The organism is Streptomyces sp. NPDC050856, from assembly GCF_040653855.1.
Taxonomy (GTDB): domain Bacteria; phylum Actinomycetota; class Actinomycetes; order Streptomycetales; family Streptomycetaceae; genus Streptomyces.
This window is the reverse complement of the sequence record NZ_JBFAGV010000004.1, coordinates 228,401-284,619: the sequence shown is the minus strand read 5'-3', so window position 1 is coordinate 284,619 and position 56,219 is coordinate 228,401. Positions and strand designations below refer to the sequence as shown.

The 56,219-nt window shown below is 74.8% G+C and carries 56 protein-coding genes (2 of these 56 running past the window's edge); 26 read left to right on the top strand and 30 right to left on the bottom strand.

The genetic code is table 11. The features are described 5' to 3' along the window. Positions 1-124, bottom strand: the beginning of a protein-coding gene (locus AB0H53_RS06105) for a Rieske (2Fe-2S) protein (RefSeq protein WP_362107914.1). It extends 353 nt beyond the left edge of the window; the window shows 124 of its 477 coding nt (coding positions 1-124); it begins with the start codon at positions 122-124; the stop codon falls past the left edge of the window. Between the two features lie 119 nt (positions 125-243). Between AB0H53_RS06105 and AB0H53_RS06100 the strand changes: the two genes are divergently transcribed. From AB0H53_RS06100 to AB0H53_RS06070, 7 genes are all read left to right on the top strand, one after another. Continuing rightward, positions 244-1,134, top strand: coding sequence for a HipA family kinase (locus tag AB0H53_RS06100; protein ID WP_362107911.1), 891 nt, complete (start codon positions 244-246; stop codon positions 1,132-1,134). Then, a complete protein-coding gene (locus AB0H53_RS06095; RefSeq protein WP_362107908.1) occupies positions 1,131-1,514 on the top strand; it encodes a DUF3037 domain-containing protein in 384 nt (127 codons plus the stop codon). Before AB0H53_RS06100 ends, AB0H53_RS06095 begins: the two co-directional genes overlap by 4 nt. A 173-nt stretch (positions 1,515-1,687) precedes the next feature. Further along, the gene (gene fabG / locus AB0H53_RS06090; protein ID WP_362107905.1) at positions 1,688-2,449 is read left to right on the top strand and encodes a 3-oxoacyl-ACP reductase FabG; all 762 of its coding nucleotides are present in this window, start codon (positions 1,688-1,690) and stop codon (positions 2,447-2,449) included. Positions 2,450-2,466: 17 nt separating this feature from the next. Then, positions 2,467-3,234: an SDR family oxidoreductase gene (locus tag AB0H53_RS06085; RefSeq protein WP_362107903.1), complete on the top strand. Its 768-nt coding sequence runs from the start codon at positions 2,467-2,469 to the stop codon at positions 3,232-3,234. Between the two features lie 117 nt (positions 3,235-3,351). Continuing rightward, a complete protein-coding gene (locus tag AB0H53_RS06080; protein WP_362107900.1) occupies positions 3,352-4,929 on the top strand; it encodes an ABC transporter substrate-binding protein in 1,578 nt (525 codons plus the stop codon). A 68-nt stretch (positions 4,930-4,997) separates the two neighbouring features. Beyond that, positions 4,998-5,693: a uracil-DNA glycosylase gene (gene ung / locus AB0H53_RS06075; protein ID WP_362107897.1), complete on the top strand. Its 696-nt coding sequence runs from the start codon at positions 4,998-5,000 to the stop codon at positions 5,691-5,693. A gap of 138 nt (positions 5,694-5,831) precedes the next feature. Next, positions 5,832-6,269, top strand: a complete 438-nt coding sequence (locus AB0H53_RS06070) for a hypothetical protein (protein WP_362108007.1) — start codon at positions 5,832-5,834, stop codon at positions 6,267-6,269. Between the two features lie 79 nt (positions 6,270-6,348). On the opposite strand, the gene AB0H53_RS06065 is transcribed toward AB0H53_RS06070, so the two are convergent. From AB0H53_RS06065 to AB0H53_RS06055, 3 genes are all read right to left on the bottom strand, one after another. Then, complete coding sequence (locus tag AB0H53_RS06065; protein WP_362107894.1) at positions 6,349-6,819, bottom strand: hypothetical protein; 471 nt, start codon at positions 6,817-6,819, stop codon at positions 6,349-6,351. An 88-nt stretch (positions 6,820-6,907) separates the two neighbouring features. Continuing rightward, positions 6,908-7,429: a DinB family protein gene (locus tag AB0H53_RS06060; RefSeq protein ID WP_362107892.1), complete on the bottom strand. Its 522-nt coding sequence runs from the start codon at positions 7,427-7,429 to the stop codon at positions 6,908-6,910. A 40-nt stretch (positions 7,430-7,469) separates the two neighbouring features. After that, positions 7,470-8,069 (bottom strand): TetR family transcriptional regulator, encoded by a 600-nt coding sequence (locus AB0H53_RS06055; protein ID WP_362107889.1) that lies wholly within the window; start codon positions 8,067-8,069, stop codon positions 7,470-7,472. An 86-nt stretch (positions 8,070-8,155) separates the two neighbouring features. Between AB0H53_RS06055 and AB0H53_RS06050 the strand changes: the two genes are divergently transcribed. Both AB0H53_RS06050 and AB0H53_RS06045 read left to right on the top strand, forming a co-directional pair. Next, positions 8,156-9,397 carry an FAD-dependent monooxygenase gene (locus AB0H53_RS06050; protein WP_362107886.1) on the top strand — a complete coding sequence of 414 codons (1,242 nt, stop codon included), beginning with the start codon at positions 8,156-8,158 and terminating at the stop codon, positions 9,395-9,397. Further along, positions 9,394-10,299, top strand: a complete 906-nt coding sequence (locus tag AB0H53_RS06045; protein ID WP_362107883.1) for a Gfo/Idh/MocA family oxidoreductase — start codon at positions 9,394-9,396, stop codon at positions 10,297-10,299. Before AB0H53_RS06050 ends, AB0H53_RS06045 begins: the two co-directional genes overlap by 4 nt. On the opposite strand, the gene lnt is transcribed toward AB0H53_RS06045, so the two are convergent. The 4 genes from lnt to AB0H53_RS06025 all read right to left on the bottom strand — a co-directional run bounded on the left by lnt (position 10,223) and on the right by AB0H53_RS06025 (position 14,289). After that, positions 10,223-11,800 (bottom strand): apolipoprotein N-acyltransferase, encoded by a 1,578-nt coding sequence (gene lnt, locus AB0H53_RS06040; RefSeq protein ID WP_362107880.1) that lies wholly within the window; start codon positions 11,798-11,800, stop codon positions 10,223-10,225. The genes AB0H53_RS06045 and lnt overlap by 77 nt on opposite strands. A gap of 459 nt (positions 11,801-12,259) precedes the next feature. Continuing rightward, a complete protein-coding gene (locus AB0H53_RS06035; protein WP_362107877.1) occupies positions 12,260-12,475 on the bottom strand; it encodes a hypothetical protein in 216 nt (71 codons plus the stop codon). Positions 12,476-12,573: 98 nt separating this feature from the next. After that, a complete protein-coding gene (locus AB0H53_RS06030; protein ID WP_362107875.1) occupies positions 12,574-13,449 on the bottom strand; it encodes an undecaprenyl-diphosphate phosphatase in 876 nt (291 codons plus the stop codon). Positions 13,450-13,584: 135 nt separating this feature from the next. Continuing rightward, positions 13,585-14,289 (bottom strand): TVP38/TMEM64 family protein, encoded by a 705-nt coding sequence (locus AB0H53_RS06025; protein WP_362107872.1) that lies wholly within the window; start codon positions 14,287-14,289, stop codon positions 13,585-13,587. Between the two features lie 115 nt (positions 14,290-14,404). Between AB0H53_RS06025 and AB0H53_RS06020 the strand changes: the two genes are divergently transcribed. The 3 genes from AB0H53_RS06020 (at position 14,405) to AB0H53_RS06010 (ending at position 16,891) form a co-directional block, all read left to right on the top strand. Next, entirely contained in the window at positions 14,405-14,569 is a 165-nt protein-coding gene (locus AB0H53_RS06020) for a hypothetical protein (protein WP_362107869.1), read from the top strand. A 96-nt stretch (positions 14,570-14,665) separates the two neighbouring features. Next, entirely contained in the window at positions 14,666-15,835 is a 1,170-nt protein-coding gene (tuf, locus tag AB0H53_RS06015; RefSeq protein ID WP_362107866.1) for an elongation factor Tu, read from the top strand. 210 nt (positions 15,836-16,045) lie between these two features. Further along, on the top strand, positions 16,046-16,891 hold the full coding sequence (locus tag AB0H53_RS06010; protein WP_362107863.1) for a fused MFS/spermidine synthase: 846 nt from the start codon (positions 16,046-16,048) through the stop codon (positions 16,889-16,891). Here AB0H53_RS06010 and AB0H53_RS06005 read toward each other — a convergent pair. Together AB0H53_RS06005 and AB0H53_RS06000 are read right to left on the bottom strand one after the other, a co-directional pair. Further along, positions 16,853-18,100, bottom strand: a complete 1,248-nt coding sequence (locus tag AB0H53_RS06005; RefSeq protein ID WP_362108004.1) for an MFS transporter — start codon at positions 18,098-18,100, stop codon at positions 16,853-16,855. The two genes, AB0H53_RS06010 and AB0H53_RS06005, sit on opposite strands and share 39 nt — an antisense overlap. A gap of 163 nt (positions 18,101-18,263) precedes the next feature. Further along, positions 18,264-19,373 (bottom strand): hypothetical protein, encoded by a 1,110-nt coding sequence (locus AB0H53_RS06000; RefSeq protein ID WP_362107860.1) that lies wholly within the window; start codon positions 19,371-19,373, stop codon positions 18,264-18,266. A gap of 95 nt (positions 19,374-19,468) precedes the next feature. Here AB0H53_RS06000 and AB0H53_RS05995 point away from each other — a divergent pair, with 95 nt between their 5' ends. The 6 genes from AB0H53_RS05995 (at position 19,469) to AB0H53_RS05970 (ending at position 25,529) form a co-directional block, all read left to right on the top strand. After that, positions 19,469-19,921, top strand: coding sequence for a DUF4442 domain-containing protein (locus tag AB0H53_RS05995; RefSeq protein ID WP_362107857.1), 453 nt, complete (start codon positions 19,469-19,471; stop codon positions 19,919-19,921). Between the two features lie 164 nt (positions 19,922-20,085). After that, entirely contained in the window at positions 20,086-22,581 is a 2,496-nt protein-coding gene (locus AB0H53_RS05990; protein WP_362107854.1) for a glycoside hydrolase family 3 C-terminal domain-containing protein, read from the top strand. 78 nt (positions 22,582-22,659) lie between these two features. Continuing rightward, positions 22,660-23,361 (top strand): DedA family protein, encoded by a 702-nt coding sequence (locus AB0H53_RS05985; protein ID WP_362108001.1) that lies wholly within the window; start codon positions 22,660-22,662, stop codon positions 23,359-23,361. 90 nt (positions 23,362-23,451) lie between these two features. Continuing rightward, complete coding sequence (locus AB0H53_RS05980; protein ID WP_362107851.1) at positions 23,452-23,979, top strand: gamma carbonic anhydrase family protein; 528 nt, start codon at positions 23,452-23,454, stop codon at positions 23,977-23,979. Between the two features lie 100 nt (positions 23,980-24,079). Then, positions 24,080-24,832 (top strand): acyltransferase, encoded by a 753-nt coding sequence (locus AB0H53_RS05975; protein WP_362107848.1) that lies wholly within the window; start codon positions 24,080-24,082, stop codon positions 24,830-24,832. Between the two features lie 124 nt (positions 24,833-24,956). After that, positions 24,957-25,529, top strand: a complete 573-nt coding sequence (locus tag AB0H53_RS05970; protein WP_362107845.1) for an XRE family transcriptional regulator — start codon at positions 24,957-24,959, stop codon at positions 25,527-25,529. Between the two features lie 10 nt (positions 25,530-25,539). Here the strand turns inward: AB0H53_RS05970 and AB0H53_RS05965 are convergent, their stop codons facing one another. Then, positions 25,540-25,947, bottom strand: a complete 408-nt coding sequence (locus tag AB0H53_RS05965; protein WP_362107842.1) for a CoA-binding protein — start codon at positions 25,945-25,947, stop codon at positions 25,540-25,542. Between the two features lie 234 nt (positions 25,948-26,181). On the opposite strand from AB0H53_RS05965, the gene AB0H53_RS05960 reads away from it, so the two are divergent. The 3 genes from AB0H53_RS05960 to AB0H53_RS05950 are packed head-to-tail and all read left to right on the top strand — an operon-like array spanning position 26,182 to position 31,310. Beyond that, positions 26,182-26,808, top strand: a complete 627-nt coding sequence (locus AB0H53_RS05960; RefSeq protein ID WP_362107839.1) for a YigZ family protein — start codon at positions 26,182-26,184, stop codon at positions 26,806-26,808. 42 nt (positions 26,809-26,850) lie between these two features. Continuing rightward, positions 26,851-28,020, top strand: a complete 1,170-nt coding sequence (locus tag AB0H53_RS05955) for an exonuclease SbcCD subunit D (protein ID WP_362107836.1) — start codon at positions 26,851-26,853, stop codon at positions 28,018-28,020. Then, positions 28,017-31,310 carry an AAA family ATPase gene (locus AB0H53_RS05950; RefSeq protein WP_362107833.1) on the top strand — a complete coding sequence of 1,098 codons (3,294 nt, stop codon included), beginning with the start codon at positions 28,017-28,019 and terminating at the stop codon, positions 31,308-31,310. Before AB0H53_RS05955 ends, AB0H53_RS05950 begins: the two co-directional genes overlap by 4 nt. Here AB0H53_RS05950 and AB0H53_RS05945 read toward each other — a convergent pair. Next, positions 31,300-31,746: an Lrp/AsnC family transcriptional regulator gene (locus AB0H53_RS05945; protein WP_362107830.1), complete on the bottom strand. Its 447-nt coding sequence runs from the start codon at positions 31,744-31,746 to the stop codon at positions 31,300-31,302. The genes AB0H53_RS05950 and AB0H53_RS05945 overlap by 11 nt on opposite strands. Before the next feature lie 95 nt (positions 31,747-31,841). Between AB0H53_RS05945 and AB0H53_RS05940 the strand changes: the two genes are divergently transcribed. Then, positions 31,842-32,327, top strand: coding sequence for a rhodanese-like domain-containing protein (locus AB0H53_RS05940; RefSeq protein WP_362107827.1), 486 nt, complete (start codon positions 31,842-31,844; stop codon positions 32,325-32,327). Between the two features lie 133 nt (positions 32,328-32,460). Here the strand turns inward: AB0H53_RS05940 and AB0H53_RS05935 are convergent, their stop codons facing one another. Both AB0H53_RS05935 and AB0H53_RS05930 read right to left on the bottom strand, forming a co-directional pair. Then, the gene (locus AB0H53_RS05935) at positions 32,461-34,152 is read right to left on the bottom strand and encodes a DUF885 domain-containing protein (protein ID WP_362107824.1); all 1,692 of its coding nucleotides are present in this window, start codon (positions 34,150-34,152) and stop codon (positions 32,461-32,463) included. Positions 34,153-34,210: 58 nt separating this feature from the next. Further along, positions 34,211-34,708: an Lrp/AsnC family transcriptional regulator gene (locus tag AB0H53_RS05930; RefSeq protein WP_362107821.1), complete on the bottom strand. Its 498-nt coding sequence runs from the start codon at positions 34,706-34,708 to the stop codon at positions 34,211-34,213. Between the two features lie 68 nt (positions 34,709-34,776). On the opposite strand from AB0H53_RS05930, the gene AB0H53_RS05925 reads away from it, so the two are divergent. After that, complete coding sequence (locus AB0H53_RS05925) at positions 34,777-36,006, top strand: PLP-dependent transferase (RefSeq protein ID WP_362107998.1); 1,230 nt, start codon at positions 34,777-34,779, stop codon at positions 36,004-36,006. On the opposite strand, the gene AB0H53_RS05920 is transcribed toward AB0H53_RS05925, so the two are convergent. Together AB0H53_RS05920 and AB0H53_RS05915 are read right to left on the bottom strand one after the other, a co-directional pair. Further along, entirely contained in the window at positions 35,915-37,357 is a 1,443-nt protein-coding gene (locus AB0H53_RS05920) for a GNAT family N-acetyltransferase (protein ID WP_362107818.1), read from the bottom strand. The two genes, AB0H53_RS05925 and AB0H53_RS05920, sit on opposite strands and share 92 nt — an antisense overlap. A 213-nt stretch (positions 37,358-37,570) precedes the next feature. After that, positions 37,571-39,160, bottom strand: a complete 1,590-nt coding sequence (locus AB0H53_RS05915; protein WP_362107815.1) for an alkaline phosphatase D family protein — start codon at positions 39,158-39,160, stop codon at positions 37,571-37,573. 205 nt (positions 39,161-39,365) lie between these two features. Here AB0H53_RS05915 and AB0H53_RS05910 point away from each other — a divergent pair, with 205 nt between their 5' ends. Further along, positions 39,366-40,325, top strand: a complete 960-nt coding sequence (locus AB0H53_RS05910) for an RNA polymerase sigma-70 factor (protein WP_362107812.1) — start codon at positions 39,366-39,368, stop codon at positions 40,323-40,325. Between the two features lie 247 nt (positions 40,326-40,572). Beyond that, positions 40,573-41,313, top strand: coding sequence for a GntR family transcriptional regulator (locus AB0H53_RS05905; protein WP_362107809.1), 741 nt, complete (start codon positions 40,573-40,575; stop codon positions 41,311-41,313). A gap of 58 nt (positions 41,314-41,371) precedes the next feature. On the opposite strand, the gene AB0H53_RS05900 is transcribed toward AB0H53_RS05905, so the two are convergent. Then, complete coding sequence (locus tag AB0H53_RS05900; RefSeq protein WP_362107806.1) at positions 41,372-42,529, bottom strand: ROK family protein; 1,158 nt, start codon at positions 42,527-42,529, stop codon at positions 41,372-41,374. Between the two features lie 248 nt (positions 42,530-42,777). Here AB0H53_RS05900 and AB0H53_RS05895 point away from each other — a divergent pair, with 248 nt between their 5' ends. Next, positions 42,778-43,215, top strand: coding sequence for a hypothetical protein (locus AB0H53_RS05895; RefSeq protein WP_362107803.1), 438 nt, complete (start codon positions 42,778-42,780; stop codon positions 43,213-43,215). Between the two features lie 158 nt (positions 43,216-43,373). Here AB0H53_RS05895 and mug read toward each other — a convergent pair whose 3' ends face one another. From mug to AB0H53_RS05830, 13 genes are all read right to left on the bottom strand, one after another. Further along, the gene (gene mug / locus AB0H53_RS05890; protein WP_362107801.1) at positions 43,374-43,916 is read right to left on the bottom strand and encodes a G/U mismatch-specific DNA glycosylase; all 543 of its coding nucleotides are present in this window, start codon (positions 43,914-43,916) and stop codon (positions 43,374-43,376) included. A gap of 19 nt (positions 43,917-43,935) precedes the next feature. Beyond that, positions 43,936-45,378, bottom strand: coding sequence for an adenylosuccinate lyase (gene purB, locus AB0H53_RS05885; protein ID WP_362107798.1), 1,443 nt, complete (start codon positions 45,376-45,378; stop codon positions 43,936-43,938). A 59-nt stretch (positions 45,379-45,437) separates the two neighbouring features. After that, positions 45,438-46,229, bottom strand: a complete 792-nt coding sequence (locus tag AB0H53_RS05880; RefSeq protein ID WP_362107795.1) for an SGNH/GDSL hydrolase family protein — start codon at positions 46,227-46,229, stop codon at positions 45,438-45,440. An 80-nt stretch (positions 46,230-46,309) separates the two neighbouring features. Continuing rightward, on the bottom strand, positions 46,310-47,326 hold the full coding sequence (locus AB0H53_RS05875) for a hemolysin family protein (RefSeq protein ID WP_362107792.1): 1,017 nt from the start codon (positions 47,324-47,326) through the stop codon (positions 46,310-46,312). Continuing rightward, complete coding sequence (locus AB0H53_RS05870) at positions 47,323-48,663, bottom strand: hemolysin family protein (protein ID WP_362107789.1); 1,341 nt, start codon at positions 48,661-48,663, stop codon at positions 47,323-47,325. The genes AB0H53_RS05875 and AB0H53_RS05870 overlap by 4 nt, the downstream gene beginning before the upstream one ends. 156 nt (positions 48,664-48,819) lie before the next feature. Further along, complete coding sequence (locus tag AB0H53_RS05865) at positions 48,820-49,278, bottom strand: GNAT family N-acetyltransferase (protein ID WP_362107786.1); 459 nt, start codon at positions 49,276-49,278, stop codon at positions 48,820-48,822. A gap of 429 nt (positions 49,279-49,707) precedes the next feature. Further along, on the bottom strand, positions 49,708-50,178 hold the full coding sequence (locus tag AB0H53_RS05860; protein WP_362107784.1) for an MSMEG_6728 family protein: 471 nt from the start codon (positions 50,176-50,178) through the stop codon (positions 49,708-49,710). Between the two features lie 196 nt (positions 50,179-50,374). Further along, on the bottom strand, positions 50,375-50,932 hold the full coding sequence (locus tag AB0H53_RS05855) for an XRE family transcriptional regulator (RefSeq protein WP_362107781.1): 558 nt from the start codon (positions 50,930-50,932) through the stop codon (positions 50,375-50,377). A gap of 9 nt (positions 50,933-50,941) precedes the next feature. Beyond that, positions 50,942-53,341: a helix-turn-helix domain-containing protein gene (locus AB0H53_RS05850; protein WP_362107779.1), complete on the bottom strand. Its 2,400-nt coding sequence runs from the start codon at positions 53,339-53,341 to the stop codon at positions 50,942-50,944. 23 nt (positions 53,342-53,364) lie between these two features. Next, the gene (locus AB0H53_RS05845; RefSeq protein WP_362107776.1) at positions 53,365-54,069 is read right to left on the bottom strand and encodes a methyltransferase domain-containing protein; all 705 of its coding nucleotides are present in this window, start codon (positions 54,067-54,069) and stop codon (positions 53,365-53,367) included. Between the two features lie 99 nt (positions 54,070-54,168). Beyond that, positions 54,169-54,516, bottom strand: coding sequence for a VOC family protein (locus AB0H53_RS05840; RefSeq protein ID WP_362107774.1), 348 nt, complete (start codon positions 54,514-54,516; stop codon positions 54,169-54,171). A gap of 2 nt (positions 54,517-54,518) precedes the next feature. After that, a complete protein-coding gene (gene bioD, locus AB0H53_RS05835) occupies positions 54,519-55,235 on the bottom strand; it encodes a dethiobiotin synthase (RefSeq protein ID WP_362107771.1) in 717 nt (238 codons plus the stop codon). 1 nt (position 55,236) lies between these two features. Next, on the bottom strand, positions 55,237-56,219 hold the 3' portion of the coding sequence (locus tag AB0H53_RS05830; RefSeq protein ID WP_362107768.1) for an adenosylmethionine--8-amino-7-oxononanoate transaminase. The gene runs 310 nt beyond the window's last position; the window shows 983 of its 1,293 coding nt (coding positions 311-1,293); its start codon lies off the right edge, out of view; its stop codon occupies positions 55,237-55,239.

Here is a 56,219-nt window from a genome sequence, read left to right as displayed (position 1 = left end):
CCGGGCCGCCGTCCGATCCCCCGCACGCCGTGAGGACGGCGGCCAGCCCCGCCCCGCCCGCCGCCGCGACGACGGTACGGCGCGCCACCACCCTGCTGGTCCCCTGCCCCTGCGATCCGGTCATTCCGGCTTCCCTTCCCTGATGGCCACGACGCCACGGTCCGACGTCACGAGGGGGTACGGGGGCGGGGCGTGCCCCGTTCATCCACCGGGCGGTCTTCTCGCGGCACGTAACCTGGGAGGATGCTCTCCGAAGTCACCGCGACCCGCTACGTCACGCCCTTGCGTGAGGGCGGCTCGCTCCCGGGCATCGTCGAGGCCGACGATCTCGGCACGTACGTCATGAAGTTCACCGGTGCGGGGCAGGGCCGCAAGACCCTGGTCGCCGAGGTCGTCTGCGGGCAGTTGGCCCGCAGGCTCGGACTGCGCGTCCCCGAACTGGTCACCATCCAGCTCGACCCCGTCATCGGACTGGGCGAGCCCGACCAGGAGGTGCAGGAGCTGCTCAAGGCGAGCGGCGGGCTGAACCTGGGCATGGACTACCTGCCCGGGTCGATCGGCTTCGACCCGCTCGCCTATGTGATGGACCCGGAGGAGGCGGGCCGGGTCGTCTGGTTCGACGCGCTGATCAACAATGTCGACCGCTCCTGGCGCAATCCCAACATGCTGGTGTGGCACGGCGACCCCTGGCTGATCGACCACGGCGCCACCATGATCTGGCACCACAACTGGCCGGGCGCCGAGGCGTCCGCGGCCAAGCCGTACGACGCCTCCGACCACGTCCTGGCCGGTTACGGTCCGGACATCGCCGCGGCCGCCGCCGAGCTCGCCCCCCTGGTCACCGAGGAGCTGCTCACCGAGGTCACGGCCGAGGTCCCCGACGAGTGGCTGGCCGACGAGCCGGGCTTCGGGACGACCGACGAACTGCGTCGCGCCTATGTCGGGCCCCTGCTGTCCCGCGCCGCGACCATCCACGAGCGGATCACCCTCGGCTCGCGCATCGAACGGGCGCCCTCCCAGGCCCCCGGCTGGCTCACCGACCACCTGGCCCCCTGGCCGCACGCCACGAAGCCGTACGCCACGGGTGCGCACGCCACCGAGCCGCACCGCACCGAGAAGGACAGCCAGAAGTGATCGACCGGGACGTCTTCGAGTACGCGCTGCTGCGCGTCGTGCCGCGCGTCGAGCGGGGCGAGTGCTTCAACGCGGGTGTGGTGGTCTACTGCCGGGCCAAGTCCTTCGTGTGCGCCCGTACGCACCTGGACGAGGCCAAGCTCAGGGCGCTCGACCCGTACGCCGACGTGGCCGGCGTGCGGGCGGCGCTGCGCGCCGTGGAGGGCGTGTGCCGGGGCGGCGAGCACGCGGGCCAGGCGGCGCGGGAGGACGCCGGGCGGCGCTTCCGCTGGCTGATCGCCCCCCGCTCGACGGTGGTCCAGCCGGGCCCGGTGCACACCGGGCTGACCGCCGACCCGCGGGGCGAGACCGAGCGGCTGCTGGATCTGCTGGTGCGCTGACCGGGCGGTCGTGGCCGCCCGGTGACCGGGGGCACCCGGGGAGCCGTTGACACCGGGTGCCAGGGCTTCTAGCGTCTCGTCTGCTGAAGGTACTAAGCGGTCGCTCATCGGTGGGGACGTCGTCGGGACGGACGTACCGGATGCGGCCGCATCCAAGGGCGAGGAGAACCAGCATGTCCACCACCGAGCAGCGCGTCGCCGTCGTCACCGGGGCGGCGCGGGGCATTGGCGCCGCCACCGCGGTCCGGCTGGCGGCCCAGGGCCGCGCCGTCGCCGTACTCGACCTCGACGAGGCCGCCTGCGAGGGCACCGTCGAGAAGATCACCGCGGCGGGCGGCAGGGCCGTCGCCGTCGGTTGTGACGTCTCCGACGCCGCCCAGGTGGAGGCCGCCGTCGCGCGTGTCGCCACCGAGCTCGGCCCGCCGACCGTCCTCGTCAACAACGCGGGCGTGCTCCGCGACAACCTGCTGTTCAAGATGTCCGAGTCCGACTGGGACACCGTGATGAACGTGCACCTCAAGGGCGCGTTCCTGATGGCCAAGGCGTGCCAGCAGCACATGGTGGACGCGGGCTTCGGCCGGATCGTCAGCCTCTCGTCGTCCTCGGCGCTCGGCAACCGGGGCCAGGCCAACTACTCCGCCGTCAAGGCGGGCCTCCAGGGCTTCACCAAGACCCTCGCCAAGGAGCTGGGCAAGTTCGGCGTCACCGCCAACGCCGTGGCGCCGGGCTTCATCGTCACGGAGATGACCGCGCAGACCGCCGCGCGCGTGGGCATGGGCTTCGAGGAGTTCCAGGCCGCCGCCGCTTCCCAGATCCCCGTCCAGCGCGTCGGCCGCCCCGAGGACGTGGCGCACGCCATCGCCTTCTTCACGGGTGACGAAGCGGGCTTCATCTCCGGCCAGGTCATGTACGTGGCCGGCGGCCCGCTCAACTGAGACCAGAGGTGACGGACATGACCACCAGCGAACTTCCCGAGCCGTCCGGCAGGGTCGCCATCGTCACGGGCGCCAGCCGAGGCATCGGCTACGGCATCGCGCAGGCCCTCGTCGCCCGCGGCGACCGGGTGTGCATCACCGGCCGCGGTGAGGAGGCGCTCGAGGAGGCCGTCGAGCGGCTCGGCGCCGACCGTGTGATCGGCGTCGCCGGCAAGGCCCACGACGAGGAGCACCAGGCGCTCGCCGTGCGGCGGACCATGGAGGCCTTCGGCCGGGTCGACCACCTGGTGAACAACGCCGGCACCAACCCGGTCTTCGGCCCGCTGGCCGAGCTGGACCTGGGGGTCGCCCGCAAGGTCTACGAGACCAATGTGGTCTCCGCGCTCGGCTTCGCCCAGCGGACCTGGCAGGCGTGGCAGCGGGAGCACGGCGGCTCCATCGTGAACATCGCCTCGGTCGCCGGCGTCGCCCCCTCGCCGTTCATCGGCGCCTACGGCATGAGCAAGGCCGCGATGATCAATCTGACCCTTCAGCTCGCCCACGAATTCGCCCCGTCCGTCCGGGTCAATGCGATCGCCCCGGCCGTCGTGAAGACGAAATTCGCGCAGGCGCTCTACGAGGGGCGGGAGGCGGAGGCGGCAGCCGCCTATCCGCTGGGCCGGCTCGGTGTTCCGGAGGACATCGGGGGTGCGGCAGCATTCCTCACCTCCGACCAGTCGGACTGGATCACGGGCCAGACACTCGTGGTCGATGGGGGAATTTTCCTCAATGCCGGAGTCGGCTGAGGCGGATTGTTCCTGATTTACCGCTGATTACTCAAGTGCCCCGCCGGACCACCGCATTGACCTGGCGGGGCACTGCGGTATGGTCGGCCGACCCATGGCTGAACGAGGAGCGTGCACGTGTTCAACCGGACCAGTCTGCAGGCCGCTGCAGCCCTTGCGTCCATATCCCTGCTGGCGGGATGCAGTGTCTTTTCGGACGACGACGCCGATGGGGCCAACAAGATCACCGTCGGCACGATGAGCGCGCCCACCACACTCGATCCCGCCGCCTCCTGGGACGGTTCATGGGAGCTGTACCGAAATGTCTTCCAGACGCTGCTGAGTTTTCCCACCGGGAGCATGATCCCGCAGCCGGACGCCGCCGAGTGCAAGTTCACTGATCCGACCAGCAAGGTCTTCCGGTGTGATCTCCGCGAGGGCCTGGAGTTCTCCGACGGCGGCAAACTCGACGCGCCGGCCGTGAAGCACTCCATCGACCGGATCCGCACCATCGACGTCAAGGGCGGCCCCAACGGGCTGCTGGGTTCCCTGGACCGGATCGACGTCAGCGGTCCCGCCACCGTCACCTTCCGGCTGAAGAAGCCGGACGCGACGTTCCCGTTCATCCTCGCCACCCCCGCGATGTCGATCGTCGACCCCGCGAAGTACCCGGCCGACCGGCTCCGGGAGGACGGCCGCATCACCGGCTCCGGCCCCTACGTCCTCGACGCGTACGAAGAGGGCGCCAAGGCGGAGCTGACGAAGAACCCCAAGTACAAGGGGTTCGCCGACCGCAAGAACGAGGGCGTGACCATCCGGTACTTCAAGGAGTCCGCGGCGATGGTCGGCGCGCTGAAGAAGAAGGAGATCGACGCCACCTACCGCGGCCTGACCGCCGAGGAGGTCGTCGACCTGCGGGAGAAGAAGGAGACGAACAAGGGCCTGCGGCTCGTCGACTCCACCGGCGCCGACATCCGCTACCTGGTGTTCAACCCGGCGGACCCCTCGGTGAGCAAGCTCGCCGTCCGGCAGGCGATCGCCCAGGTCGTCGACCGCGACGCCCTGGTCGCCAAGGTCTACAAGGGCACCGCCGAGCCGCTGTACTCCATGGTGCCGAAGGGCATCGCGGGCCACACCACCGGCTTCTTCGACCGCTACGGCGAGCCCGACGCCGGCAAGGCGGCGAAGATCCTGCGCAAGGCCGGCGTCGACGGTCCGGTGCCGCTGACCCTGTGGTACACCACCGACCGCTACGGTTCCGGCACGGCCGCGGAGTTCGCCGAGCTGAAGCGCCAGCTCGACGGCTCGGGCCTGTTCCGGGTCACGCTCCGGGGCAAGCCCTGGAAGGAGTTCCAGGCCGGCTACCAGAAGGGCGATTACCCCGTCTTCGGGCGCGGCTGGTTCCCCGACTTCCCCGACCCGGACAACTTCATCGCGCCGTTCGTCGGCAAGCAGAACGTGCTGTCCACCCCGTACGAGCGGCCGGAGATCACCGAGCAGCTGCTGCCGGAGTCGCGCCGGGAGAGCGACCGCGGCGCGGTCACCAAGCAGTTCGAGCAGGCCCAGGAGATCCTGGTGAACGACGTACGGCTGCTGCCGCTGTGGCAGGGCAAGCTCTACGTGGCCGCCAGCGAGGAGATCGGCGGCGGCGAGCGCGCGCTCGACCCGCAGACGGTCATGCAGATGTGGGAGCTTCATCGCAAGACCAGCTGGTAGGACCGGTTGTCAGTGGCCCCCGGTAGGTTCTGGGCACGAGAAGCGATCACTTACCGGAGGTTGTTGACGTGACCGACACCGACATGCTGCCCGAGTCCTGGCGCGGCGTCCTCGGCGGCGAGCTGGAGAAGCCCTACTTCAAGCTGCTCACCGAGTTCGTCGAGGAGGAGCGGGCCAAGGGGCCGGTCTACCCGCCGCGCGACCAGGTGTTCGCCGCGCTCGAAGCCACCCCGTACGACCAGGTGAAGGTCCTGGTCCTCGGCCAGGACCCCTACCACGGGGAGGGGCAGGGGCACGGCCTGTGCTTCTCGGTTCGGCCGGGCGTCAGGACCCCGCCGTCGCTGCGCAACATCTACAAGGAGATGCACGAGGAGCTCGGCCACCCGGTGCCGGACAACGGCTATCTGATGCCGTGGGCCGAGCAGGGCGTCCTGCTGCTCAACGCCGTGCTGACCGTGCGGGCCGGGGAGCCCAACTCCCACAAGGGCAGGGGCTGGGAGAAGTTCACGGACGCGGTGATCAGCGCCGTGGCCGCCCGGCCCGACCCGGCCGTCTTCGTCCTGTGGGGCAATTACGCGCAGAAGAAGCTCCCGCTGATCGACGAGACGCGGCACACGGTGGTCAAGGGCGCGCACCCCTCCCCGCTCTCCGCGAAGAAGTTCTTCGGCTCCCGCCCGTTCACCCAGATCGACGCCGCGGTCGCCGCGCAGGGGCACGAGCCCATCGACTGGCGCATCCCGAACCTGGGCGCCGGGCGCGGCTGAGCCGCCACGGCCGGGGCCCGGGGCCCGCCCGCCCCGAGCCCGGGCCGGATCACCGCCGGACCGTTAGCGTCGGAACAGGACCGACGAGCGGAGGCCGCAGTGACGGAGCAGCAGCGGGAGGCGTCGCAGGACGCCGTCATGACCAGGATCGGGCAGACGATGATGCTGCTCCACGGTGGTGACCGCGAGGAGGCGCGCAACCGCTTCGGCGAGCTGTGGGACCGGCTGGGCGCGGACGGCGACCCGCTCCACCGGTGCACCCTCGCGCACTGCATGGCCGACGCCCAGGACGACCCCGACGACGAGCTGGCCTGGGACCTGCGGGCGCTGAGCGCCGCCGAGAGCGCCGGCGCGGAGGGGGCGGCCCGGCACGGGGCGGCCGTGGCGCTGCGCGCCCTGTATCCCTCCCTCCACCTCGACCTCGCCGCCGACTACGCGAAGCTGCGCCGCCCGGACGCCGCCCGCGTGCACCTCGACCGGGCCAGGGCCGCCTGTGGCGCCCTGGACGACGACGGGTACGGCAACGGCGTCCGCGCGGCCATCGACCGGCTGGAGCGGGGGCTGGGCGGGGGCTGACCACCGTGGCGGACGGACACCCGGGCCGCCGGGGCGCCGGCCGGCCCGGGTGTCCGCCGGACGCCGGACCCGGGCGGTCCTACCGTGTGCCGCGGCAGATGCGGGCCTCCGGGCTGTCCGGGCGCCAGCCGCCGTAGCGCTCGCCCAGCGCGCACAGGTCGGGGGCGGCCACCCGGCCAGGGGGGACGGCGGCGGAGGGCGGGGCGGTCGGCCGGACCCGCGGGGGCCGCTCCCGTACCCGCTCCGGCGCGACGGCCCGGGGCGCCCGCTCCGGACGTGGCGTGGGAGCCGGGGGGCGGGCCGCCTCCGGCCGGGCGGCGGGCGGAGCGGGCGGGCGGCGTCCCGCCGGTGCGGCGGGCACGGGCAGCGCGGCCTCCAGGGCCTCCCGCGCCGGACCCTGGACGATCTGGGGGGCGGCCCGCCCCGCCGGGCGCCCCGCCCCCGGGGACACGGGAGCGGGGGCGGGGCGGGGCTCCACCGACACGCAGCCGGAGACGGCCGCCATCGCCACGGCGGCCAGGATCTTCGCTGTGGTTCTCGTTCGTTGCACCCCGTCACTGTGCTGGGCACCGGGCGGTTCCGGGCTCGCTACCCGCGGTTATTGGTCCGCACGGGTGATGGTTGTGTCGGGCCGGTGATCAGTACCCGGTCGAGCCGTCGATGCGCTCACGGAGCAGATCGGCGTGGCCGTTGTGGCGCGCGTACTCCTCGATCATGTGGGTGTAGATCCAGCGCAGGTTGCAGGACCGGCCGGCGCGGTACGGGCGGGCGGCCGCGTCGTCGAGCGCGTGGCCGGCCGCCAGCCGACGGGCGTGCTCGATCTCGGCCTGCCAGGTCCCGTACGCCTCCTGCCAGGTGTCGTCCGCGGTGAGGTGGAACTCCCCGTCGCGGTCCTCCTCGGTGTAGTAGAGGGGCGCGACCTCCTCGCCGGCCAGGGTCCGGCGGAACCAGCCGCGTTCGACCTCGGCCATGTGCCGGACCAGTCCCAGCAGCGAGAGATCGGAGGGCGGCACGGCGGCCTGCCGCAGTTGTTCGTCGTCCAGGCCCCGGCACTTGAGCGCCAGGGTGGCGCGGTGGTACTCCAACCAGCCCTCCAGCATCTCGCGTTCGGCGGCCAGGCCGGAGGGTTCGGTGCGTGCGGTGTCCTCGGATGTCGTCATGGTGGCATCCTCACGCGGCGCGACCGCCCGCCGCCAGCGGTTATCGGGGGAGCATGCCGCGCAGCAGCTCGCCGAAGCCGGCCCGCAGTTCCGCCCGGCTCGGTACGGAGGTGTGGAACGCGCCCACGGCGCAGGAGAACAGCAGCCCTTCGCACCAGGCCACCAGCGACAGGGTGTGGCGTTCCGGGTGGGCCGAGCCGGCCGCCCGCAGCAGGGCGGTCAGCGGCTCCCGGAACTGGCGGCCGGTGTTGTCGTAGAAGGCGCGCAACTCGGGCCGCCGGGTGGCCTCCAGGCCCAGTTCGTAGCGGGCGACCAGCAGGTCGCCGTGGCGGGTCAGATAGGTGTGGAGCGCCCCGGCGAGGGCGTCCAGCACCCCGTCGAGCCCGTCCTCGACGGCCGGCAGGGCGTCCGTCGCCACCACTCGGGCCTCGCGCTCGGCCAGCCGCCGTACCGCCGCTTCCAGCAGGGCCTGCCGGGTGCGGGCGTGATTGGACGTGGACCCCTGGGGCAGGCCGGCGCGCTCGTCCACGGCCCGGTGGGTCAACCCGCGCATGCCGCGTTCGGCCAGCAGGGCCAGCGCGGTGTCGGCGATCAGTTCGGCCCGGGCGGAGGCGGAGGCGGTGGTGGCGCGTGCGGTCATGGCACCAACCTATCGCCGTAACTACAACTGTAGTACGCTCGCCGTGTCACTACAGGTGTAGTTGCCGCATCTCCCAGGAGGCACCCATGGACAGCCGCCCCACCACACCCCGGGCCGTCGTCGTCGGCGGCGGGATCGGCGGCCTGACCGCCGCCGTGGCCCTGCACCAGCGGGGCTGGCAGGTCACCGTCCTGGAACGGGCCGAATCGCTCCGGCCGGTCGGCGCGGGCATCGGCCTCGCCCCCAACGCCCAGCGCGCCCTGGACGTCATCGGCCTGGGCGACGAGATCCGCGCCCTGGCCGCCTGGCAGGGCGACGGCGGGATGCGCACCCCGGGCGGCCGCTGGCTCGCCCGCACCAGCAGCACCGCCGCCGCCGAACGGTTCGGCGGACCGCTCGTCCTGGTCCACCGCGCCACCCTGATCGACGCCCTCGCCGCCCGGCTGCCCGCCGGCGCCCTGCGCACCGCGACCCCGGCCGTGCTCACGGAGCCGGGCACGGCCCACGGCCGCCCCGCCGTGGTCACCACCCCCGACGGCGAACTCGAGGCCGACCTCGTCGTCGGCGCCGACGGCATCGACTCGGCCGTCCGCCGCGCCCTCTTCCCGGGCCACCCCGGCCCCGTGTACACCGGCCTCACCACCTGGCGCGTCGTCGTGCCCGCCCCGGCCACGCCCTTCCACCCGCACGAGACCTGGGGGCGCGGCGCCCTGTGGGGCACGCACCCGCTCAAGGACGGCCGGGTCTACGCGTACGCCGCGGCCGTCGCCCCCGCCGGAGGCCGGGCCCCCGACAGTGAACGGGCCGAACTGCTGCGCCGCTTCGGCGACTGGCACGACCCCGTCCCCGGGATCATCTCCGCCACCACCCCCGACCAGGTCCTCCGGCACGACGTGCGCCATCTCGCCGTCCCGCTGCCCGCCTTCCACCGGGGCAGGACCGCCCTGCTCGGCGACGCCGCCCACCCCATGGCGCCCAACCTCGCCCAGGGCGGCAACCAGGCCGTCGAGGACGGTGTCGTACTGGCCCACCACCTGCCGCCCGCCGGCGAACCGGGTGCCGGGCTCGCCGCGTACTCGGCGGACCGGCTGCCCCGCACCACCGCGGTCGTCCGCAAGTCCGCCCGGGTGGCCCGGCTGCTGACCCTCACCAGCCCCCCGGCCGTCGCGCTGCGCGACACGCTGATGACACTGGCCGGGTTGGCGCCGGGCCTGGCCCTGCGCACCTTCGACGGCATCGCCGACTGGCGACCCCCGCGGTATGCCCCCGCCGCCCCGGCATACGATCGCCGGGACGGTCAGGCACTGCGACAGGGAGACTCCCCGTGAAGATCGGCTGCATCGGGCTCGGCGACATCGCGCAGAAGGCCTACCTGCCCGTACTCGCCACCCGGCCCGGGGCCGAACTGCACCTGCACACCCGCACACCCGCCACGCTGGCCCGCACCGCCGAGGCGTACCACGTCCCCGCCGCCCGGTGCCACACCGACCTGGACTCGCTGCTGGCCGCCGGGCTCGACGCGGCGTTCGTGCACGCCCCGACCGCCGCGCACGCCGGGATCGTCACTCGGCTGCTGGAGGCGGGCGTCCCCACGTACGTCGACAAGCCCCTCGCCTACGAACTGGCCGACTCCCGCCGCCTGGTGGAGCTCGCCGAGCGGCGCGGGGTCGCCCTCGCCGTCGGGTTCAACCGCCGCTTCGCGCCCGGCTACGCGCAGTGCCTGGACCACCCGCGCGACCTGATCCTGATGCAGAAGAACCGGGTGGGTCTGCCCGAGGACCCGCGCACGCTCGTGCTCGACGACTTCATCCACGTCGTGGACACGCTGCGATTCCTGCTGCCCGGGCCGGTCGAGCACACCGATGTGCGCGCCCGCGTCCGGGACGGTCTGATGCACCACGTGGTGCTCCAGCTCTCCGGCGACGGCTTCACCGCCATCGGCGTGATGAACCGGCTGAGCGGCTCCACCGAGGAGATCCTCGAGGTCTCCGGACGGGACAGCAAGCGCCAGGTCCTCAACCTCGCCGACATCGTGGACCACAAGGGCCAGCCGAGCGCGCGGCGGCGCGGCGACTGGGTGCCGGTCGCCCGGCAGCGCGGCATCGAGCAGACCGTGCTCGCCTTCCTCGACGCCGTGCGCGCCGGCCGCGTGCTCAGCGCCCGGGACGCCCTGCTGACGCACGAACTGTGCGAGCGGGTGGTACGCGAGTGTCTGGAGCGGTTCGCCTGAGGCGGGAGGCGCCCCCGGCGGCGCACAGCGCGGCGACCGCCCCGTACACCGGCCAGTCACCGAACCGGGTGTACCCGGTCGTGCCCGTGGCCAGCGGGACGTCGTACACCGCCGCCGCGCCGCGGTCCGTACCGAGCGGGGAGCCGATCCGGGAGCCGTCCGCGGCGTACCCGGCGCTGATCCCGGTGAGTGTGGCGTGCACCATCGGGCGGCCGGCCTCGGCGGCCCGCAGCGCCGCCAGCGACGCGTGCTGCCCCGGCGCCCAGCTCTCCTGGAACGTCGAGGTCGCCGACTGCGCGACCAGCAGCTCGGCGCCGTCCCGGGCGAGGCGGCGGCTCATGTCGGGGAACGCCGACTCGAAGCACACCAGCGGGCCCAGCCGCAGCCCCCGGTCGCCGACCGTCATCACCACGGGACGGGTGCCGCGCCGGCGGTCCTCGCCCGCCGCCCTGCCCACCGAGGTCGCCCAGCCGAGCACCGAGCGGGCCGGGACGTACTCGCCGAACGGCACCAGGCGCATCTTGTCGTAGCGGTCGCCCGTCGGACCGTCCGGGCCGACCAGCACGCTGCTCTTGTGGATGCCGGGGAGGTCCGAGCGGCGCGCGTCCACATTGACCAGGATCTCGGCGCCGACCTCCCGGGAGAGCGCGGCGAGCCGTGCGGCGAGGTCGGGACGCCGCGCCAGATCCGCGCCCACGCTGCTCTCGCCCCACACCACCAGGTCCACTCCCCGGCCGGCCAGTTGCCGGGTGAGCTGCTCGCCGCGCCCGAACCTCCGATCGGCGCCGTCCACCACACCCGGCTGGACGACCCCGACCCTGACCTCCCCCGACGGCCGTGGGGGCTGCGCCCACAGCCACGCCGATCCCATGATGAGCGCGCACCCGGTCAGGCCCGCCACCGCCGTCGTACGCGACGCCGGCACCGCCACCAGAACCGTCACCGCCGTATTGACCGCCACCACCAGCAGGCTCACCAGCCACACACCGCCCAGCGACGCGGCGCGCAGCGCCGGGGGGACCTGCCACTGGCTGGCGCCGAGCAGACCCCAGGGGCCGCCCAACGCCTCCCACGACCGCACCAGTTCCACCATCAGCCAGCCCGACGGCACCACCACCAGCGCCGCCGCGGCCCTGGCCCGGGACGGCGCACCGCCCAGCGTCCGCCGCACCAGCCATCCCCAGGCCGGCCAGAGGAGCCCCAGGAGCGCGGCCAGCACCAGGATGAACACATGCAGGCTCGGCATCAGCCAGTGGTGCACGGCCAGCATGAACCCGGTGCCGCCCAGCCAGCCGTCCAGCGCGGCCCGGCGGCCCGTGGGAGCCGTACGGATCAGCAGCATCCAGGGCACCAGGGCGACATAGGCCAGCCACCACAGGGAGGGCGCCGGAAAGGCGAGCGCCGGCAGGGCACCCGCGGCCGTCGCGAGCCCGCCCCGCCACCACGGGGACCACAACGCCCGCCGTACCGCCGCCTCCCGCGAGCCGACCGGGGTCCGCATACCGCCTCCTCGCCCTGCGGGTCACACTGGGTGCCCGCCTCCAGTGTGCGGGAGCGGCCCGGCCGGCGGACAGTGCGCGGACCGCGCGTCTGCGCTGCCCGCCGACCCTGCGGCGGAACCGTCCCGCGGTGCGGTAGTGCTGCCGCACCGGTCCGCCCGGAGAGGTGCGGTCAGCCCGCCCGGGCCCCGGGCGGCGGGTCGCCCCGGCCCGGCCGGTACCGCTCCACCCCGGCCAGTGGCGCGGGCTCCGGCACCGGCGGGTGATCGACCTGCCGTCGGCGGGTGTCGTGGCCCTGTCCCGGGGCACGGCCGTTCCGCTGGAACACCCCCCCGGGGCGGTTCGGGACGGCACCGGCGGGCGGGTGGGCCGTGGGCCGGGGCGGTCCCAGGTGCTCCCCGGGGCCCCGCCGGTGCTCGCCCGGGCCCCGCCCGGCCGCGCCATCCGGGGGAAGGCCCCGCTCAGGCGGCCTCCCACTGATGGGCCCGGCCGCCGCGCCACTCGACCAGCGTCGGGTCGTCCAGCGCGCTGTCGGCGTCCTCCAGGCCGGTACGGCGCAGGAACTCCACCAGGTCCGCGTCGTTGTGGGCCAGCCCGACGATGCGCCCGCGCACCGTGACACGCCGCCCGCCGTCCGCGGCGGGGCGGTGCACGACCACGGGTGCCTGCTGGGCCATGACCTCAGAGTGCGCCGGGCGGCACATGATCGCAGCCGGACGCCGGGGCCGCGCGCGTCCGGACCGGAGGGCCGTCCCGGCCGTGTGCGCCCGCCGGCTCAGCCGGCCGACTCGCCCGCGTGCGGGCTCAGGACGCCCATGCCGACCAAGGCGAACAGCAGGATGCCGAGCAGTATCCGGTAGATCACGAACGGCATGAAGCTCTTGGTGCTGATGAACTTCATGAACCAGGCGATGACGGCGTAGCCCACGGCGAACGCGACGAGCGTCGCGAAGATCGTCGGGCCCCACGACACATGACCGCCCTCACCGGCGTCCTTCAGCTCGAAGACGCCCGACGCCAGCACGGCCGGGATGGCCAGCAGGAACGAGTAACGGGCCGCCGCCTCACGCGTGTACCCCATGAGCAGGCCGCCGCTGATCGTCGCGCCCGACCGCGAGACGCCCGGCACCAGGGCCATCGCCTGGCAGGCGCCGTAGATCAGGCCGTCCCGCACGCCCAGGTCCCGCAGGGTCTTGCGCTCCCGCACGGCGCGGTGCCGCCCGCCCACCTCGTCGCGCGCGGCCAGCCGGTCGGCGACACCCAGCACCACACCCATCACGATCAGGGTCGTGGCGATCAGGCGCAGGTCGCGGAAGGGCCCCTCGATCTGGTCCTTGAAGGTGACGCCCAGCACGCCGATCGGGATGGACCCGACGATGACCAGCCAGCCCATCCGGGCGTCGCGGTCGCCGCGCATCCTCTTGTCGAACAGCGACCGCGACCACGCCGAGACGATCCGTGCGATGTCCTTGCGGAAGTAGATGAGGACGGCCGTCTCGGTACCGATCTGTGTGATCGCCGTGAAGGCCGCTCCCGGGTCGTGCCAGCCCGCGAAGGCCGCGGTCAGCCGCAGGTGCGCGCTGGAGGAGATGGGGAGGAACTCCGTCAGCCCCTGGACGAGTCCGAGGATGAACGATTCGAACCAACTCATGGGGCTTTGGCCGTCCCGAAGGTACTCGTGCGGTCATGACAGTACGTGCGCGGTCAGGGCGACGGCCGCTGATGGGCGGCCGGCGGTGCGCAGCGTACCGCCCTCAGATGAACGGGGGGCGCCGGCCCGTGCCGCTCACCGGCGGCGCAGCCGGTGCCGCTTGCACCAGGCGACGAGCGTCGCGCCCAGACCCGACAGCACGATGAAGCCCATCGCGAGGAGGAAGGCCGGCGACGTCGGTGACGCGGCCTCGCTGCCCGCGACGACGTACGCGGCGGTGTTCGGCACCGAACCCAGCGCCGTGGCCAGCAGGAACGGCGTGCAGCCCATCCGGGAGACCGCGGCGCAGTAGTTGGCGGCGGCGAAGGGCACCCCGGGGAAGAGCCGGATCGCCAGCATCGACCGGAACCCGTGCCGGCTCAACTGCCCGTCCGCGGCCTCCAGCCAGCGCCCGCGCACCAGCGGCCGCAGGGCCCGCTGCCCCAGCGTCCGGCCCAGGGCGAAGGCGATGCCCGCGCCCAGCACGGTGCCCGCGACCGCGGCGGCCAGCCCCGCCTGTGAGCCGAACAGGGCGCCCGCCGCGAGGTTGAGCACCGGCCGGGGGACGAAGGCGGCCGTGCACAGGCCGTACGCCAGGGCGAAGAGCACCACCGCGCCGGCACCCCCCACCTGCGGGGCCCACCCCGCCGACAGCAGTCGCTGCGGTTCGTACAGCACCACCGTCACCGCCGCCGACGCCAGGACCGCGACCAGCAGCGACAGCCGCGACCAGGGCGACAGAAGGACCCGGGAGCAACGGACGGCGAGACCGGCCTGGGGCCGGGTGACGGGGTCGAGCATCCGGGGAGACTAACCGACGCGGCCCGGTGATCGCCGTAAGGTCCGCCGCACGGTCCCGTAACGGCCGCCCGTTAATCGTTCGACGCGCGGGCCCCGCCGAGCGATGATCAGCGGCATGTTCCGGTACGCCTTCCTCGCAGCGCCGTCCGCGGTCGCGGACGCGCCGAAGGCTGCCGTCGACGCCCTCGCCGTCACCGGCGTCCTCGCCGTTCCCGGCGGATTCGCCCCGGTGTCCACCGAGGCCCTCGCCCCGGCGCCCATCGGCGGCGCCCGAAGCTGACCCTTCCCGGACAGTCCGGCGGACCCCGCAGGGGGAGGGTCGGCCGGATCCAGGGGTCCCGCACCGCTTCGAGTTCCGGGAAGGAACCACGCCGCCATGTCCAAGACGGCATACGCGCGCACCAAGCCGCACCTCAACATCGGCACCATGGGCCACGTCGACCACGGCAAGACCACCCTGACCGCCGCCATCACCAAGGTCCTCAGTGAGCGCGGGACCGGCACGTTCGTGCCGTTCGACCGGATCGACCGGGCGCCCGAGGAGGCCCGGCGCGGCATCACCATCGACATCGCGCACGTCGAGTACGAGACCGACACCCGCCACCACGCGCACGTCGACATGCCCGGCCACGCCGACTACGTCAAGAACATGGTCACCGGCGCGGCCCAACTCGACGGGGCGATCCTCGTCGTGTCCGCGCTCGACGGGATCATGCCGCAGACCGCCGAGCACGTCCTGCTCGCCCGCCAGGTGGGCGTCGACCACATCGTCGTCGCCCTGAACAAGGCCGACGCGGGTGACGACGAGCTCACCGACCTGGTGGAGCTCGAGGTGCGCGAGCTGCTCACCGCCCACGGCTACGGCGGCGACTCCGTCCCCGTCGTACGGGTGTCGGGGCTGCGGGCGCTGGAGGGCGACCCGCGCTGGACGGCCGCCGTCGAGGCGCTGCTGGACGCCGTGGACACCTATGTGCCGATGCCGGTGAGATACGTGGACGCGCCGTTCCTGATGCCCGTCGAGAACGTGCTCACCATCACCGGCCGCGGCACGGTCGTCACCGGCGCCGTGGAGCGCGGCACCGTACGGGTCGGCGACCGGGTGGCGGTACTGGGCGGGGACACCGAGACGGTGGTGACCGGGGTCGAGACCTTCGGCAAGCCGATGGAGTCCGCCCAGGCGGGCGACAACGTGGCCCTGCTGCTGCGCGGGGTGGCGCGTGACGCGGTCCGCCGCGGCCATGTCGTGGCGGCGCCCGGCAGCGTCGTGCCGAGCCGCCGCTTCACCGCGCGGGTGTACGTGCTGTCGGCGCGCGAGGGCGGCCGCGCCACCCCGGTCTCGACCGGGTACCGGCCGCAGTTCTACATCCGCACCGCGGACGTCGTCGGAGACGTGGACCTCGGCGGGGCGGCGGTGGCGCGGCCCGGGGAGACGGTCACCATGACCGTCGAACTCGGCCGGGACGTCCCGCTGGAGGCGGGCCTCGGCTTCGCGATCCGCGAGGGCGGCCGTACCGTCGGCGCGGGAACGGTCACCGAGGTGCGGTGACCCGCGTCCGCCTCCGCCGGGCCCCGGCCCGGCGGAGGCGGCTGCTCCCGGAGTCCCGGAGTCCCGGACTCCGCTGCTTCCGGCCTCCCGTGCTCCCGGAGTTCCGGCCTTCCGGACTCCTCGGCTCCCGCCCTGCCGGGGGCGGCGGTGGCGGCGGGCCGCCCGTCGGGGGCGGTACGGGCCTGCCGGGAGCCTTGACACAATGACCGGGTGAACGAGTCGCTCCCCGTACTCCGTGACGTCGACCGGGGCACCGCCAAGCTGATGCCCGATGTGGACCGGGAACGGGCCTGGCTGCTGACGATCGACGGGGCGCCCCAGTCGTACGTCGACCTGGACGACCCGGCCCACCTGGAGTTCGAGTACGCCCGCAGACTCGCCCATGTCCTCGACACCGCCGCCGGTGAGGGCGAGCCGCTGGACGTGCTGCACCTCGGCGGCGGGGCGCTCACCCTGCCCCGGTACGTGGCGACGACCCGCCCCGGGTCACGGCAGGACGTCGTCGAGGCCGACCGGGGGCTCATCGAACTGGTCGCCGAGTGGCTGCCGCTGCCGGACGGCTCCGGGATCACCGTGCACGGCGCGGACGCCCGGCGGTGGCTGGACGCGGCCCCGGCGCGGTCGGCCGACGTGCTGGTCGCCGATGTCTTCGGCGGCTCCCGGGTGCCCGCCCACCTGACGTCCGTGGAGTACGCGCGCGCGGCGGAACGGGTGCTGCGCCCCGGCGGGCTCTACGCCGCCAACCTGGCCGACGGCGCGCCGTTCACCTTCCTCCGCTCCCAGCTGGCCACGTTCGCCACCGTCTTCGAGGAGCTGGCGCTGATCGCCGAGCCCGCCGTGCTGCGCGGCCGGCGGTTCGGCAACGCGGTGCTGGTGGCCTCGCACACCCCGCTCGACACGGCCCGCCTGACCCGCCGTACCGCGGCCGACGCCTTCCCGGCGCGGGTGGAGCACGGCCCGTCGCTGGCCCGGTTCACCGGGGACGCGGCGGCGGTCGGCGACCCGGACGCGGTGCCCTCACCCGAGCCGCCCCACGGGGCTTTCGGCATCGGCTGACGGCTCGGGCGCCGGTGGTGGCTCCCCGGTGGTGACCGTCCTCGTACGCCGGGTCAGGTTCCGTACGTCGGGCACGAGCAGCACCAGCCCGGTCACCACCACGATCAGGGCCGCGCAGCCCCACAGGGCGCGGGAGCGGCCGACCAGGCTCTCCACCGGGCCCGCCAGCGCCGTGGACAGTGGCAGCATCGCGGTCGAGCCGAACCAGTCGTACGCCGACACCCGCGACAGCTTGTCCTCGGGTATCTCCTGGTGCAGCGCGGTCATCCAGGCCACCCCGAAGACCTCCAGCGCCACCCCGCTCACGAACATCGCCGTCACCAGGCCCGCCACCGGCAGCGGCACGGCCAGCGCCGCCGACGGCAGCGCCAGCGGGAAGACGCACAGGGTGCCCACCAGCAGCATCCGCCGGGGCTTCCAGCGCATGGCCAGCAGCGCGCCGCCCAGTGTGCCGGCGCCGAACGCGGCCAGCGCCAGGCCCCAGGGCCGCGCGCCGCCCAGCTCCTCCTGGGCGACCAGCGGCCCGTAGACCGACTCGGCGGCGCCGACGACCGCCGCCACCACGGAGAACTGGGCCACGATCGACCAGAGCCAGGGCCGCCCGCTGAACTCCTGCCAGCCGTCCCGCAGATCGGCCAGCAGCCCGCCACCGGGCTCGCGCGGCGCGATGTGGCCGACGTCGAGGAAGGCGCGCAGGGCGCCCGCCGCCGCGAACCCCGCCGCGTCGACGGCGAGTACCCAGCCGGGCCCCACCGCCGCGATCATCGCGCCGCCGAGCGCGGCACCACCGATGCCGGCGCCGTTCACCGCCATCCGGAACAGCGCGAAGGCCCGGCTGGCGTGTTCGCCGCTGACGCTGGACATCAGCATGCCCTCGGCGGCGGGGCTGAAGAATGCCTGCCCGGTGCCGCACAGCGCGGTGAGCACCATCATCTGCCACAGCCGCGCGTCACCGGCGAGGACCAGGACGGCGAAGACCGCCTGGGACGCGCAGTTGAGGATGTTGGCGGCGACCATGACCCGGTGCCGGGGCAGCCGGTCGGCGATCGCGCCGCCGATGAGCAGGAACAGCACGAGGGGGAAGGTGCGGGCCGCGGCGACCAGTCCCACGTCGCCGCCGTCGCCACCGGACTCCAGAACCGCGAACGCCGCCGCGACGAGCGCGCCGTGCGTGCCGAGGTTGGTGACGACCGCGGCGGCGGTCAGCAGGGTGTAGTTGCGCCCGGCCCACTCGGGCCGGCGGCCGGGGCCGGAGCGGGCGAGGAGGCGCGGGCGCTTACGGAGTCGGGGGCGGGGGCCGGGCCCGGCGGCGGGAGATGTCACCCAGGGACTATCGCCGCCACCGCGGCCCGCCGCCAAACCGGTTCCGCGCTCAGGAGGCGGTCCCGACCAGCCGCACGGTTCTGAGGATCTTCTGGATGGTCGCCTCCGGCACCTCGTCCTTGACGCCCGCGTTGGACACCATGACCCAGGAGGCGAAGTCGCCCCGCTTGTTCTTGAAGGTGAAGGCGATGGACTTGCCGTCCGTGTCGCACTTGCCGGTCTTCCTGGTACCCAGCGCGGTCGCCGTCGCGACATGGCCGGACAGCCCGGACGCCGAGGTGTAGGGCACCGACTTCTTGATCTTGACGAGGTTCTTGTCCTGCTGGGAGAAGCCCGCCCACACCCAGTTCGCCGCCTCGTTGTACGCGGCCTCGGCGGTGCTCTTGGCTCCCTGGCCGCCCTTGGTGCCGACGGTGGACAGCCCCGAGGTCTCCTCCCGGCCGTCCTTGTCGCTGTCGGTGGTGCACCACTTCTTCTTGAGGAACGCCGGCGCCGACATCGTGACCAGGGGCGTGCCGTCCCCCTTCTTCTTGTCCTCGAAGAAGATGAGCGAGTCCGAGCTCGCCACCTCCCACTCGGCCGGCACGTCGAACAGCGTGCCGTACTTGGGGTTGTGGACGACCTTCCAGCCCGGGACGGTCGGTGTCGCCAGGTCCGATCCGGCGCGCGGGTTGTCGGTGGGCGCGGCCGTGGAGGGGTCGGGCCGCGACGCGCTCTGCGAGGGCTTGCCGTCGCCGCCGGCCGTCGTCCTTTCCTCGTCGTCCTTCAGGACGAGGAAGCCGGTGACACCCGCGGTCACGACCACGGCGGTGGCCGCGACGATCGCCACCAGGGTGGTCCGGTTCTTCCCGCCGCCCCCCGGCGGCAGCGGGGCGCCGGGCGGCGGCCCGGGCACGCCGTACTGCGGCGCGGTGGGCTGCTGGTACGGGTTGGGCTGCGGGAAACCCGGCTGCGGGTGGCCGGGCGAGCCGTACCCCCCGGGCTGCCCCGGCGGCTGCGGCGGGTGGCCCGGCTGCGGCTGAGGCGCGGCGTACGGCGGCTGCTGCGGCGGGTGGCCGGGCTGTTGGTACGGGTTGGGCTGCTGGTAACCCGGCTGCTGGTACGGGTTCTGGTCCTGCGGGTTCTGCTCGCCCCCGGGCGGCTGCTGTCCTGGCCACATGGCGAGTAACCATAGAGGGACGGGGCCGGCGGGTGCCACGGCAGCCCCCGCCGGGGAGGGTTCCGGTGCTTGCTACTGCCTGGTAACTTCGGGGCATGTCCGAGACACTGCCGAACATCGGCGAGATGCTGCTGGCCACCGTTCCCATGGCCAGGACCCTGAACCTGGAGGTCGTGGAGGCGACCGCGGACCGCGCGGTGCTGCGCCTCCCCGACCAGGGCGCCTTCCACAACCACGTCGGCGGCCCGCACGCGGGAGCGATGTTCACGCTGGGCGAGTCCGCCAGCGGCGCCATCGTCATCGGCGCCTTCGGCGACCAGATGGGCCGCGCCGTGCCCCTCGCCGTCAAGGCCGAGATCGGCTACCGCAAGCTGGCCATGGGAGTCGTCACCGCCACCGCGACGCTGGGCCGCACCAAGGCGGAGGTCGTCGCCGAACTGGACGCCGGGCAGCGCCCCGAGTTCCCGGTGCACGTCGAGATCACCCGCGAGGACGGTGCCGTCACAGGTGGGATGACCATCGTCTGGACGCTGCGCCCCCACGCCTGACACCGGCGGCCCGCACCCGGCCCGACGCCCCCGCACCCGCTCTTCGGGTGTGGGGGCGGCGCCGTTCCCGGGCCTTGACGGCGTGTCACGCGGCTCATCGCGCATAGTGCGCCCATACGTCCATACCCGGCATTCCGCCGGTCCGCGTGAAGGAGCCGCCGCACATGCCTCAGAACGTCTCCCGGAGACGAGCCCTCCGCCTGCTGGGCGGCGCGGTCACGGCCGCCGCGGCCGCCGCCGGCGCGGTCGGCGCGCTCACCTCGACCGCGGCCGCCCGGGTCCGGGCCGCCGCACCCCGGCCCGCCCGCGCCGGGCGGCACGTGGACGAGCTGGTCGCCCGGCTGACCCTCGACGAGAAGCTCGGCCTGCTGCACGGCGCCAAGGACCCCCACAGCCTCGGACAGGCCGGTTACCTCCCCGGCGTGCCCCGGCTCGGCATCCCGCCGGTGCGGCTCGCCGACGGGCCCGCCGGGGTGCGCGTCCGGGCCCGCGCCACCGCACTGCCCGCCCCCGTGATGCTGGCGAGCGCCTTCGACCCCGCGCTCGCCCGGGAGTACGGGAGGGTCATCGGCCACGAGGGCCGGGCCCTCGGCCAGGACGTGCTGCTCTCGCCCATGGTCAACCTCATCCGCACCCCGTACGCGGGGCGGAACTTCGAGACCTTCGCCGAGGACCCGCTGCTCTCCGCCGACCTGGTCGCTGAGGAGATCCGCGGCATCCAGGGCGAGGGCCTGATCGCCACGGTCAAGCACTTCGCCCTCAACAACCAGGAGAAGGACCGGACCACCGTCGACGTACGGGTGGCGGAGCAGGCCCTGCACGAGACCGAACTGCGCGGCTTCGAGGCCGCCGTCGCCGCCGGGGCCGGCTCGGTCATGGGCGCCTACAACAAGGTGGACGGCGTCCACGCCTGCCAGAACGCCCCCCTGCTCACCGGCGTCCTGCGCGACCTGTGGGGCTTCGACGGCTGGGTGATGAGCGACTGGGACGCGACCCACAGCACCGTCCCGTCCCTCACCGCGGGCCTGGACATGGAGATGCCCTCCGGCCGCTGGTACGGCACCCCCCTGCGGGACGCCGTGCGCGCGGGGGCCGTGCCCGAGGCGGACGTCGACCGCTCCGTACGCCGGATCCTCACCGTGCTGGACCGCTTCGGCCTGCTCGGTCCCGCCGCCCCCGCCCGGCCCGTCCGCGACGCGCGGGACGGTGCCCGGGTCGCGTATCGGGTCGCCACGGCAGGGGCGACCCTGCTGCGCAACGAACACGCCACCCTGCCGCTGACCGGGGCCGCCGCCCGCTCCCTCGCCGTCATCGGCCCGACCGGCGCCCACCCGCTGGCCAGCGGCGGCGGGAGCGCCCATGTCGTGCCCGACCGGGCCGACAGCCCGCTCGCCGCCCTCACCGCCCGCGCGGGGAAGGACGCCCGGGTCACCTACGCGGCCGGCGAGAGGTTGTACGGCTCCCCGCTGCCCGCCACCGCGCCGGCGGCGTCCTTCGAGGAGCGGGCCGTCGGCGCCGGGGAGACCTGGCGCTACGAGGGAACGCTGACCACCGGTGAGCCCGACGAGTGGACCTTCGTCGTCCACTACAGCGGCGAACGGCCCCAGGTCGTCGTGGACGGCACCGAACTGTTCCCGGTGCGGGACGTCGAGAGCGAGCTCTTCGCCGGCTTCGGCCTGCTGTCCAGGGCGCCCGACGGCCTGAAGGTCCGCCGCCGGACCCTCCCGCTCGCGGCCGGCCGGCACACCCTGCGGGTCACCGCGAAGGGCGGCACGGGCGGACAGCGCTTCCGGCTGCGCCGCACCACCGGCGCCACCCGTGCGCTGGACGTCGCCGAGGCGGTACGCGCCGCCCGTGCCGCGCACAGCGTCGTGCTCTTCGCGTACGAGGACGCCGCCGAGGGACGCGACCGCGCCACGCTCGCGCTGCCCGGCCACCAGGAGGCGCTGATCGAGGCGGTGACCGCCGCCAACCCCCGTACCACCGTCGTCCTCAACACCTCGTCCGCCGTCACCATGCCGTGGCTGGAGCGGACCGGCGCGGTCCTGCAGATGTACTACCCGGGCCAGGAGGGCGCCGCCGCCACCGCCGCCGTGCTCTTCGGCGACACGGATCCCGGCGGCCGGCTCACCCAGACCTTCCCGGTCTCCGAGACCCGCCACCCCATGGCCGGGGACCCGCGCCGCTACCCGGGCACCGACGGGATCGAGGAGTACTCCGAGGGAGTGCGTACCGGTCACCGCTGGTACGACGCGCACGGCGTGGAGCCACTGTTCCCGTTCGGGCACGGGCTGTCGTACACGACGTTCGCGTACGCCGGCCTGGCGGTGACCCCCGCTCCCGGCGGCGGTCTCACCGCGCGCCTCACCGTCCGCAACACCGGGCGGCGCACCGGGGTCACCGTCGCCCAGCTCTACGCGGGCCCCTCGCCCGACCTCACGCTGGACCAGCCACCCCGGGTACTGGCCGGTTACCGCCGCGTCGAACTGCGGCCCGGCGAGGTCCGGCACCTGACCGTGCCGATCGCCGCCCGCACGCTGTCCTGCTGGGACCCGGCCCGGCCCGGCTGGGTCCTCGGCACGGGCAGCCGCTCGGTGTGGCTGGGGACCTCCTCCCGCGACCTGGGGCTCACCGCACGCGCGACGGTCCTCCCGGGGTGACCCGGTAGGCTGCCCGGCGTGCGCGCCACCGCGCACGCCGGGCAGCAGACTTCAGTACCGAAACGGGAGGAACCGGCGTTGCACGTCCAGGAGTGGCTCGAGACCGTTCCACCTCTCAGCGTCTACCTCCTGGTGGGGGTGGTGATCGGGCTGGAGAGCCTCGGCATTCCCCTGCCGGGCGAGATCGTCCTCGTCAGTTCGGCGCTGCTCGCCTCCCAGCACGGGGACATCGACCCGTACGTCCTGGGAGCATGCGCGACGGCGGGCGCCATCATCGGCGACTCCATCGGCTACGCCATCGGCCGCAGGGGCGGGCGTCCGCTGCTCGCCCGGCTGGGCGGCAGGTTCCCCAAGCACTTCGGCGAGGCCAACATCGCCATGGCGGAGCGGTCGTTCCAGAAGTGGGGGATGTGGGCCGTCTTCTTCGGCCGCTTCGTGGCGCTGCTGCGGATCTTCGCCGGCCCGCTGGCCGGGGTGCTGCGCATGCCGTACTGGAAGTTCCTCATCGCCAACGTCTTCGGCGGCATCCTGTGGGCCGGCGGCACCACGGCCGTCATCTACTCGCTCGGTGTCGTCGCCGAGGCATGGCTGAAGCGTTTCTCCTGGCTGGGTCTGGTCCTCGCGGTCCTGTTCGGCCTCGCCTCGATGCTCGTCCTGAAGAGCCGCGCCAAGAAGGCGGCGGCGCGGACCGGTGCCGAGTGCGCCGCCCGCCCGGACGCCGACGCCGGTCCGCGCGCGGTGGCCGGACCCGAGCCGGTCGGGGCCGCGGCCACCGACTGAGTACGCCGCGCCCGCCCCCGGCCGCCGGGCGTGCCGCCCGGTCCCATACGGTGCTACCGGCGCGGCTCCGAACGGACGAGGAGAACAGGCATGGCGGACCAGGCACTGATCGCGGGAGTCGGGGGCTCGGAGCCGAAGGTGTCCCCGGACGCGTTCGCCGCCCCGACGTCCGTGGTGATCGGCGACGTCACCCTGGCCCCGGGGGCGAGCGTCTGGTACCACGCGGTGCTGCGGGCCGACTGCGGCCCCATCACGCTCGGCGCCGACAGCAACATCCAGGACAACTGCACGGTCCACGTCGACCCGGGCTTCCCGGTCACCATCGGCGAGCGGGTGTCGGTCGGCCACAACGCCGTCGTGCACGGCTGCACGGTGGAGGACGACTGCCTCATCGGCATGGGCGCCACCGTCCTCAACGGCGCGGTCATCGGCGCCGGTTCCCTCGTCGCGGCACAGGCGCTGGTGCCGCAGGGGATGCGGGTGCCGCCGGGGTCCCTGGTCGCCGGGGTCCCCGCGAAGGTGCGGCGGGAGCTGACCGACGAGGAGCGCGAGGGCATCCGCCTCAACGCCGCCATGTACCTCGAACTCGCCCGCGGCCACCGCGAGGCGCACGGCTGACCCCCGCCGCCCCGCGCGCCCGCCGCGGCCGGGCGGCGTGGGGTGAACATCACAGGTGAGCGCCCGGGCCGGGTCCCGCCCGGGCCATTACCGTGTGCGGGTGCCGAAGAACCGAAACACGTTCTCATCCCGCGCCGGTCTCACCGCCTGGCGGCGCCGGGTCGTGGCCCGCGCGGTGCACCGGGGCTGGCAATGGGTGCGGGAGGCCGGAGCGGTCACCGCCGACCACCCCGGACGGCTGCGCTTCCGCCGGATCGGCGCCGGAACCCGGCTGGCCTTCCCGCAGGGCACCGTCTTCGGCGAGGAGTGGATCGAGCTGGGCGAGCACTGCGTCATCGCCGAGCAGGTGACCCTCACCGCCGGGATGATGCCCGGCCTGGAACTGGGGCCCGACGCGGTCCTCACGCTCGGCAACGGGGTGGTCCTCGGGCGCGGCAGCCATGTCGTCGCCGACGCTCCGGTGACCATCGGCGCGGACACCTTCTGCGGCCCGTACGTCTACATCACCTCGACCAACCACAGCTACGACGACCCGGACGAACCGGTCGGCAGGCAGTGGCCGCGCACCGCCCCGGTCGGGATCGGCCCCGGCTGCTGGCTCGGCACCGGGGCGGTGATCCTGCCCGGCGCCCGGCTGGGACGCAACGTGGTGGTCGCCGCCGGCGCCGTCGTACGGGGCGAGGTGCCCGACCACGCGGTGGTGGCCGGGGCGCCGGCCCGGGTCGTCCGCAGCTGGGACCCGGCGACGGGCTGGCAGCCGCCGCTGCGCACGCCCGCGCCCCTACCGGTGCCGGAGGGGGTCACCCCCGAGCAGCTCCTGGCGCTCGCGGAGCTGGACCCCGACAACGCCTGACCCCGGAGCCGGTGCGGAAGCGGGGCGGGAGGGGCGGTGCCGCGCAGTACAGTGCGGTGGACAGCGGGTGCACCGGACCGTGGTGCGACGCGCTGGACCCTGTCGCCGAGACACCGGACGGAACGTGTCGGACCTCGACCAGCTCACGCAGTCGCTCGCCCGCAACCTCAAGCGTCTGCGCAAGGAGCGGGGCTTCACCCTCGACGCCCTCGCCGCCCGGGCGGGTGTGAGCCGCGGCATGATCATCCAGATCGAGCAGGCCCGCACCAATCCCAGCGTCGGCACCACGGTGAAGATCGCCGACGCCCTCGGCGTCTCGATCACCGCCCTGCTCGACTTCGAGCAGGGCCCGCAGGTGAGGCTCGTGCCCCGGGAGCAGGCGGTGCGGATGTGGTCCACGGCCGGCGGCAGCCACACCACCCTGCTGGTCGGCGCGGAGGCCCGAGGCCCGCTGGAGCTGTGGTCCTGGACGCTGATGCCCGGTGACGCCAGCGACTCCGACGCCCATCCGGACGGCACGACCGAACTGCTCCACGTCACGGCGGGCGAGCTCACCCTCGTCGTGGCCGGCGCCGAGCACCGCGTCCCGGCGGGTACCTCGGCGGCCTTCGCGTCCGACGTGCCCCACGCCTACCGCAACGACGGGTCGGAGACCGTCGAGATGACGATGGCGGTCTCCGTCCCGCCCCCGCGCTGAGGCCGGCGCCTCAGCGCAGCCGGGGGATCTCGATGGCGGGGCACAGGTCCATCACCATGTCGACACCGGCGGCGCGGGTGCGCTCGTACGCGGCCTCGTCGACGACTCCCAACTGGAACCAGACCCCCTTGGCGCCCTTGGCCACGGCCTCGTCCGCGATGGCTCCGGCGAGGTCGCTGTTGACGAAGACGTCCACCACGTCCACCGGGAAGGGGATGGCGGCCAGCGAGGCGTACCCGCGTTCGCCGTGGACCGTCTCTGCCTTGGGGTGCACCGGCACCACGCGTTTGCCGAAGCGCTGGAGGACGGCCGCGACGCCGTAGGCGGCCCGCGCCCGGTTGGTGGAGAGGCCGACCACCGCCCAGGTGCCACCGCTGTCGGTGAGGAGCTTGCGGATGGTCGCGGGATCGCCGTACACGTGCTGTCCTGGGGGGTCGGGGACGGGCGGGGCGGTGCTTCGCCCCGGACAACCGGAACCGGCGGCCGGGCATTCCCCGGGTGGCCGGGGCGCCCGACGAAACCCCGGGCGCCCGACGGCACCCGGGGCCCGGCGACGGCTCCCGGGGCCCGGCGACGGCTCCCGGGGCCCGGCGACGGCTCCCCGCGGTGCCTCGCGGCACCGGTGGTACCGGACGCCGCATAGGGTGGCGGGATGCAGGAGCAGTACCGGACGGTCGCCCGCGAAGGCGTGCACGAGACCGAGATCAACCGCTCGCGCTTCCTCTGCGCCCTCGCGCCCGTCGCGACCGAGCGGGAGGCGCAGGACTTCGTGGCCCGCGTCCGCCGGGAACACCCGACCGCCACCCACAACTGCTTCGCGTACGTCATCGGCGCCGACGCCGCCGTACAGCGGGCGAGTGACGACGGCGAACCGGGCGGCACCGCCGGAGCACCCATGCTCCAGATGCTCCTGCGCCGTGACATGCGCTACACCGCCGCCGTCGTCACCCGCTACTACGGCGGGGTGAAGCTGGGCGCCGGCGGCCTGATCAGGGCGTACGGCGGGGTGGTCGGCGAGGCCCTGGACGCCCTCGGCACCGTCACGCGCCGTCGCTTCCGGCTGGCCACCGTCACCGTCGACCACCAGCGGGCCGGGAAACTGGAGAACGACCTGCGGGCGACCGGACGGGCGGTGCGTGAGGTGCGTTACGCCGAGGCCGTCACCATCGACATCGGCCTGCCCGACGCCGACGTCGACAACTTCCGCGCCTGGCTGGCCGATGCGACCGCCGGGACCGCCGGACTGGAACTGGGCGGCGAGGCGTACCAAGACGCCTGAAGCCGCACAGGATGTCCGAGCCCCCCGTTAGTCTCGGGGATCATGAGACTCCTGCACACGTCGGACTGGCACCTGGGACGGTCGTTCCACCGGGTGAGCCTGCTCGACGCCCAGGCCGCGTTCCTCGACCACCTGGTGGCCACGGTGCGCGAGCGCGACGTGGACGCGGTGCTGGTGGCAGGCGACGTCTACGACCGGGCGGTACCGCCGCTGCCGGCCGTCGAGCTGTTCGACACGGCGCTGCACCGGCTCGCGGACGCCGGGGTGCCCACCGTGATGATCTCCGGGAACCACGACTCGGGACGCCGGCTCGGGGTCGCGGCCCGGCTCATCGAGAAGGCCGGGATACACCTGCGCACCGACCCCGCCGGCGCGGGCACACCCGTGGTGCTCGCCGACGCCCACGGCGACGTGGCCCTCTACGGCCTGCCGTACCTGGAACCGAGCCTGGTCCGCGACGAGTTGGGCGCAGGAAAGGCCGGTCACGAGGCGGTGCTGGACGCCGCCATGGACCGGGTCCGCGCCGACCTCGCCCGCCGCCCGGCCGGCACCCGCTCCGTCGTCCTCGCGCACGCCTTCGTCGCCGGTGGTGAGCCCAGCGACAGCGAGCGCGACATCACGGTCGGAGGTGTGGCCGCCGTACCGGCCGGGGTCTTCGACGGCGTCGACTACGCCGCCCTGGGCCACCTCCACGGCAGCCAGGCCATCACCGAGCGGGTGCGCTACTCGGGCTCCCCCCTCGCCTACTCCTTCTCCGAGGTCCACCACCGCAAGACGATGTGGCTGGTGGACCTGGGCGCGGACGGCGCGATCACCGCCGCCGAGCGCGTGGCCTGCCCGGTGCCCCGCGCCCTCGCCCGCCTGCGGGGCCGTCTCGACGACCTGCTCGCCGACCCGGAGCTGGCCCGCCACGAGGACGCCTGGGTCGAGGCGACCCTCACCGACCCGGTGCGCCCCACCGACCCCATGGCCCGCCTCTGCGCGCGCTTCCCGCACACCCTCAGCCTCGTCTTCGAACCCGAGCGGACCGCCGACGACCCCCTCGCCTCGTACGCGCGGCGCCTGCGGGACCGCAGCGACCAGCAGATCGCCGAGGACTTCGTGGCCCACGTACGGGGCGGGGCGGGCCCCGACGGAGCGGAACGCGCGGCGCTGCACAGCGCCTTCGAAGACGTACGGGTCGCCATGGCCGAGCGCGAGGTGGCCGGGTGAGGCTGCACCGGCTCGACATCACCGGCTTCGGCCCGTTCGGCACCCCCCAGCGCGTCGACTTCGACGCGCTCAGCAGGGCCGGGCTGTTCCTGCTGCACGGGCCGACCGGCGCCGGCAAGACCTCCGTCCTGGACGCCGTCTGCTACGCGCTGTACGGCGCGGTGCCCGGCGCCCGGCAGAGCCCGGGGGCCTCGCTGCGCAGCGACCACGCGGCGCCCGGCACCCCCACCGAGGTCGCCCTCGAACTGACCGTGGCCGGCCGGCGCCTGGAGATCACCCGGCGTCCCGCGCAGCCGCGCCCCAAGAAGCGGGGCACCGGGCACACCACCGAGAAGGCCCAGTCCTGGCTGCGCGAGTACGACACCGCGACGGGCACCTGGCGCGGGCTCAGCAAGTCGCACCAGGAGATCGGTGAGGAGGTCACCCAGCTCCTCGGCATGAGCCGCGAGCAGTTCTGCCAGGTCGTCCTGCTCCCGCAGGGCGACTTCGCGCGCTTCCTGCGCGCCGACGCCGAGGCGCGCGGCAGACTGCTCGGCCGGCTCTTCGACACCCGGCGGTTCGCCGCCGTCGAGGAACGGCTCGCCGAACTGCGCCGCGCCGCCGAACAACGGGTCAGGGAGGGGGACGAGAGGCTGCTGGCGCTCGCCCACCGGATGGCCCAGGCGGCGGGCGGAGCGGCCGGGGACTGGCCGGCGCCGGACGGCAGGCCCGGTGAGCCGGGACTGGCCCGGTCCGTGCTGGCCTGGGCGGCCGTCGCGCGCTCCGGGGCCCGAGAGGCACTGGACATCGCCGGCTCGGCACTGGCCGCCGCCGAGGAGCGGCAGGCCGCGGCGCGCCACGCCCTGGACGCCGAGCGGGACCTGGCCGCCCGCCAGCGCCGCCACGCGGACGCCCGGCGGCGCGCGGCCGAGCTGGACGCAGGGCGCGCCGAACACGACGAGCGGCAGGCCCGGCTGGAGCGGGCCCACCGGGCCGAGCGGGTCGCGGGCCCGCTGAGCCTGCGTGAGGACGCCGCGCGCGAGCACCGGGCGGCGAGCGACGCCCGGGACCGGGCCATGGCCGCCCTCCCGGCCGAGCTCGCCGACGCGGACGCCGGGCGGCTGTCCGCCCTGGAGCGGCGTCTGCGCCAGGACCTCGGGGAACTGGCGGCCGCCCGCCGCGCCGAGCTGCGCGGCGCCGCGATCCGCCTGGAACGCGAGGACCTGGAACGGCAGGAGCGCGCCGACGAGGACGCCCTTCAGGAGGCGGCCGAATGGCTGGCCGGATGGGAAGCCACCCGGCGCGCCCTGACGGACCGCGTCGAAGCCGCCCAGGAAGCGGCCACCCGCGCCGAACACCTCGCCGGGCGGCTCGACCCCGCCCGCCGGCGGCTGGCCGCCGCCCGCCGCCGCGACACGCTGGCCGGGGAGGTCTCCGCCGCCGAGTCCCGGCTGGCGACGGCCAGGGAACGGGCCAACAGCGCCCATGAGACCTGGCTGGACCTGCGCGAGCGCCGGCTGCGGGGCATCGCCGCGGAGCTCGCGGCCCAGCTCGCGGCCGGCCTGCCGTGCGCGGTCTGCGGCTCTCCCGACCACCCGGCGCCCGCGCGCGCGGAGGACGGCCAGGTGGACCCCGGGACCGAGGAGGCGGCGTACGAGGCCCACACCCGCGCGGATGAGGCGAGGGCGCGCGCCGAGCGCGAACTGGCCGTCGTACGGGAGGCGCTGGCCGCCGCCCGGTCGGCGGCCATGGACTCGGCCGACCCGGACGGCGCCCTGGTCGGCGCCACCGGAACGGGCTCCGCCGACGGCGCCACCGCCCCGTCCGCCGGCCCCACCGCCGGCGTCGCTCCGGCCGGGCCGTCCGTCGGTCACCCGGAGCCGCCCTCGTCGGCCGGTTCCGGGGCCGCTCCGGCCGGGCTGCCCGCCCAGGCCGGGCCCCGGGCGGGAACCCCCACGGGGATCCGCGCCGGCGCCGGACTGGCGGGATTCCCCGCCCAGGCCGGGCCGCCGCGCCCGGACCAGGCCGACGGCCCGAGCGCCGCCGAACTCGCCGACCTGGTCGAACGGCTGGAGCGCGAGCACACCGAGGCGCACCGGCTGGCCGCCGGGACCCACGCCGCCCGTGAGGCACTGGTCCGCGCGGAACGGGAGTACGAGGAGCGGCTCGCCGTCCAGCGCCGGGCCGAGCGCCGGGCCGCCGCGCGCACCAGTCAGCGCGAGGCCCTGGACCGCGAGCAGGCGGCGCTCGACGCCGAACTGGCCCGCGTCCGGGACGGCGCCACCGACACCGTCGCCGACCACGCCGCCCGGCTGGAGCGCAGGATCGGCGCCCTCGCCGAGGCGGCCGACGCGGTACGGGCCGTGGAGGCCACCGCCCGGCGCCTGAAGGAGGCCGACGGCCGGCTCGCCGACGCCGCGTTCCACGCCGGCTTCGGCACGCCCGACGACGCCGCCGCCGCGCTGCTCGCCGACGACCGCCGGCGCGAGCTCCAGCGGCTGCTGGACGACTGGCGGGCCGAGGCCGCGGCGGTCGCCGACCGGCTCGCCGAGCCGGAGACACGGGCCGCCGCCGCGTGCCCGCCCGCCGACCCGGACACCGCCCTGGCCGTGCACGGCGCCGCCGAACGCGCGCTGCGGGAGGCGGCCACCGCCCTGTCCGCCCACCGGGAGCGGTACGACGAGCTCGCCCGGCTGTCCCGGCGGGCCGCCGCTGAGGTGCGCGGGCTCGGGCCGCTGCGCGAGGAGTACGACAGGGTGGCCCGGCTGGCCGGTCTGACCGCCGGGACCTCGGCCGACAACGAACGCCGGATGCGGCTGGAGTCGTACGTCCTGGCGGCCCGCCTGGAGCAGGTGGCCGCCGCGGCCACCGTCCGCCTCCAGCGCATGTCGTCCGGCCGCTACACCCTGGTCCACTCCGACGCGCGCTCCGGCGGCAAGCGCTCCGGGCTGGGCCTGCACGTGGTCGACGCGTGGACCGGCAGCGAGCGCGACACGGCGACGCTCTCCGGCGGTGAGACCTTCTTCGCGTCACTGGCGCTGGCCCTCGGCCTGGCGGACGTCGTCACCGACGAGGCCGGCGGCGTACGGCTGGACACCCTCTTCATCGACGAGGGGTTCGGCAGCCTGGACGACCAGACCCTCGACGAGGTGCTGGACGTGCTCGACTCGCTGCGCGAGCGCGACCGCAGCGTCGGCATCGTCAGCCACGTGCCCGACCTGCGCCGCCGCGTCCCGGTCCAGCTCGAGGTGGTCAAGGAGCGCGGCGGCTCGGCGGTGCGGCTGCGTACGGGGGCGGGGGTCAGCGGCTGACCGGGCGGCGCCGCAGCGGTGAGGAGTAGACCACGCTGGTCGTCACCGAACCCAGCGCGCCGACCCTCCCGGAGACCTCCTCCAGGTGCCCCATGGAGCGGGCGGCGACCTTCAGGACGAAGCAGTCGTCGCCGGTGACGTGGTGGGCCTCCAGGATCTCCGGGGTGGTCTCCAGCAGGTCGTGGAACGGCTTGTAGTTGCCGTGCGGGTAGCGGAGCCGTACGAAGGCCAGGATGGGCAGCCCGATCCGCTCGTGGTCGACCACCGCCGTGTAGCCGGCGATCACCCCCGCCTCCTCCAGTCTGCGCACCCGCTCGGTGACGGCGCTCGCGGACATGGACACGGTACGGGCCAGCTCGGCGAAGCTGGCCCGGCCCTGGTCCTGCAGGGCCTGGAGGATGCGCCAGTCGGTGGCGTCCGGTGAATATCCGGTCATGGACGAGGAATAGCAGGGAATTCCCCGGTCGGACAAGAGAAGGCCCGGGGATCGTCACTTCACCGAGATGATCAACCCACCGTACCTTTCCCCTCATGACGACATCACGGCCCTCCTCCGCCCACCCGGTCCTGCGGGTTCCGCCGGCGTCGCCCGCCGCTGCCGCCGCCTACTTCTCGGCGAGCCTGGCCTTCCACACCGACCCCTCGGACGTCGCCGCCGCCCTGGCCGCGGGCGGCGATCCGGGGTTCGTGCTGCTGGACTCCCGGTCCGCCGAGTCCTGGGACCAGGGCCGCATCCCCGGGGCCGTGCACCTGCCCACCGCGCTCATCGCCGACCGGGCGGGGCACCTGCTGGACCGGTCGGTCCCGGTGGTCACGTACTGCTGGGGCCCGGGCTGCAACGGCGCCACCCGGGCGGCCCGGGTCCTCGCCGAACTCGGCCACCAGGTCAAGGAGATGCTGGGCGGGTTCGAGTACTGGGTGCGCGAGGGCTTCGAGTTCGAGACCCGGCGGGGCCGCGACCGGCGGCCCGTCGACCCGCTGACCGCCGTGACGGGCGCCGGGGTCTGCGGCTGCTGACACCCGGCCGGACCGCGCCCGGCGGCCCCGGGGCCCGGGCCGAACGGCAGCGGCCGAACGGCACGGGGCGCGCCCGGGCGTGGGGGACCCGGGGCGCGGACGGGTGCCGGGCGCGGGCCCGGCGGGGCGGTGGTCAGAGGCGGGACAGCTCGTCCACCAGGTCGTCCAGGCCCAGCGGGCCCTGGGAGAGGGCGGCCATGTGCCACTTCTTGGCGTCGAAGGCGGCGCCGTGCGCCCTGCGCGCGTTCTCACGGCCCAGCAGCCAGGCGCGCTCGCCCAGTTTGTAGCCGATCGCCTGCGCCGGCATGGACAGGTAGCGGGTGAGCTCGCTCTCCACGAACGCCGGCGGCCTGCTGCTGTGCGCCCGGAAGAACTCCTGGGCCAGCTCCGGCGTCCACCGCTCGCCCGGCCGGTACGGCGAGTCCGCCGGGATCCGCAGCCCCAGGTGCATGCCGATGTCCACGATCACCCGGCAGGCCCGCATCATCTGGGCGTCCAGGTAGCCCAGGCGGCGCTCCGGGTCGGGCAGGAAGCCCAGTTCGTCCATCAGCCGTTCCGCGTACAGGGCCCAGCCCTCGGCGTTGGCGCTGACCTGCCCGACCGTCGCCTGGTAGCGGGAGAGCCGGTCGGCGACGTGCACCCACTGCGCGAGCTGGAGATGGTGACCGGGCACCCCCTCGTGGTACCAGGTCGACACCAGGTCGTAGACCGGGAAGCGGGTCTCGCCGTCGACCGGCAGCCAGGTGCGGCCCGGGCGGGAGAAGTCCTCGGACGGACCGGTGTAGTACGGCGCGGCGGCGCCGCCCGGGGGAGCGATCCGGGACTCCACCTTCCGTACCCGCTCGACGAGTTCGAAGTGCGTGCCGTCCAGCGCCTCGATCGCCTCGTCCATCAGCTCCTGCAGCCAGACCCGCACCTGCTCGACGCCCTCGATGTGCGCGCCGTGCTCGTCGAGGTGGGCCAGCGCCTCCCAGGGGCCCGCGCCCGGCAGGATCCGGCCGGCCTCGGTCCTCATCTCGGCGTACAGCCGGTGGTACTCGTCCCAGCCGTACGCGTACGCCTCGTCCAGGTCGAAGTCGGTTCCGTTGTAGTAGCGGGACCAGCGGGCGTAGCGCTCGCGGCCGACCGTGTCGGGGGCCTTGGCGACGGCCGGGGCGTACACGTCGCGCATCCAGTCGCGCAGTTCCACCAGCGCCCGCGTGGCCTGCCGCGCCGCCGGGTCCAGCTCGCCGCGCAGGGCGTTGGGCCCGCCCGCCGCGAACTCCTCGAACCAGCCGCGCCTGGCCCCGTCGTGGCCCGACCACTCGGTGAGCTGCTGGACGAAGGTCGCCGTCGCGCGGGGCCCGCCCGGCAGTTCCCGCTCCAGCCCCAGGGCGAGGGAGGCCCGGTAGCCCTCCAGCGCGGTGGGCACCGCCCGCAGCCGCTCGGCGACCGCCGACCAGTCCTCGTCCGTCCCGGTGGGCATCACGGTGAACACCATGCGCACGCTGTGCGCGGGGGAGTGGATGTTGCTGACCGTGCGCAGCCCCTCGCCAGCCTCGTGGACGGCGAGCTCGGCGGTGAGCCGTTCCCGCAGGAGCCGGCCGCACCGCCGTTCGGCGTCCTCGGCCGCTCCCGGCAGGCGCTCCGCCTCGTCCAGCCGGGCGAGCGTCCGGCGGGCCAGCGCGGCGATCTCGTCCTGCCCGGCGGGCGAGAAGTCGGGCAGCAGACCGGCGCTCTCCCGGACCCCCAGGTACGTACCGGTGATCGGGTCGAGTCCGACGAGCGCGTCGACATGGGCATCGGCGACCTGGCGGGGCAGGGCGCTGCTGGAGGTCTCTGGCATGGGGCCATCCTCGTATGCCGCCGGCCTGGTCGTCATCCTCCCCGGCCCCCGCCGGATGTCACTCGGCCGACATGTGAGGACCCTGAACGGGCGGCAGCAGCGGCCCGCACTCCCAGTGCTGGAAGATCAGCCGGGTCTCCACCCGCGCCACCTCCCGCCGCGAGGTGAACTCGTCCAGCACCAGTCGTTGCAGGTCGGCGGCGTCCACCACGGCCACGTGCACCAGGTAGTCGTCCGGTCCGGTCAGATGGAACAGCGCCCGGGACTCCGGCAGGGCGCGGACCCGTTCCACGAACGGCCCGATGAGCTCCCGGCGGTGCGGCCGGACCTGGACCGAGAGCAGCGCCTCAAGGCCGCGCCCGAGTTTGGCCGGATCGATGCGCAGCCGGTGCCCGAGCACCACCCCGGTGCGGCGCAGCCGTGCCACCCGGTCCAGGCAGGTCGAAGGGGCCACGCCCACCTCGGCGGCCAGCTCCCGGTAGGTGGTCCGGGCGTCGTTCTGCAAAAGGCGAAGTATGTGCAGATCGACCGTGTCCAATACGACGGAACCAGTCATTCGGCGAACGTAACACGGTGATTTTCGGCTACGGGCCGGTATCTGTTCACAGTTCCGTCATGGACACCATGGACCACGCCGCCTCGCCCGCCCCCCGCCACCCCAGGGCGCTGGCCACCGAGGCCGTGCACGCCGGCCGCGACGACCTCGCCGCCCAGGGCCTGCACGCCGTGCCGATCGACCTCTCCACCACCTACCCGTCGCACGACGCCAGAGCCGAGGCCGCCCGCATCGACGCGTTCGCCGCCACCGGCGCCCGCCCGGAGGGCCCACCCGTCTACGCCCGGCTCGACAACCCGACCACGGCCCGCTTCGAGACCGCCCTGGCCCGGCTGGAGGGCACCACGAGCGCCGTGGCGTTCGCCAGTGGCATGGCCGCCCTCACCGCCGTGCTCCTGGCCCGGGCGAGCATGGGCCTGCGCCACGTGGTGGCGGTCCGCCCGATGTACGGATGCAGCGACCACCTGCTGGACGCCGGGCTCCTCGGTACGGAGGTGACCTGGACCGGTCCCGAGGGCATCGCCGCGGCGATCCGGCCCGACACCGGACTGGTCATGGTGGAGACGCCGGCCAATCCCACGCTCGCCGAGGTCGACATCCGGGCCGTGGCCGACGCCTGCGGCTCGGTACCGCTGCTCGTCGACTCCACCTTCGCCACCCCGGTCCTGCAGCGGCCGGTGGAGCAGGGGGCGCGGATCGTGCTGCACAGCGCCACCAAGTACCTGGGCGGCCACGGGGACGTGCTCGGGGGAGTGGTGGCCTGCGACGAGGAGCTCGCCGGCCGGCTGCGCCAGGTGCGGTTCGCCACCGGGGGCGTCCTGCACCCGATGGCGGGCTATCTGCTGCTGCGCGGCCTGTCCACCCTGCCGGTCCGGATGCGGGCGGCGTCGGCGACCGCCGCGGACCTGGCGCGCCGCCTGGCGGTCGACCCGAGGATCGCGCGGGTGCACTATCCCGCGATCGGCGGGGCCATGGTCGCGTTCGAGGTGTACGGGGACCCGCACGACGTGATCGCCGGGGTACGGCTGATCACGCCCGCGGTGAGCCTCGGCAGCGTCGACACGCTGATCCAGCACCCGGCCTCCATCAGCCACCGCATCGTGGCCGAGGGAGACCGGCGGTCGGCCGGCGTCAGCGACCGCCTGCTGCGGCTCTCGGTCGGTCTGGAGGACGTCGAGGACCTGTGGCGGGACCTGACGGAGGCGCTCAGCGCTCGGCCGGCTCCGTCCGCCGGCCGGGACGCGCCCGCTCAGCGGTCCGGTGGTGCGGTTCGGGAGCTCCGGTCAGCCGCGCGGTGATCACCAGGGTGCCCTCCTCGATCTGGTAGTCGAGCGGGAGGTCCAGGCCCCGCATGGCCGCGACCATCCCGGTGTTGGACGACTGCGTCACCGCGTAGACGCTCGCGCAGCGCGCCTCGACGGCCAGCGCCACCAGGCGGCGCAGCAGCTCGGAACCGATGCCCCGGCGCTGCCAGTCGTCCTCGACGAGCAGCGCCACCTCGGTCTCGTCGCCGTCCCAGAGCAGGTGGCCGAGCGCGACGAGCCGTCCGGAGGCGGTCCGGACGGCGAGCGTGCGGCCGAAGCGCGGGCTGAGCAGGTGGTTCAGATAGCGGTCGGCGTCACCGACCGGGCCGTGGTAGCGCAGTGCGAGCGTCCGGTCGGAGCACCGGTCGTGCATCGCGCGGGCGGCCACGAGGTCGCCCGGACCGGCGCGCCGGACCGTGATCTCGTTGCCCTCGGGGAGGGTCAGCACGTCCTGGCTGCGCGGGACGCGCGGCCCCAGGCGGGTGTCCAGCTCCACCAGGGCGCGGGCCCGGGCGAACTCGGTGGGCGTGAAGGGCAGGTAGGCCCGCTCGACGGTGATGGCCCCGCCGTTCGGGTCGCGCAGCCGCATCACCGTGTCGCCCGCTTCCAGGAGCCCCTCCACCGGGGCGGTCTCACCGGTGGGGCGTCCGGTCAGGGAGACCGCAGGCCGGGAGTGGATGGTGCACCGGCCCAGCAACTGGCGCAGCGCCAGGGGGAGTTCCGCGCCGTCCAGGGCAGTACGGGTGGCCAGTCCCAGCACCCGGGTGGGGGTGTCGACCAGGTCGTGGGCGTCGGCCCGCTCGACCCAGGTGCCCCTTCCGCCCGCCGCGGCGATCTGCTCGGTCAGCCGGGCGGGCGCCAGTGCCTCGGGTGCCCGCAGCAGGAACTCGTCCACGGTGCCCTCGGCGAGCGGGTGCGTCTGCAGGGTGAGGATGTCCACGCCGAGGTGGGCGAGGGCGGTGCACAGCGCGGCGAGGCTGCCCGGCTCGTCGCGCACCGTGGTGCGCATCCGCCACAGCGTCGTCCGCGGCCGCCCGGCCGGCGCCGGGGTTCCGGCACCCGTGCTCACCGGGGCGACCGCCGGCGCCGGTGAGCCGCCGGTATCACCGGGGTGGCCGGCCGGCGGGGCGTGGCCGTGGCGGCGTGACCACCAGATGTGGAAGGCCGCGGTGGCGATCAGGGCCACGGCCGAGACGGCGAGCAGGTAGGGGCCGTCGGGGCCGTGCGCGACGGTGTTCGCGACCGCGTCGGCCACGGCGACGGCGGTGAACAGGGCGGCCAGCTCGACGAGGTCCCGCCGCCAGTGGTGGCGGCGGGTGCTCCGGAGGGATGAGGCGTCAGTCATGGCATCACTGTGACGGAGCGGTGTTGCCTGATCACGAACGCTCTGTGACTGATGGGTTAAGCAGGGTTCTGGGCGCTTAATGACTGATTTTCGCTTTTTCGGCCGAGGATCGTTCGCCTCGACGTCCCTCCCTGTTCGCCAACGAGTTCGGCGGGTGGCGGGCGACCGGCTACGGGCGACCGGCCGGGCCCGGGCGGCCCGGCCGGCGTCACGTCACTGGCCCACGAGGCCCGGCCGGAGCACCTTGCTGAACAGGACCGTGCCGCCCTCCGCGCGCAGGCGTACCGTCAGTTCCCCGCTGCCGCCGTCGATGTCCACCTCGCCGAAGTACTGCGGCGACTCCATCGGTGAGACATTGGCGCGCTCCGGAGCCCGTACGAAGACCCGCTCCGGACCGAAGGTGGCGTCCAGGGCGCTGGCCGGGAACCCACCGGCCGCCAGCGGCCCCGACACGAACTCCCAGAACGGCGCGAAGTCCTTGAACGCCGCGCGCTCCGGCGCGTAGTGCTGCGCCGAGGTGTGGTGCACGTCGGCCGTCAGCCACAGGGTCCCGGTGATCCGCCGGTGCTTGACGAACCGCAGCAGCTCGGCGATCTGGAGCTCCCGGCCGAGCGGCACACCCGGGTCCCCCTGCGCCACGGCCTCGAAGTCCGTCGCCCCGTCCGGCACGACCAGGCCCAGCGGCATGTCGGCCGCCAGCACCTTCCACACCGCCCGCGAACGGGCCAGCTCCCGCCGCAGCCAGGCGAGCTGGCCGGCGCCGAGGATGCCGTCGCGGTCGTCGGCCTGCCGCCCGGGCGAGTTGGCGTTGCGGTGGGTGCGCATGTCCAGCACGAAGACGTCGAGCAGCGGGCCGTACCGCACCACCCGGTGCATCCGGCCGCCCCCGCCCTCGGCGAGCGTGGACACCGGGAAGTACTCGCCGAACGCCCGCAGCGCCCGGGCCGCCAGGACGTCCACGTCCTTCTCGGTGTAGCGGGGATCGTCCAGGATCTGCCCGGGGTACCAGTTGTTGCGCACCTCGTGGTCGTCCCACTGCACGACCGAGGGCACCTGGGCGTTGAACGCCCGGACGTTGTGGTCGAGCAGGTTGTAGCGGAAGTTGCCCCGGTACTCGCCGAGGGTCTCGGCGACCTTGGACTTCTCCTCGGTGGTCACATTGCGCCAGACCCGCCCGTCCGGGAGCGTCACCCGGGGCTGGAGAGGCCCGTCCGCGTAGACCGTGTCACCGCTGCACAGGAAGAAGTCGGGGTCGAGGCGGCGCATCTCCTCGTAGGCGCGGAACCCGCCGATGTCCGGGTTGATCCCCCAGCCCTGCCCGGCGATGTCGCCCGACCACAGGAACCGCACCCCGTCCCGGCGCCGCGCGGGGGCGGTGCGGAACGTCCCGTACACCGGCTCCCCGCTGCGCCGGGGGTCGTCCGGGTCGGTGAGCGTCACCCGGTAGTGGATCTGCTCCCCCGCCGGCAGGCCGCGCAGCGCGGTGCTGCCGGTGAAGTCGGTGTCCGGCCCGAGCAGCGGGCCGTGCCACCGGTGGACCCGGCGGAACGACTCGGTCGCCGAGGTCTCCACCACCATCCGGGCCGGCCGGTCCGAGCGCACCCACACCAGGCCGGACGAGGAGGTGACGTCGCCGGCCTGCACGCCCCACCCGGCGTTCGGCCGCCCGGACCGCGACTGTGCCGGCGCGGCCGGCGCGGGCGCCGGCGCTGCGCCCAGCGAGAGGGCGGCCGAAGCGGCCAGCGAGCCACGCAGAACGGTACGGCGGCCGGGAGCGGAACCGGGCGGCTGGCTGTACGTCATCGAATACGCCTCCGAGGGCGGGCGGGAAGCCGGGCAGCGGACGGCTGCCGGGTCACGGCCATACCTAGTGGCCCGGGGAGGCGGGCGCGCGAACCGCACATGAACAACCGGGTCACCCGCCGTGGCGGGCACCCCGGGCCCGCGCCCGGCCGTCCCGCGCGGTGGTGGCTGGACACGGCCGGAGCGCGTCGGCTGGGATGGGAGGGTGACGACCGATCCCCCCGCGTACCGCGCCCCCGGCGCGGACGGCACCGGCCCCACCGGTGTCTTCGAGGCCCATCGCCCGCTCCTGACCGGGGTGGCCTACCGGATGCTCGGCCGGGTCGCCGACGCCGAGGACGTGGTCCAGGAGACGTGGCTGCGCTGGTCGGGCGCCGAGCACGCGGAGGTCCGCGACCCGCGGTCCTATCTCGTACGGATCACCACCCGGCTCGCCGTGGACCGGCTGCGCCAGGCGCGGGCGCGGCGCGAGACGTACATCGGCCCCTGGCTGCCGGAACCGGTCGTCACCGACTTCGGACCCGCCGTCCCGGACACGGCCGAACGGGCGGTGCTGGCCGACTCCGTGTCACTGGCCGTGCTGGTCGTCCTGGAGTCCCTCTCACCGCTGGAGCGGGCGGTGTTCGTGCTCCGTGAGGCGTTCGGCTTCCCGTACGGGGAGATCGCCGCCGCCCTGGACCGCTCGGAGGCCGCGGTGCGCCAGCTCGCCGGCCGGGCCCGCCGCCACGTCGACGAGGGCAGGCCCCGCTACGACGTGGACCCCGCGGTACGCCGCGACCTCACCGAGCGCTTCCTCGCCGCGGCGTCGGGCGGCGACCTGGCCGGGCTGCTCGCCCTGCTCGCCCCGGACGTCCGACTGGTGGGCGACAGCGGCGGCAGGGCGAAGGCGCCGCTGCGGGTCGTCGAGAGCGCGGACAAGGTGGGCCGCTTCCTCATCGCCGTCGCCCGGCAGCCCGTGCCCCAGGCCGAGTTCCGGCTGGTCGAGCTCAACGGCGGTCCGGCGCTGCTGGTGCTCTCCGGCGGCAGGCCCGACTCGGTGTTCCAGCTCGGGGTGCGGGACGGGCTGATCCAGTGCGTCCACATCGTGCGCAACCCCGAGAAGCTGACCGCGGTGGTGCCCCGGGGTCCGTCGCGCCTCCACCGCCGGACCGGCCGCGCCGGGTGACCCCCGCGCCGGTGGCGGCGGCCGTTCCCGGAGCGTGGCCCTCCCCCCTCCGGCGCGTGGCCCGTCCCCGCCCCGACAACGCTGGGTGAACGCTCTGTGGCGGAGTCCGGCAGCGCTGCGTAACCGGGCGATGATTGGTCTTGACCAAAGAGGTGCGCCGTCCTATGGTCGCAGGGATAGTGAAGGAACCTTTAATAAACAAGCGCGAGGAAAGCCGCCGGGGACACGGCGATTGCGGAGGATCAGGGTGGGGACCACGCAGCTGGAGTCGGTGCCGGAGCCGAAGTACTGGCACCTCAAGACCGTGCTCAGCGAAGCGCTCGACTCCGATTTCGCGGTGGGGGAGATCCTGCCCAACGAGCGTGAACTCGCCGCTCGTTACGGGGTCGCCCGCGCCACACTGCGCCAGGCGCTCGAACAGCTCGAACTGGAGGGCCGGCTCCAGCGGCGCCGCGGCGTCGGCACCACCGTCGCCCCGCCCCGCGTGGGGGTCGACGTCTCCACCACCCAGCACCAGTGGCCCGGGGCGGGCGAGGAGAGCTGGCAGCCCGTCGACTGCGCCGCCGCCGTGCCGCCCGCCGCCGTGGCCCGCATGCTGGGCACCGGTGCCCAGGAGACCGTGCACACCGTGCGCCGGCTGCGGGTGCCGCACGGGGCACCGGTCGCGGCCGAGCACCTCTACGTCCCGTCCGGCTCGGTGCCCGACCTCACCGCCATCGACGCCCCCTCCGGCCCCGCCAGGGCCCGCAGCGTGCTGCGCGAACTGCAGCGCCTGGCGCTGGAGGGCCAGGACCGCGCGGTGGAGCTCGGCTCGGCGCGGGCCGACGACGCCAAGGAGCTCGACCGGCTGCCGGGCGCCCCGGTCCTCCTCGTCACCACCCGGTACTTCGCCGGGGGCCGCACGGCTGCCGTCTCGGTGGCCACCTACCGTGCCGACACCTGCCGGCTCACCTTCGGTGACGCGGGAGACCTCCAGATCGCGTCCTGACGCCGGCCCGCGCCGCCCCGCGCGGGACAACGGCCCGCCGCCCGGCCGCTCCTCGCGGTCAGCGGCGGGCCGTCACCGTTCCCTCGACCGCGAAGAGCTGTTCCTCGACGTGGTCCAGCGCCAGCCGCAGCGCCCCGGTCGCCACCGCCGCCTCGCCCAGCAGCGACAGCGCCACCCGGGGCGGCCTCAGGCAGAACCGGGCCAGCTCGTCCCGCAGCGGCTGCAGTATCCCGTCCAGTCCGGCCGCCCAGCCGCCGACCACCACCAGCTCCGGGTCGAGCGCCAGTACCAGGGCCGCCACATCGTGCACCAGCCGCTGGATGAACCGCTCCACCGCGGCCAGGGCCCGCGCGTCCCCCTTCCGCGCCAGGGCGAACACCTCCGCGACCGCCTGCTCGTCCAGTGGGTGCAGCGGCTCGTCCGTGGTGGACAGCAGCGTCTCCGGGGTGACCTCGCGGCCCAGCAGGTGCAGGGCGCCGATCTCGCCGGCCGCCCCGCCGAAGCCCCGGTGCAGCCGTCCGCCGATCAGCGACCCGGCACCGGGGCTCAGCCCGGCCAGCACGAAGACGATGTCGTCGGAATCCGCCGCGGCGCCCTTCCACTGCTCGGCCACCGCGGCCGCGTTCGCGTCGTTCTCCACCAGGACCGGGCAGCGGAACGAACGCCGCAGCCGCTCGCCCAGCGCCAGACCGGTCCAGCCGGGCAGCGCCGTGCAGAGCCGTACCGTCCCGTCGGCCTCCACCACGCCGGGCGTGCCCACGCCGACCGCCCGCAGGCTGTCGCGTGGCACACCGGTGCGCCGCAGCACATCGGCGACCACCGTCCGGACCCGCTCCAGCCGTTCGTCCGCCGACGCCTTCTGGCCCACCGCCCGGGAGCCGGCACCGATGATCCGCCCGTCGAGCCCGGACAGCAGCGCGGCGACCCGGTGGGGACCGATCTCGACACCCAGCAGGTGCCCCGCCTCCGCGCGGAACCGGAACCGGCGGGCCGGCCGGCCCTGCCGCCGGGCGGCGCCCTCCTCCGGGGCTGCCTCGACCACCAGACCGGTCTGGATCAGCCCCTCGACGACGCCCTCCACGGTCGGCCGGGACAGGCCGGTGAGGCGGGTCAGGTCGGTGAGGGTGAGCGCGTCGGCGCCGCGCAGCGCATGGAGTACCACCGCGGAGTTGATCCGCCGCAGCAGTGACGGATCCCCGCCGGTCAGCCGGCCCACCGTGTGTCCTCCCAGTTGGAGCGCGTGTGTGCGGATGGTACTCAATGGTTGAACGACCGGCGACCGGGGCCCGTCCACCGGCCGGGCGAGGCGCCCGGTACCGCGCCGGCGGGTACCGCCCGCCCGACCCCCGGCCACCTGGCCGGGCGCCGGGGGCCGGCCGTGCCGCCTGCCGGTGCGTCAGCCGGCCTGGCCGCCGAAGCCCTGACGCGACGCCAATTGTCAGTGGGGCGGGCTTTACTGGAGCCATGACCACCGCACGGCATCTGGCGACCGTCGACGCGCTGCGCTCCCGCCCCTTCCCGGCGCAGCGCGGCAGATCGGACGTGGGGGACAGTGGTCCGGGCCACCACATCGCCGAGCTCGCCACGAGTGAGGACTTCTGGGAGGACGACGGCACCCGGCGGGAGCTGACCGGGGATCAGTTCGAGGCGGAGCGGGAGGCGCTGGCGGCGGTGCTGAGCGGCCGGTGGGGCCGGCCCCAGGTCTTCAGCCTCTGGTCGCTGCTGGAGCGCGGGCTGGCGGGCGAGCCCCTGCCGGAGCCGTGGGGCACCCTCAGCGGTTCGGTGCCGGACGTGCACCTGTGGCGGGTGGACGGGCGCTGGCTGGCGCTGGGCGTCTCCCAGTGGGACAAGGAGCTGCCGTTCCAGCTGCTCGCCGTCGTCACGGAGACCGACCCGCCCTAGGGGGTGTCTCGCCGATCCCGCCGGGCTCGGGTCACCCGGTGCCGCGCCTCGCCGCTCGGTCGCGGGTCGCCACTGCCCCGCAGTGGCTCCCTCCTCCGCCCCGCGATCCACGGCACCGGACGCCGCTCCCCGATCCGGCCCGATCGACCAGACACTCCCTAGGGGCCCTCACGGGCAGCCGCCCGCAACCGGCCGAACTCCTCCGCCATCGTCTGCACGGTCCAGTGGGCGTTCAGGCCGCTGGGGTTGGGAAGCGCCCAGATCCGGGTGTCGCCGATCCGGCGGTCCTGCGGCCCTATGCGGGCCTTGCGGTCGCCGAACGCCGTCCGGTACGCGGTGACACCGGCCACCGCGAGCCAGCGCGGCCGCAGCCGTTCGACCTTGGCGGCCAGCAGCCGGCCGCCCTCGCGGAACTCCTCGTCGCTCAGCTCGTCGGCCCGCGCGGTCGCCCGCGCCACCACGTTGGTGATGCCGAGCCCGTGGTCGAGGAGCTCCTCCTGCTCGGCGGGCCGCAGCCGGCGCGGCGTGAAACCGGACAGGTGCAGCACCGGCCAGAAGCGGTTGCCCGGCCGGGCGAAGTGGTGGCCCGTGGCGGCTGACATCAGCCCCGGGTTGATGCCGCAGAACAGCACGGACAGACCGCTCGCGATCACGTCGGGCACGACGCGGTCGCGAGCGGCTTCGAGTTCCTCAGGTGTCATACGCGACTGGTGCCCCGGCTCAGAGGATCGACCCGGGCACGTAACCGGCCGCGTCGGGGTGCCGCTCGGCGATCTCCCCGATCCGGGAGACCACCGTGCCGACCTGGTCGGCGGCCGCGCCCGTGAACGACAGCTTGTCCGCCATCAGGGCGTCCAGCTCGGCCCGGTCCAGCGGGATCCGCTCGTCGGCGGCCAGCTTGTCCAGCAGCTCGTTGCGCTCGGCCCCCTGCTCGCGCATGGCCAGCGCCGAGGCGACCGCGTTCTCCTTGATGGCCTCGTGGGCGACCTCGCGGCCGACCCCGGCCCGCACCGACGCCATCAGCACCTTGGTGGTGGCCAGGAACGGCAGGTAGCGGTCCAGCTCCCGGGCGACGACCGCCGGGAAGGCGCCGAACTCGTCCAGCACGGTCAGGAACGTCTCCAGCAGGCCGTCGAACGCGAAGAACGCGTCGGGCAGCGCCACCCGGCGCACCACCGAGCACGACACGTCGCCCTCGTTCCACTGGTCGCCCGCCAGCTCGCCGGTCATCGAGGCGTAACCCCGCAGGATCACCATCAGGCCGTTGACGCGCTCGCAGGAGCGGGTGTTCATCTTGTGCGGCATCGCCGAGGAACCGACCTGGCCGGGCTTGAACCCCTCGGTCACCAGCTCGTGGCCGGCCATCAGCCGGATCGTCCTGGCCAGCGACGAGGGCGCGGCGGCCAGCTGCACCAGGGCGGTGACGACCTCGTAGTCCAGCGAGCGGGGGTAGACCTGGCCGACCGAGGTGAAGGCGTGCGCGAAGCCGAGGTGGGTGGCGATCCGCTGCTCCAGCTCGGCGAGCTTCGCCGCGTCGCCGCCCAGCAGGTCGAGCATGTCCTGAGCGGTGCCCACCGGGCCCTTGATGCCGCGCAGCGGGTAGCGGCCGAGCAGCTCCTCCAGCCGCGCGTACGCCACCAGCAGCTCGTCCGCCGTGGTCGCGAACCGCTTGCCGAGCGTCGTGGCCTGCGCGGCGACGTTGTGCGACCGGCCCGCCATCACCAGCTCGCCGTACTCGGCGGACAGCTTGCCCAGCCGCACCAGCACCGCCACCGTGCGGTCGCGCACGAGTTCCAGCGAACGCCGGATCTGGAGCTGCTCGACGTTCTCGGTGAGGTCGCGGGAGGTCATGCCCTTGTGGACCTGCTCATGACCCGCCAGCGCGTTGAACTCCTCGATACGCGCCTTCACGTCGTGGCGCGTGACCTTCTCACGCTCGGCGATGGAGGCGAGGTCGACCTGGTCGACCACCCGCTCGTAGTCGGCGAGCGCGGTGTCCGGCACCTCGATCCCGAGGTCCTGCTGCGCCCGCAGCACGGCGAGCCACAGCCGGCGCTCCAGCTTCACCTTCTGCTCGGGGGACCAGAGGTCGGCGAGCTCCGCGGAGGCGTAGCGGCCGGCGAGGACATTGGGGATGCGAGGCTTCGCAGACGCAGCAGTCACGTGACCAGATTCTACTGGCGGTTTCTGCAGGTCGGCGCCACGGTCCCGGTTGTGGCTCGCTACGAGAGCGAGGAGTCGCGGGAGTCCTGGTAGGGCAGCAGCTGCGGCCGCTTCGCCGGCCGGCCGTCTCCCGACGAGCGCCCGGTCAGCCGCCGCGCCACCCACGGCCCCAGGTGCTGCCGCGCGAAGCGGGCGTCGCTCACCCGCCGGGTGAGCCAGCGCTCCGGAACGGTGGAACCCAGGGGTGCCCGCCAGTCCTCCTCGGCCGGCAGCCCCAGCGCCTGCCACACGGCCTCCGCCACCCGCCGGTGCCCCTCGCCGGTCAGATGCAGCCGGTCCAGGTCCCACAGCCGGGGGTCGCCCATCACCGGGGCCCCGTACAGGTCGACCACCAGCGCGCCGTGCCGGTCCGCGAGCTCGTCCACGTACCGGAACAGTTCCTCCATGCGCGGCCGGAACCGCTCCATGACCGGGCCCCGGCGGCCGGGGCTGCGCATCAGCACCAGCTGTCCGCACGAGGGGGCGAGCCGCTCCACCGCCTCCTCCAGCAGCCCGCGCACCCGCCCCATGTCGCACGCGGGCCGCAGGGTGTCGTTGAGCCCGCCGACCAGTGTGACGACATCCGCCTCCATGGCCGCCGCGAGGTCCACCTGCTCGTCCACGATCTGCCCGATCAGCTTCCCGCGCACGGCGAGGTTGGCGTACCGGAAGCCGGGTGTGCGTGCGGCGAGGCGGGCCGCCAGCCGATCGGCCCACCCCCGGTAGGACCCGTCGGGCAGCAGGTCCGACATGCCCTCGGTGAAGCTGTCGCCCAGCGCGACAAAACTGTTGTAGGTGGCATTCATCTCCATGGCGGAGTGATCGTACCGTGAGCCCCGCCGGGCCGGGCACCCGCCCGGAGCCCGGCCCGGCGGGGTCGCCGGAGGGCGGGTCAGACCACCGGGCGGCCCACCAGCTGGCGCAGGATGTCCTCCATCGTGACCAGGCCGGCCAGCTTGCCGTTGTCGTCCAGCACCGCCGCCAGGTGGGTGCGGCTGCGCCGCATCGCCGTCAGGACGTCGTCCAGCGGGGTCGCCGCCCGCACCCGGGCGATCGGCCGCATCGCCGACACCGGGAACGGCACGTCCCTCGGTGTCGCGTCCAGGGCGTCCTTGACGTGCAGGTAGCCCAGGATGCGGCCGGTGGAGTCGACCACCGGGAAGCGGGAGAACCCGGACTCGGCGGACAGCGCCTCCAGCTCCTCCGGGGTGGTGCCGACCCGGGCGTGCACCACCCGCTCCAGCGGCATCACCACGTCCCGCACCGGCCGGCGCCCCAGCTCCAGCGCGTCACGCAGCCGCTCGGCGGCCCGGTCGTCCAGCAGGCCGGCGTGGCCCGCGTCCGTCACCATCCGGGCGAGCTCGTCGTCCGAGAAGGTCGCCGACACCTCGCTCTTGGCCTCCACCCGCATCAGTTTCAGCAGGCTGTTGGCGAAGGCGTTGACCGTGAAGATCACCGGACGCAGCGCCCGGGCCAGCGCGACCAGCGGCGGACCGAGCAGCAGCGCGGTCCGCGTCGGCTCGGCCAGTGCGATGTTCTTCGGCACCATCTCGCCGAGCAGCATGTGCAGGTAGGTCGCCACGGCGAGCGCGATCACGAACGAGATCGGGTGCACCAGCCCGTGCGGCACGCCGACCGCGTCGAAGGCCGGCTCCAGCAGGTGGGCGATGGCGGGCTCGGCGACGACGCCGAGCACCAGGGTCGACAGCGTGATGCCGAGCTGAGCGGCCGCGAGCAGCGCCGAGACGTGCTCCAGACCCCAGATGACGCTGCGGGCGCGCCGGTCCCCGGCCTCCGCCGCGGGCTCGATCTGGCTGCGGCGCACCGAGATCATGGCGAACTCGGCGCCGACGAAGAAGGCGTTGACGACCAGCGTCAGCAGACCGATCAGCAACTGGATCGCGGTCACCGGCCGGCCTCCTCTTCGTCGTCCCGCGCGCCGGGCGGCGGCGCGTGCATCAGGACCCGCGCGGCCCGGCGCCCGGAGGCGTCCACCACGTCGAGCCGCCAGCCGGCCAGCTCCACGCTGTCGCCGACCGCCGGGATCCGGCCCAGTTCGGTGGCGACCAGGCCGGCCAGGGTCTCGTACGGGCCGTCCGGCACGCGCATGCCCAGCGTCTGGAGCTGGTCGGTCCTGGCGGCCCCGTCCGCCGACCACAGGGGCCGGCCGTCGGCGTCCTCACCGGCCCGCGCGAGGTCGGGCGTCTCGTGCGGGTCGTGCTCGTCGCGCACCTCGCCGACGACCTCCTCCACGATGTCCTCCAGCGTCACGACACCGGCCGTGCCGCCGTACTCGTCGATGACCACGGCCATGGCCGACTTGCCGGACAGCCGGTCCAGGAGCCGGTCCACGGTCAGGGTCTCCGGGACGAACAGCGGCTCGCGCAGCATCTCGGAGACCGGCTTCAGGCGCCGCAGCGAGGCGGGTACCGCGAGCACGTCCTTGATGTGCGCGGTGCCCACGACCGTGTCCAGGCCGCCCCGGTAGACGGGGAAGCGGGACAGGCCGGTGGCGCGGGTGGCGTTGGCGACGTCCTCGGCGGTGGCCTGCGCCTCCAGCGCGATGACCTGGACGCGCGGGGTCATCACGTTCTCCGCGGTCAGCTCGGCCAGGGTGAGGGTGCGCACGAACAGCTCGGCCGTGTCGGCCTCCAGGGCGCCCTCACGCGCCGAGTGGCGGGCCAGCGCGACCAGTTCCTGCGGGCTGCGCGCGGAGGCCAGCTCCTCGGCCGGCTCCATGCCGAGCCGGCGCACCAGCCGGTTGGCGGTGTTGTTGAGGTGGCTGATCAGGGGCTTGAAGGCGGCGGTGAAGAACCGCTGCGGGGTGGCCACGACCTTCGCGACCCCGAGCGGGGAGGAGATGGCCCAGTTCTTGGGGACCAGCTCGCCGACCACCATCAGGACCACGGTGGACAGGGCCGTGCCGATGACCAGGGCCACCGACGAGGCGACCGAGTCGGGCATGCCGACGTCCCGCAGCGGGCCGCGGAGCAGCTTGGCGATCGCCGGCTCGGAGAGCATGCCGACGATGAGGTTGGTGACGGTGATGCCGAGTTGCGCGCCGGAGAGCTGGAAGGTGAGGGAGCGTACGGCCTTCAGGGCGCCCGCCGCTCCGCGCTCGCCCCGCTCCACGGCCCGTTCCAGGTCGCCGCGCTCGATGGTGGTGAGGGAGAACTCCGCCGCGACGAACGCGCCGCAGGCGAGGCAGAGCAGCAGTGCCACGACGAGCAGGAGCACTTCAATCATCGGTTCACCTCCGTCCCATGGTCTGCCCGGGAGGGGAGGATCGCGCGATGTCGGCTACTGGGAGGCTCGCCCATGGGCGGACGCTCACACCTTTCAACGGAGGACGAATGATGCACTCATGGTAAAGGACCGGCAAAACGGCGGGCGCGGCCGGTGTCAGTGGTCCGGCGGCGGGTTCCGCGCGCCGGCGGTGTCGGCCGGCGGCTCCACCCGGCGGGACCACCTCGGCTCGGGCGCGTAGCCCGCGGCCCGCCCAGGGTGCTCGGCGAGCTCGTCGCGGCCGGGGACCACCGCGTCCCCGCGCGGTCCGCCCGGCCGGACGGACCGCTCCCCGGGCGCCGCGAGCGGCACGCCGCCGGGGCCCGGGGGAGACCGCCGGCCGGTACGGGTGGCGGCGCCACCCGTCGGACCCCGCTGGGCCCGCCGACGGATCCGGCCGTCCGGCCGGGCGGTGCCGCCCAACGGGCGGATCAGCGCCTCCTGGTCGCGAGCGACCAGCCGTTCCGCTCCGTCGCGGTCGTCGCTGATGCCGGTGCCCTCGGCGCCGGTCCTCCGGGAGGCCGGGACGGCGTCGTGGCCTCCCGGCGCGGCGGCCCGGACACGAAGATCGTTCACGGGCCCGTGCTCCCAGCCGTCCCTGAGCGCGCCGGCACGGGCCCGGGGGCCGCCGCGGCGGCCCGGTGCCCGGCCGGCCGTACCGGCTCCGGTCTTGTCATGGCCCCTCCTTCACCGACAGAGTCCCTGCCCCGTGGGCGCCCGAGTAGTCCGGTCACCACCCGCGCGCCGGCACTCCGGCGCGCGGCGTCGCGGTGTGGCCGTGGCCCCGGGAACGTCCCCACGGCGGGGCCACCGGCCGAGCCGCCCGCGACCGCCCGGGCGCGCGGCAGCGGGGCGTCGGTGCGCCCGGCCGGCCGGTGGCGAGGGGTGACCGGAGGTGCGCGCCGTCGTCGCGGAACCGGGCCATGGCGACCGCGCGGCGGCGACACCCGCCGAACGGGCCGCGACTTCCCGGTACGGGCGCCGCCGGGGCCTACCGGACGCCCTCTAGCGGGCGTCGCGGTCGGACGCCGGCCACAGGTACGGCAGGTCGTCCGGCACCGCGGGGAAGCGGGGCCGGTAGAAGCCGGGGTCCTTGCGCACCAGCGCCGACTGGTGACTGCGGTGGAAACCGGGGTCGCCCAGCCACGGCGGCAGGTCGCCCTCCGCGGCGAGCCGGTCCTGGGTGCGCACCTCCCGGCCCGGGTGGTGCGCGGCGAAGTCGGCCAGCATGGTCGTCGCGCAGGTGTCACGGCGGCCCTCGGCGGTCCACACCCCGCACATCTCCAGGCCGTAGCGCACCAGCGCCTCCTCGTACCCGGTCCACATCCGGACCGCGGGGTGCCTGGCCCAGCCGTAACCGGGCACGGTCAGGCCGCGCAGCACCTGCAGCGCCTCGACCCGCTGCTTGCCCAGCCGGCGGGTGTCGAGCACGGCCGCCGACGCCGAGAAATCCGGGAACGGCAGGAAGGTCTGCATATCAGGCGGTCGCCCTGGGACAGCGGACGAAGCACATGGTCATCTCCTCGCTGGGGCCGTGCCGGGCCGGGGCCCGGAAGCGGCCGGACGGTGGCGGTGCTGCACGGACACATTCCGCGTTCCGCGCCGAAACCAACCTCTCCCGCGCGGACGCCGGCACCTGTCCGACCGGAGGCCGGCCCGGACCGGGCGGGCCTCAGAAGTCGAACTCGACGTAGTCGATGTCGGTGAACTCCACCTGGAGGCCGTCGGCCCGGCGGCCGTGGTCCTTGAAGTACTGCTCCTGCAGGCCCTCGGCCGCGATGTCCCGGAGCTGCCGCTCGGTGGCCCCGGCGGTCCGCGCCTCGAACAACCGGGCCGCGTACGCGGGCGGCAGGTGCTGGGTGATCAGCCGCAGCCGGCTGTCGTCCGTGCTGCCCGGGGCGGCGGTGAAACCGAACCGGGCCCGGGTCTCGATCACGATGCCACCGGTGGTGGCCGCCGTCTCCCGGGCCCGCCGACGCACCCGCGGCTGCCAGCTCCTGCGCACCTCGGCCTCCAGCCGGGCGGCGAGTTCGGCCCGGGGATGCTTGATCTGGCCCTTCAGATACCGCTCGACGGTGCGCTGGGAGACGCCCAGGCGCCGCGCCACCGCCCTGGTGGAACCCTTCTCGCTCCTGACCAGGAAACGCATCCGCGCCCCGGCCGACCTGGGGATGGGCCGGGTGAACGTGTTCGACTCCGCCTTGTCGAGGCTGTCGGCCAGGATGCCCATCGCGCGTTCCTACTCCCCGCCCGCGGCGGCGTCGGTGCCCTTGATGTGGCGGGCGGGGTTGTGGCCCCCGTCCAGCAGGCGGACCGCCCACATCAGGTCCTGGGTGCCCTCGTGCTTGACCATGCCGGGGGACACCCCAAGCCGGAAACCGCCCGGCAGCGGCTTGCCCTCGGGCGTACGCGGCAGGAAGTCCAGCGGGCCGGGGCCGTCGGACAGGTAGACCGCGCAGTCGGACAGCACCGCGACCGGGAACAGTCCCACCGCCGCCAGCCGCAGCATCTTGCGGTGCATGTTGACCCGGGCGGCGGAGATCACCGCCGCCCGGATGTCCGGCCGCCAGGTGGGGCGGTCGAGCGCGGGCCACCGCTCACCGGGGCGGTAGCCCGCTCCCTGGGGGCGCTCGCGCAGCTTGCCGATGCCGCCCTTCACCGTCGACTTGATCGCCGACAGTACGGCGGCCTGCCCCGGGTCCACCGTCTTGTGCCGCGCCAGCGCCTCCATGGCGGCGAGGAACTCCGGCTCCGGCATACCGGCCCGGACACCGAGCCGCTCCATGGTGGCCAGGTAGGCGTCGCGCAGCCGGGTGTACCAGGCGTCCAGGTAGGGGCCGTTCTCGGGCCGGAGGTACGCCTCGGCCGGCCGTACCCGGTGCCCGAGCTCCACGGCGTACGCGACCGTCGGCGTGGCGTACCAGGCCGGGCCCTCGGGCCGGCCGCCGTGCGGGGTGAAGGGACTCGGCAGGCGCGGGTCCAGCTCGACCGCCGACAGGTCCACCAGCCAGCAGCCGGGCGTCCTGGCGTCGAACACCGGGGCCTTCACATGGACCGGCGCCCCCAGGCCCACGGTGAGCCGGTTCGCCGCCGCCGCGAACGCCATGTTGACGTCGATGCCCACCGCGTACGGCCGGGCGCACTCGGTGTCGTCCAGCGACTCCGGATCCCGGATCCAGTCGTAGGCCTCCTCGTCGAGGACCTCCTCGGGCGTGCGCCGGTGGCCGCGCGGGTACAGCCCCGCGACGACGGGGTGCTCGTCCGGCGCCTCCGGCGGTGCCGGGTCCACCGGCTCGGCCAGCGCGCCCGGGTTGGGGGCCGGCACCCAGGCGGCGGCCGTCTCGTCCCACACGGCCCGGGTCGGCGGCCGCAGCGCCGTCATCAGCTCCAGACCGGAGACGGCGGTGGAACCGCGCGGGGTGATGACGCGGGTGGCGTAGGAGCCGAGCACATCGGCCAGCTCCGCCGGGTGCAGCCCGGCCGCCGCTCCCCAGGCCCGCGCGTCGAGCGCGCCCCACGGCAGGACGGCGAGCTGCACGCACCGGCGCCGGCCCTCCTCCGCCGGGCGGTAGATCCTGGCCCACGGCCCGAAACCCCGCCGGGTCAGCCGCCACTTCGCCCGGGTCACCTGCCGCACGACCGGGTGGTCGTCCGGCAGCCGGAGCCCGCGCCGGTCCGCCAGCTCGGCGGGCAGCCCGAGCCGGACGGCGGCGGCCTCGGTGAGCACGACCAGCGGGTCGGCGTCCTTGCCGTTGCGGTGCAGCCGGGGCGCGCCGAGCGCGGCCTCGGTGAGGGCCCATTCGACGAGGGAGGGGATGTCCCGGGCGGGGCAGTCGAGGACGAGCCCCCCGAGGCAGTACGCGTTGCCCTCGCCGTCCAGCACGGCGAGCGGCCCGTGCGCGAACCGTGCACCGGCCTCGGCGGTCGCGGGCGCCGGCGCGCCGGCGCCCGGCGCGGCACGGCGGCCCGCCGGGCGGGTGGCCCCGGCCCCGGCGCGCGGGCGACCGTCACCCGGACGGCCCGCCGCGGCCCGGCGCTGCGGCTCCCGGTCCCCGGCCGGTACCGGCTCCGGCGCCGTGACGGCCCGGGTGGCGGGTGGCGTCGTCCCGGGACGCGGCACGGCGGCCGGGGGCCACGCGCCCGGCCGCCCGCCGCGCCACGGCACCGCCGGGTGCGGCGCCGCGTCCCGCGGAGCCGGTGCGGGTCCCGGCGCGGGACCGGAACACGGTGGCGCCGGCTCCCCGGCCCGCGGGCCGGGGCGCTCCGCCGGGCGCGGGGGAGGCGTGGCGTCGGCCGGGCGCGGCGCGGCCTCGTCCGGGGCGGGCGCCGCCTGCGGGGCGGGCACCGGCGGGCGCGGCGCGACCTTGGGGGCAGGTGCCGGAGCGGGGTGGCGTTCCGCCAGGGCGGAGAGCAGCCGCGCGTAGGCCGCGCGCTTCGGGGGGCGCGGGTCCGTGCGGCCGGACTCCCAGCCGGTGACCGTCTCACGCCGCACGGACAGCGCGTGGGCGACCTGCTCCTGGCTCAGTCCGGCGGCCTCGCGCAGCCGTTTGCGTTCCTCGGGGCCGGGCAGCGCGTCCTGCGCCGCCGCCTCCAGCAGCGCGTCGACCGCTGCGAACAGCTGCTCCTGCTCGTCGGGCACGGGCACGTCACCTCCAGTGACGATCACCCTAGCCCAGACGCACCTCCGGACGAACCCGGATCGCACGGCCGCCGTGCCACGCCCAGGACACACGGCGACGACGGCAGTGGCACACCCGTGTCCGGCACCCGCAGCCTCCGGTACGTGACGAGTTCGAACCCCGCCGCCCCGATCGCCGCCAGCGGGTCACGTGCCGTGTGACAGCCGCCGAACAGCAGCGGCCACACCGTACGGTCCAGCGCCCGCTGCGCGGTGGCCAGGGCCCGCCCCGCCGCCCGTCCGTGTTCCAGGAACCGCAGTTCACCGCCCGGCCGCAGGACGCGCCGCACCTCCGCGAGCGCCCGCGGCACGTCCCGGACCGTGCACAGCACCAGGGAGGCGACGGCCGCGTCGAACTCCCCGTCCCCGGCCGGCAGCGCCTCGGCCACACCCGGCACCACGTCCACCGGGACCCCCGCGCGCAGCGCCGCCTCCCGCGCCGCCCCGCGCAGCCGGCGCTCCGGTTCCAGGGCCACCACCCCGGAGACGGCCGACGGGTAGTGCGCGAAGTTCAGCCCGTTGCCCGCGCCGATCTCGACGACCCGGCCGGACAGCCCGGCCAGCAAATCCCGGCGGTGCGCGGCCATCCCGCCCCGGGTTTCGGCGGCCACGCTGACCCGGGCGTAGAAGCGGGCGAACAGCGGATGGCGGACGGCGTCCCGGGAGCTCCCGGTACTGCGCGCGGGCATCGCGGACCTCCACGGGGAGCGGGACGGACCCGGGCATTGTCCACCGTGTCCGCCCCGTGCCGGGTCCGCCCGGGCCCGGCCGGCACCGATCAGCCCCGATCAGCCCCGTACGAGGCAGAATTCGTTGCCCTCCGGGTCGCGCAGCACCTGGAAGTCCCCGTGCGGGTCGGTCACGACGCCACCGACCCGCACCGCGCCCAGCCGCTCCGCCTCCGCCGACGCCGCGTCCATGTCGGCGTCGACGTCCAGGTCCAGGTGGAGCCGGTTCTTCGCGGCCTTGCCCTCCGGTACGCGCTGGAAGGCGACCCGGACGAAACCGGGCGGCTCGACGTAGGACCAGTCCGGGCTCCGGTCCACCGGGTCGCCGCCCAGCAGCGCTGCCCAGAACCGGGCGAGGGAGGCGGGCTCGGCGCAGTCGAAGACGATCTCGTTCACTCGTGTCCGCATGGTCACCAGCGTACGGCGGCCTCGAACGCCTCGGCGTCCCACGCCCCGCCGAGCGGCGGCGCCAGCCAAGTGGCCGCCCGCGCCCGGAAGTCGGCGGGCGCCAGGGCTCCCGCCCCCCGGGGCACCGCGCCCAGCAGCGGAGCGCCCGCCGCCCGGGGCAGGTCCGCCACGTTGCAGCGCTCGGCCAGCCCGGGTTCGTCCGGCCAGCTGCCGATCACCACACCGGCCTGGTCCAGCCCCCGGGCCCGCAGGGCCTCGCCGGTGAGCGCCGCCGTGTTGAGCGTGCCGAGCCCGGCGGGCACCACGACGAGCACCGGGGCGCCCAGCAGCCGCGCCGCGTCCGCGAGGGTGCCGCCGTCCTCGTCGTAGCGCACCAGCAGTCCGCCGGCGCCCTCGACCAGGACCAGGTCGTGCCCGGCGGCCAGCTTCCCGGCGGCCTCGGCCACCGCGTCCGGTGTCACCGGGGCCTTGCCGGCGCGCCGGGCGGCCGTGTCCGGGGCCAGCGGCTCGGGGAACCGGGCCAGTTCGGCGGCCGTCACGCCGCCCGCCAGCCGCACCACCTCGTCGGCGTCGCCCCGCTCACCGGGGCCCACGCCGGTCTGCGCGGGTTTCAGCACGGCGACCGACCGCCCCGCCGCCCGGGCCACCGCGGCGACCGCGGCGGTGACGACGGTCTTGCCGATCTCCGTACCGGTACCGCTGACCACCAGTACCGCCATCTCAGCCCTCCCTCGCCGCCGCGCACACCGCGCGGCCGATCCGTGCCAGGTCCTCCTCGTCCGTGACGTACGGCGGCATCACGTACACCAGGTCCCGGAACGGCCGCAGCCACACCCCCTCGCGCACCGCCGCCGCCGTCGCGGCCGCCATGTCCACCGGGTGGTCCAGCTGCACCACCCCGACGGCGCCCAGCACCCGCACCTCGCGCACCCCCGGCAGTTCCCCGGCCGGCGCGAGCCCTTCGGCCAGCGCGGCCTCGATCCGTTTCACCTCGCCCTGCCAGTCCCGGCCCAGCAGCAGGTCGATCGAGGCACAGGCCACCGCGGCCGCCAGCGGGTTGCCCATGAACGTCGGGCCGTGCGCCAGCACCGGCACCTCGCCGCGCGAGATCCCGTCCGCCACGCGCGGCACGCACAGGGTCGCCGCCATCGACAGGTAACCACCGGTCAGCGCCTTGCCCAGGCACATCACGTCCGGGGAGACGGCGGCGAGCTCCGCCGCGAACAGCGCACCCGTGCGGCCGAACCCGGTGGCGATCTCGTCGAACACCAGGAGTACGTCGTGCTCGTCGCACGCCTCGCGCAGCACCCGCAGGTACTCGGGGGAGTGGAAGCGCATCCCGCCCGCGCCCTGCACCACCGGCTCCACGATCACCGCGGCCAGCTCGTCCGCGTGCCGCGCGACGAGGGCGCGCAGTTCCTCCGCGTAACCCTCCTCGTACGCGGCGGGCGGCGGTCCGGCGAAGACCTGCCGGGGCAGGGCGCCGGACCACAGCTCGTGCATCCCGCCCTCCGGGTCGCACACCGACATCGGCTGCCAGGTGTCCCCGTGGTAGCCGCCGCGCCAGGTCAGCAGCCGCCGCTTGCCCGGCCGTCCCACCGAACGCCAGTACTGCAGGCACATCTTCATGGCGACCTCGACCGCCACCGATCCGGAGTCGGAGAGGAAGACGTGCCGCAGCGGCTCGGGGGTGATCTCCACCA

Coding starts and splice junctions, on each gene's coding strand:
- AB0H53_RS06100 (WP_362107911.1), top strand. CDS start 244: ATGCTCTCCGAAGTCACCGCGACCCGCTACGTCACGCCCTTGCGTGAG.
- fabG (WP_362107905.1), top strand. CDS start 1,688: ATGTCCACCACCGAGCAGCGCGTCGCCGTCGTCACCGGGGCGGCGCGG.
- AB0H53_RS06085 (WP_362107903.1), top strand. CDS start 2,467: ATGACCACCAGCGAACTTCCCGAGCCGTCCGGCAGGGTCGCCATCGTC.
- AB0H53_RS06070 (WP_362108007.1), top strand. CDS start 5,832: ATGACCAGGATCGGGCAGACGATGATGCTGCTCCACGGTGGTGACCGC.
- AB0H53_RS06060 (WP_362107892.1), bottom strand. CDS start 7,429: ATGACGACATCCGAGGACACCGCACGCACCGAACCCTCCGGCCTGGCC.
- AB0H53_RS06055 (WP_362107889.1), bottom strand. CDS start 8,069: ATGACCGCACGCGCCACCACCGCCTCCGCCTCCGCCCGGGCCGAACTG.
- AB0H53_RS06050 (WP_362107886.1), top strand. CDS start 8,156: ATGGACAGCCGCCCCACCACACCCCGGGCCGTCGTCGTCGGCGGCGGG.
- lnt (WP_362107880.1), bottom strand. CDS start 11,800: ATGCGGACCCCGGTCGGCTCGCGGGAGGCGGCGGTACGGCGGGCGTTG.
- AB0H53_RS06035 (WP_362107877.1), bottom strand. CDS start 12,475: ATGGCCCAGCAGGCACCCGTGGTCGTGCACCGCCCCGCCGCGGACGGC.
- AB0H53_RS06030 (WP_362107875.1), bottom strand. CDS start 13,449: ATGAGTTGGTTCGAATCGTTCATCCTCGGACTCGTCCAGGGGCTGACG.
- AB0H53_RS06025 (WP_362107872.1), bottom strand. CDS start 14,289: ATGCTCGACCCCGTCACCCGGCCCCAGGCCGGTCTCGCCGTCCGTTGC.
- AB0H53_RS06020 (WP_362107869.1), top strand. CDS start 14,405: ATGTTCCGGTACGCCTTCCTCGCAGCGCCGTCCGCGGTCGCGGACGCG.
- tuf (WP_362107866.1), top strand. CDS start 14,666: ATGTCCAAGACGGCATACGCGCGCACCAAGCCGCACCTCAACATCGGC.
- AB0H53_RS06000 (WP_362107860.1), bottom strand. CDS start 19,373: ATGTGGCCAGGACAGCAGCCGCCCGGGGGCGAGCAGAACCCGCAGGAC.
- AB0H53_RS05995 (WP_362107857.1), top strand. CDS start 19,469: ATGTCCGAGACACTGCCGAACATCGGCGAGATGCTGCTGGCCACCGTT.
- AB0H53_RS05990 (WP_362107854.1), top strand. CDS start 20,086: ATGCCTCAGAACGTCTCCCGGAGACGAGCCCTCCGCCTGCTGGGCGGC.
- AB0H53_RS05980 (WP_362107851.1), top strand. CDS start 23,452: ATGGCGGACCAGGCACTGATCGCGGGAGTCGGGGGCTCGGAGCCGAAG.
- AB0H53_RS05960 (WP_362107839.1), top strand. CDS start 26,182: ATGCAGGAGCAGTACCGGACGGTCGCCCGCGAAGGCGTGCACGAGACC.
- AB0H53_RS05955 (WP_362107836.1), top strand. CDS start 26,851: ATGAGACTCCTGCACACGTCGGACTGGCACCTGGGACGGTCGTTCCAC.
- AB0H53_RS05945 (WP_362107830.1), bottom strand. CDS start 31,746: ATGACCGGATATTCACCGGACGCCACCGACTGGCGCATCCTCCAGGCC.
- AB0H53_RS05940 (WP_362107827.1), top strand. CDS start 31,842: ATGACGACATCACGGCCCTCCTCCGCCCACCCGGTCCTGCGGGTTCCG.
- AB0H53_RS05935 (WP_362107824.1), bottom strand. CDS start 34,152: ATGCCAGAGACCTCCAGCAGCGCCCTGCCCCGCCAGGTCGCCGATGCC.
- AB0H53_RS05930 (WP_362107821.1), bottom strand. CDS start 34,708: ATGACTGGTTCCGTCGTATTGGACACGGTCGATCTGCACATACTTCGC.
- AB0H53_RS05925 (WP_362107998.1), top strand. CDS start 34,777: ATGGACCACGCCGCCTCGCCCGCCCCCCGCCACCCCAGGGCGCTGGCC.
- AB0H53_RS05920 (WP_362107818.1), bottom strand. CDS start 37,357: ATGACTGACGCCTCATCCCTCCGGAGCACCCGCCGCCACCACTGGCGG.
- AB0H53_RS05915 (WP_362107815.1), bottom strand. CDS start 39,160: ATGACGTACAGCCAGCCGCCCGGTTCCGCTCCCGGCCGCCGTACCGTT.
- AB0H53_RS05895 (WP_362107803.1), top strand. CDS start 42,778: ATGACCACCGCACGGCATCTGGCGACCGTCGACGCGCTGCGCTCCCGC.
- mug (WP_362107801.1), bottom strand. CDS start 43,916: ATGACACCTGAGGAACTCGAAGCCGCTCGCGACCGCGTCGTGCCCGAC.
- AB0H53_RS05880 (WP_362107795.1), bottom strand. CDS start 46,229: ATGGAGATGAATGCCACCTACAACAGTTTTGTCGCGCTGGGCGACAGC.
- AB0H53_RS05870 (WP_362107789.1), bottom strand. CDS start 48,663: ATGATTGAAGTGCTCCTGCTCGTCGTGGCACTGCTGCTCTGCCTCGCC.
- AB0H53_RS05860 (WP_362107784.1), bottom strand. CDS start 50,178: ATGCAGACCTTCCTGCCGTTCCCGGATTTCTCGGCGTCGGCGGCCGTG.
- AB0H53_RS05855 (WP_362107781.1), bottom strand. CDS start 50,932: ATGGGCATCCTGGCCGACAGCCTCGACAAGGCGGAGTCGAACACGTTC.
- AB0H53_RS05845 (WP_362107776.1), bottom strand. CDS start 54,069: ATGCCCGCGCGCAGTACCGGGAGCTCCCGGGACGCCGTCCGCCATCCG.
- AB0H53_RS05840 (WP_362107774.1), bottom strand. CDS start 54,516: ATGCGGACACGAGTGAACGAGATCGTCTTCGACTGCGCCGAGCCCGCC.
- bioD (WP_362107771.1), bottom strand. CDS start 55,235: ATGGCGGTACTGGTGGTCAGCGGTACCGGTACGGAGATCGGCAAGACC.